The organism is Shewanella sp. NKUCC06_TVS (assembly GCF_019345515.1).
Taxonomy (GTDB): Bacteria; Pseudomonadota; Gammaproteobacteria; order Enterobacterales; family Shewanellaceae; genus Shewanella; species Shewanella oncorhynchi.
On record NZ_JAHKQX010000017.1, the window covers coordinates 1 to 57,671 of the forward strand.

General features: G+C 46.0%; 48 protein-coding genes (1 of these 48 running past the window's edge). 26 read left to right on the forward strand and 22 right to left on the reverse strand.

Translation table 11 applies throughout. The annotated features are described in order from the left end of the window. Nucleotides 1-744: 744 nt before the first annotated feature. Both KO531_RS17545 and KO531_RS17550 read right to left on the reverse strand, forming a co-directional pair. Nucleotides 745-1,650: a helix-turn-helix transcriptional regulator gene (locus KO531_RS17545; protein WP_219251833.1), complete on the reverse strand. Its 906-nt coding sequence runs from the start codon at nt 1,648-1,650 to the stop codon at nt 745-747. Between the two features lie 69 nt (nt 1,651-1,719). Further along, nucleotides 1,720-2,592 carry a formate dehydrogenase accessory sulfurtransferase FdhD gene (locus tag KO531_RS17550; RefSeq protein WP_219251896.1) on the reverse strand — a complete coding sequence of 291 codons (873 nt, stop codon included), beginning with the start codon at nt 2,590-2,592 and terminating at the stop codon, nt 1,720-1,722. A 337-nt stretch (nt 2,593-2,929) separates the two neighbouring features. Here KO531_RS17550 and KO531_RS17555 point away from each other — a divergent pair, with 337 nt between their 5' ends. The 14 genes from KO531_RS17555 (at nt 2,930) to KO531_RS17620 (ending at nt 20,616) form a co-directional block, all read left to right on the forward strand. Next, complete coding sequence (locus KO531_RS17555; protein ID WP_105250549.1) at nt 2,930-3,394, forward strand: DUF3305 domain-containing protein; 465 nt, start codon at nt 2,930-2,932, stop codon at nt 3,392-3,394. After that, nucleotides 3,394-4,071: a DUF3306 domain-containing protein gene (locus KO531_RS17560; RefSeq protein ID WP_219251834.1), complete on the forward strand. Its 678-nt coding sequence runs from the start codon at nt 3,394-3,396 to the stop codon at nt 4,069-4,071. The genes KO531_RS17555 and KO531_RS17560 overlap by 1 nt, the downstream gene beginning before the upstream one ends. A 189-nt stretch (nt 4,072-4,260) precedes the next feature. Then, entirely contained in the window at nt 4,261-5,922 is a 1,662-nt protein-coding gene (locus tag KO531_RS17565; protein WP_219251897.1) for a 4Fe-4S binding protein, read from the forward strand. 10 nt (nt 5,923-5,932) lie between these two features. Next, a complete protein-coding gene (locus tag KO531_RS17570) occupies nt 5,933-6,610 on the forward strand; it encodes a molecular chaperone TorD family protein (RefSeq protein WP_113940321.1) in 678 nt (225 codons plus the stop codon). Between the two features lie 177 nt (nt 6,611-6,787). Then, a complete protein-coding gene (locus tag KO531_RS17575; protein WP_113940320.1) occupies nt 6,788-6,979 on the forward strand; it encodes a twin-arginine translocation signal domain-containing protein in 192 nt (63 codons plus the stop codon). 24 nt (nt 6,980-7,003) lie between these two features. Next, nucleotides 7,004-9,856 (forward strand): formate dehydrogenase subunit alpha, encoded by a 2,853-nt coding sequence (locus KO531_RS17580; protein WP_219251898.1) that lies wholly within the window; start codon nt 7,004-7,006, stop codon nt 9,854-9,856. A 26-nt stretch (nt 9,857-9,882) separates the two neighbouring features. After that, nucleotides 9,883-10,479 carry a formate dehydrogenase FDH3 subunit beta gene (fdh3B, locus tag KO531_RS17585; protein ID WP_006083566.1) on the forward strand — a complete coding sequence of 199 codons (597 nt, stop codon included), beginning with the start codon at nt 9,883-9,885 and terminating at the stop codon, nt 10,477-10,479. 49 nt (nt 10,480-10,528) lie between these two features. Next, nucleotides 10,529-11,557 (forward strand): formate dehydrogenase subunit gamma, encoded by a 1,029-nt coding sequence (locus KO531_RS17590; RefSeq protein WP_113940318.1) that lies wholly within the window; start codon nt 10,529-10,531, stop codon nt 11,555-11,557. Between the two features lie 397 nt (nt 11,558-11,954). Then, nucleotides 11,955-12,155, forward strand: coding sequence for a twin-arginine translocation signal domain-containing protein (locus KO531_RS17595; RefSeq protein WP_219251835.1), 201 nt, complete (start codon nt 11,955-11,957; stop codon nt 12,153-12,155). Between the two features lie 17 nt (nt 12,156-12,172). Then, nucleotides 12,173-15,025 (forward strand): molybdopterin-dependent oxidoreductase, encoded by a 2,853-nt coding sequence (locus KO531_RS17600; RefSeq protein ID WP_131525790.1) that lies wholly within the window; start codon nt 12,173-12,175, stop codon nt 15,023-15,025. 29 nt (nt 15,026-15,054) lie between these two features. Continuing rightward, a complete protein-coding gene (gene fdh3B / locus KO531_RS17605; RefSeq protein WP_105250558.1) occupies nt 15,055-15,624 on the forward strand; it encodes a formate dehydrogenase FDH3 subunit beta in 570 nt (189 codons plus the stop codon). 79 nt (nt 15,625-15,703) lie between these two features. After that, complete coding sequence (locus tag KO531_RS17610) at nt 15,704-16,687, forward strand: formate dehydrogenase subunit gamma (protein ID WP_131525797.1); 984 nt, start codon at nt 15,704-15,706, stop codon at nt 16,685-16,687. A gap of 449 nt (nt 16,688-17,136) precedes the next feature. Further along, the gene (locus tag KO531_RS17615; RefSeq protein ID WP_219251836.1) at nt 17,137-18,720 is read left to right on the forward strand and encodes a methyl-accepting chemotaxis protein; all 1,584 of its coding nucleotides are present in this window, start codon (nt 17,137-17,139) and stop codon (nt 18,718-18,720) included. A 504-nt stretch (nt 18,721-19,224) separates the two neighbouring features. Further along, a complete protein-coding gene (locus tag KO531_RS17620; RefSeq protein WP_219251837.1) occupies nt 19,225-20,616 on the forward strand; it encodes an SEL1-like repeat protein in 1,392 nt (463 codons plus the stop codon). Between the two features lie 72 nt (nt 20,617-20,688). Here KO531_RS17620 and KO531_RS17625 read toward each other — a convergent pair whose 3' ends face one another. Further along, the gene (locus tag KO531_RS17625; RefSeq protein ID WP_219251838.1) at nt 20,689-21,600 is read right to left on the reverse strand and encodes a bile acid:sodium symporter family protein; all 912 of its coding nucleotides are present in this window, start codon (nt 21,598-21,600) and stop codon (nt 20,689-20,691) included. A 380-nt stretch (nt 21,601-21,980) separates the two neighbouring features. Between KO531_RS17625 and KO531_RS17630 the strand changes: the two genes are divergently transcribed. The 3 genes from KO531_RS17630 to KO531_RS17640 all read left to right on the forward strand — a co-directional run bounded on the left by KO531_RS17630 (nt 21,981) and on the right by KO531_RS17640 (nt 24,672). Further along, nucleotides 21,981-23,318 carry a coproporphyrinogen III oxidase family protein gene (locus tag KO531_RS17630; protein WP_105250563.1) on the forward strand — a complete coding sequence of 446 codons (1,338 nt, stop codon included), beginning with the start codon at nt 21,981-21,983 and terminating at the stop codon, nt 23,316-23,318. A gap of 132 nt (nt 23,319-23,450) precedes the next feature. Continuing rightward, nucleotides 23,451-23,684 (forward strand): hypothetical protein, encoded by a 234-nt coding sequence (locus KO531_RS17635; RefSeq protein ID WP_011787794.1) that lies wholly within the window; start codon nt 23,451-23,453, stop codon nt 23,682-23,684. A 46-nt stretch (nt 23,685-23,730) separates the two neighbouring features. Then, complete coding sequence (locus KO531_RS17640; RefSeq protein WP_219251839.1) at nt 23,731-24,672, forward strand: DUF4424 domain-containing protein; 942 nt, start codon at nt 23,731-23,733, stop codon at nt 24,670-24,672. Between the two features lie 53 nt (nt 24,673-24,725). Here the strand turns inward: KO531_RS17640 and KO531_RS17645 are convergent, their stop codons facing one another. After that, entirely contained in the window at nt 24,726-26,726 is a 2,001-nt protein-coding gene (locus KO531_RS17645) for a ligand-gated channel protein (RefSeq protein ID WP_219251840.1), read from the reverse strand. A 125-nt stretch (nt 26,727-26,851) separates the two neighbouring features. Here KO531_RS17645 and KO531_RS17650 point away from each other — a divergent pair, with 125 nt between their 5' ends. Together KO531_RS17650 and KO531_RS17655 are read left to right on the forward strand one after the other, a co-directional pair. Then, entirely contained in the window at nt 26,852-27,865 is a 1,014-nt protein-coding gene (locus KO531_RS17650; RefSeq protein WP_198572365.1) for a LysR family transcriptional regulator, read from the forward strand. 77 nt (nt 27,866-27,942) lie between these two features. Next, a complete protein-coding gene (locus KO531_RS17655; protein ID WP_219234989.1) occupies nt 27,943-28,824 on the forward strand; it encodes a patatin family protein in 882 nt (293 codons plus the stop codon). On the opposite strand, the gene KO531_RS17660 is transcribed toward KO531_RS17655, so the two are convergent. Then, on the reverse strand, nt 28,808-29,749 hold the full coding sequence (locus KO531_RS17660; RefSeq protein WP_219251841.1) for a LysR family transcriptional regulator: 942 nt from the start codon (nt 29,747-29,749) through the stop codon (nt 28,808-28,810). The two genes, KO531_RS17655 and KO531_RS17660, sit on opposite strands and share 17 nt — an antisense overlap. Nucleotides 29,750-29,777: 28 nt before the next feature. Continuing rightward, a complete protein-coding gene (locus KO531_RS17665; RefSeq protein WP_173497717.1) occupies nt 29,778-30,635 on the reverse strand; it encodes an EamA family transporter in 858 nt (285 codons plus the stop codon). 193 nt (nt 30,636-30,828) lie between these two features. Between KO531_RS17665 and trmL the strand changes: the two genes are divergently transcribed. Beyond that, nucleotides 30,829-31,293 carry a tRNA (uridine(34)/cytosine(34)/5-carboxymethylaminomethyluridine(34)-2'-O)-methyltransferase TrmL gene (gene trmL, locus KO531_RS17670; protein ID WP_219251842.1) on the forward strand — a complete coding sequence of 155 codons (465 nt, stop codon included), beginning with the start codon at nt 30,829-30,831 and terminating at the stop codon, nt 31,291-31,293. A gap of 359 nt (nt 31,294-31,652) precedes the next feature. Here the strand turns inward: trmL and rarD are convergent, their stop codons facing one another. After that, nucleotides 31,653-32,555: an EamA family transporter RarD gene (gene rarD, locus KO531_RS17675; protein ID WP_251069002.1), complete on the reverse strand. Its 903-nt coding sequence runs from the start codon at nt 32,553-32,555 to the stop codon at nt 31,653-31,655. A gap of 109 nt (nt 32,556-32,664) precedes the next feature. Between rarD and KO531_RS17680 the strand changes: the two genes are divergently transcribed. Further along, complete coding sequence (locus tag KO531_RS17680; RefSeq protein WP_219251844.1) at nt 32,665-33,117, forward strand: Lrp/AsnC family transcriptional regulator; 453 nt, start codon at nt 32,665-32,667, stop codon at nt 33,115-33,117. 305 nt (nt 33,118-33,422) lie between these two features. Here the strand turns inward: KO531_RS17680 and KO531_RS17685 are convergent, their stop codons facing one another. Continuing rightward, on the reverse strand, nt 33,423-33,974 hold the full coding sequence (locus KO531_RS17685) for a hypothetical protein (RefSeq protein WP_219251845.1): 552 nt from the start codon (nt 33,972-33,974) through the stop codon (nt 33,423-33,425). 212 nt (nt 33,975-34,186) lie between these two features. Between KO531_RS17685 and KO531_RS17690 the strand changes: the two genes are divergently transcribed. Further along, the gene (locus KO531_RS17690; RefSeq protein WP_219251846.1) at nt 34,187-36,214 is read left to right on the forward strand and encodes a S9 family peptidase; all 2,028 of its coding nucleotides are present in this window, start codon (nt 34,187-34,189) and stop codon (nt 36,212-36,214) included. An 81-nt stretch (nt 36,215-36,295) separates the two neighbouring features. On the opposite strand, the gene KO531_RS17695 is transcribed toward KO531_RS17690, so the two are convergent. From KO531_RS17695 to KO531_RS17720, 6 genes are all read right to left on the reverse strand, one after another. Beyond that, the gene (locus KO531_RS17695) at nt 36,296-37,759 is read right to left on the reverse strand and encodes a pitrilysin family protein (RefSeq protein WP_219251847.1); all 1,464 of its coding nucleotides are present in this window, start codon (nt 37,757-37,759) and stop codon (nt 36,296-36,298) included. Beyond that, a complete protein-coding gene (locus KO531_RS17700) occupies nt 37,756-39,087 on the reverse strand; it encodes a pitrilysin family protein (RefSeq protein WP_219251848.1) in 1,332 nt (443 codons plus the stop codon). Before KO531_RS17700 ends, KO531_RS17695 begins: the two co-directional genes overlap by 4 nt. 137 nt (nt 39,088-39,224) lie before the next feature. Continuing rightward, the gene (locus tag KO531_RS17705) at nt 39,225-40,622 is read right to left on the reverse strand and encodes an amidohydrolase (RefSeq protein WP_219251849.1); all 1,398 of its coding nucleotides are present in this window, start codon (nt 40,620-40,622) and stop codon (nt 39,225-39,227) included. Between the two features lie 257 nt (nt 40,623-40,879). Then, the gene (locus KO531_RS17710; protein ID WP_219251850.1) at nt 40,880-41,296 is read right to left on the reverse strand and encodes a hypothetical protein; all 417 of its coding nucleotides are present in this window, start codon (nt 41,294-41,296) and stop codon (nt 40,880-40,882) included. Nucleotides 41,297-41,607: 311 nt separating this feature from the next. After that, complete coding sequence (locus tag KO531_RS17715; protein ID WP_219251851.1) at nt 41,608-42,054, reverse strand: hypothetical protein; 447 nt, start codon at nt 42,052-42,054, stop codon at nt 41,608-41,610. Nucleotides 42,055-42,065: 11 nt separating this feature from the next. Beyond that, on the reverse strand, nt 42,066-42,617 hold the full coding sequence (locus KO531_RS17720) for an SMI1/KNR4 family protein (protein WP_219251852.1): 552 nt from the start codon (nt 42,615-42,617) through the stop codon (nt 42,066-42,068). Between the two features lie 265 nt (nt 42,618-42,882). Between KO531_RS17720 and KO531_RS22475 the strand changes: the two genes are divergently transcribed. Next, nucleotides 42,883-43,026 carry a hypothetical protein gene (locus KO531_RS22475; RefSeq protein ID WP_211085969.1) on the forward strand — a complete coding sequence of 48 codons (144 nt, stop codon included), beginning with the start codon at nt 42,883-42,885 and terminating at the stop codon, nt 43,024-43,026. 196 nt (nt 43,027-43,222) lie between these two features. Here the strand turns inward: KO531_RS22475 and KO531_RS17730 are convergent, their stop codons facing one another. After that, a complete protein-coding gene (locus KO531_RS17730) occupies nt 43,223-43,897 on the reverse strand; it encodes a class I SAM-dependent methyltransferase (RefSeq protein ID WP_219251853.1) in 675 nt (224 codons plus the stop codon). A gap of 105 nt (nt 43,898-44,002) precedes the next feature. Beyond that, nucleotides 44,003-44,374, reverse strand: coding sequence for a hypothetical protein (locus KO531_RS17735; protein ID WP_219251854.1), 372 nt, complete (start codon nt 44,372-44,374; stop codon nt 44,003-44,005). A gap of 292 nt (nt 44,375-44,666) precedes the next feature. Between KO531_RS17735 and KO531_RS17740 the strand changes: the two genes are divergently transcribed. Beyond that, complete coding sequence (locus tag KO531_RS17740) at nt 44,667-46,787, forward strand: EAL domain-containing protein (RefSeq protein WP_219251855.1); 2,121 nt, start codon at nt 44,667-44,669, stop codon at nt 46,785-46,787. Between the two features lie 798 nt (nt 46,788-47,585). Here KO531_RS17740 and KO531_RS17745 read toward each other — a convergent pair. Beyond that, on the reverse strand, nt 47,586-48,206 hold the full coding sequence (locus KO531_RS17745) for a tRNA-uridine aminocarboxypropyltransferase (protein ID WP_219251856.1): 621 nt from the start codon (nt 48,204-48,206) through the stop codon (nt 47,586-47,588). A 141-nt stretch (nt 48,207-48,347) separates the two neighbouring features. Then, nucleotides 48,348-49,556, reverse strand: coding sequence for a multidrug effflux MFS transporter (locus KO531_RS17750; protein WP_113940291.1), 1,209 nt, complete (start codon nt 49,554-49,556; stop codon nt 48,348-48,350). 113 nt (nt 49,557-49,669) lie between these two features. Between KO531_RS17750 and KO531_RS17755 the strand changes: the two genes are divergently transcribed. Continuing rightward, a complete protein-coding gene (locus KO531_RS17755; protein ID WP_113940290.1) occupies nt 49,670-50,641 on the forward strand; it encodes a LysR family transcriptional regulator in 972 nt (323 codons plus the stop codon). Between the two features lie 83 nt (nt 50,642-50,724). Here KO531_RS17755 and KO531_RS17760 read toward each other — a convergent pair whose 3' ends face one another. Both KO531_RS17760 and KO531_RS17765 read right to left on the reverse strand, forming a co-directional pair. Further along, nucleotides 50,725-52,596 (reverse strand): methyl-accepting chemotaxis protein, encoded by a 1,872-nt coding sequence (locus KO531_RS17760; RefSeq protein WP_131525541.1) that lies wholly within the window; start codon nt 52,594-52,596, stop codon nt 50,725-50,727. Nucleotides 52,597-52,998: 402 nt separating this feature from the next. After that, entirely contained in the window at nt 52,999-54,870 is a 1,872-nt protein-coding gene (locus KO531_RS17765) for a methyl-accepting chemotaxis protein (protein ID WP_113940288.1), read from the reverse strand. 376 nt (nt 54,871-55,246) lie between these two features. Here KO531_RS17765 and KO531_RS17770 point away from each other — a divergent pair, with 376 nt between their 5' ends. Further along, nucleotides 55,247-55,594, forward strand: a complete 348-nt coding sequence (locus KO531_RS17770; RefSeq protein ID WP_173248166.1) for a hypothetical protein — start codon at nt 55,247-55,249, stop codon at nt 55,592-55,594. A 22-nt stretch (nt 55,595-55,616) separates the two neighbouring features. Here KO531_RS17770 and KO531_RS17775 read toward each other — a convergent pair whose 3' ends face one another. After that, nucleotides 55,617-57,095, reverse strand: a complete 1,479-nt coding sequence (locus KO531_RS17775) for a DUF4145 domain-containing protein (protein WP_219251857.1) — start codon at nt 57,093-57,095, stop codon at nt 55,617-55,619. Nucleotides 57,096-57,128: 33 nt separating this feature from the next. Continuing rightward, a protein-coding gene (locus tag KO531_RS17780) for a hypothetical protein (protein ID WP_105250588.1) crosses the window boundary here: on the reverse strand, nt 57,129-57,671 show its 3' portion. It continues 165 nt past the right edge of the window; only the last 543 of its 708 coding nucleotides appear in the window; its start codon lies off the right edge, out of view — the gene reads right to left on this strand; its stop codon occupies nt 57,129-57,131.

Genomic DNA, 57,671 nt, shown 5'->3' on the forward strand with positions numbered 1-57,671 from the left:
AAAGAGCAACTCAATATTCGTAAGAGAACTTGAGTACCACACTGAGCGTCGAACGCTTCCAGTTGGCTAGGGCTGCGTATTCTACGCATTTCCCGTTTCGCGTCAAGGAGTTTTTAACAACTTCTTGCTGCGCTTGAATTAAGTGCTTAAAAGCGACTCAATTCAACCTAACTCGTCAGTTGGCTTTCGCTGTCTGCCGTGTCAGTGGATGCGCATTATAGGCAGCAGGAGATTTTGTGCAACCCCTATTTTAAGTAAATTTGCAGTTAATTCTAATTATCCAATCTAGCCACACCATACCCACCACTTACCCCCAAAGTTATCCACAAAATAGCGCTTTATCTGTAATTTGGCCCAATTGATTACCAGCGTACAGTATCAAGACAAAGGGATCATGAGCATGAATGCTATCAGATTTAAATGAGAATAACGGCTGCTCGAACCGGAATATCTCACCTCCACTTTTATATGGAGTCGTTTATGGGAGAATGACGGGGAACAGCAGAAGAAGATGACACTCTGAGTGTATTTGGCGATAAAGATACTTTACCTATATATAGTAGTTGCCTCCCATCAACCCACCATAGAAAGTCGAAACAACGTAATCAGCAATATAAAGAGGGTCTCTTTGATACTTATTCGTTAGTAACTGGCTCCATTAGATATCAGCATGTAGTAGCAGTAATAAGTAGTTCAGAGACCATTCAACTCTATTCACCTTAATCCATTACCAAGTTGAGTGGATTAGCTCGCACTCCATAGCAGTTGTCCGCAGTCGGTAAGATCATAGCCACCAAGTAGTGCCGCCATTTGCCTCGAGTGACCACTCGCCAACATAGTAAAAAGTTGTTGAAGCTGACGACGGAAGTAAATGCTTTGCGGCATAACGAAATCGAAAGACTCTTTAATCAGTGGCACGAAACTTAAACCACTTTCCAAAGCCACAGATTGACAACCAAAACCAATATCGGCATCCCCCCTAGCGATATAACCCGCCAACTCGCGTTCACTATAGGCAGTTAGCACGACATTCAGTTGATCTAAGCGAGCACCTTGCTTTAACAACCAATGCTCTAAGTGCTGTTGGCTACCTGCGCCCCCCTGACGACTCACCCAACGCCAAGGCAAGTTCACGACTTTATCTTCTTCTTGGCATCTGTGGTGCATATCGGCACGCATGATCAACCCTTGCTGACGGGAGTAACCATGCACCATGATCCATTGCTGATGGTTGTGATAACCTTTAAGTAAAGCTGGGTGGCGAATATTTCTATCCTCCATGCTACCCCAGTGTAAGGTGCACACATCGGCATAACCTTTAGCAAGCAACTCTAACCCTAAGCGTGAACCTGTTGCGCTGTAGCTTATCAACTCACGGCTACCAACTTGCGCCATCAAACGCGCCACCAGCATAGATAATAGTGGATCGTCACTACCAGTGATCAATAAACGGTCGGTCAGCATGCCACTGTGGCAAGAATCCATTACCCAACGGTCGATTAACACTTTCGGAAATAGCCATTTACCGGTGATTTTAGTGGCGGGGAGAATTCTGTCATTAGCCATGGCGTAGACTTTTTTCTCATTAAGATCTAAATACTCGGCCACTTGCTTCGCGCTCATGTAGACCAATTCACTGGCAGACGTCATCTTGTTTCCTTGTCTTATTCTTCGTTACTGCATGTAAGTCTTAGCATTACTGTCTTAGCTAACTTGGGGCTAAGGAGCGGTATTGGCATCAAACTGCAGATTTTCACTGCCGTGGTACACCAAAAAGTGACGACCTTTGGCGCGGGCAATAATAGTAATACCCAGCTGCTGCGCTAGTGCTAAGCCCATCTGAGTCACGCCACTGCGTGATAGCAAAATAGGGATCCCCATTTTGGCGACTTTAATCACCATTTCCGAAGTTAAGCGGCCAGTGGTATAAAATATCTTATTATCGCCGCGATCCTGTGTAAGCCACATATCCCCAGCCAAAGTATCTACGGCATTATGACGGCCAACATCCTCGACAAAAGCCATAATTTTATCGTCTTCGCACAAGCCACAACCGTGTACAGCACCCGCATTTTTATAGGTTTCATTATATTCGTTGATATTTTTCAATAAGCTATAAAGGGTGCTTTGCTTAAGACTTGGCGTTGGTAAATTGATGCCGTCTAAATCTTGCATAAAACTGCCATAAACCGTGCCTTGACCACAGCCTGATGTCACCGTTTTTTCAGAGAGTTTCTCATCAAGTTCAGCGGTTTGTTCACGGGTAACCACGGCTGCAGAACTCACATCCCAATCGACGATAACAGAGTCCAGTAAGCTCACATCCGAAATAAAGCCTTGGTTCTTAAGATAACCTAACGCCAGTGACTCAGGTTTCGCCCCTAGGGTCATAAGTGTCACTATTGGTCGCCAGTTCAAATACACGGTAAGCGGACGTTCGCAAGCGACAAATTTATCCAACACTTCCCCAGCTTCATTCACTGCTTTTACAGCAATGGTTAGCGGTACTTCCACTTGAGTTCTCACAAAAGAACACTGATGCTGAGTTTTTTGAGAAGGATTGGCTGCCGCTATTTCGCTATCTGTGCTCATGTTGTTATCAGGAATAGTGATATTTTCAGAGATCATAATGTTACCGCTTAACGAGTCATGGCCAGAGCATAGCAATATTTATACCTAGACATAAAAATTGGGGTTAAATGCGTGATCTGCCGCAATGCTGGTTTTTCATTAGCCCTTTTATGTCCCAAACAAAATCCTGTACTGGACAAAATGTCCAATTTATAGGGTGTTTTTGATGATCTAGCTCAAACTAATCCACTATGTTTACTGGCACCAATATTGCAGTGACCTTTTATCGCAATTTGTTGGTAAAACCGAACCGTTCACTCTACGGTTTGTCCATCAACACGGCTGAGACGGAGAGACAATGCAACATACAACTAGTGTTTGGCCTATGTACGTTTCACTCAAGAAAGTAGAGAAGCAAGTTGGCCGCTGGACCTCAGTACAATGGGAAATTGATCACCTACTTCCCGCCACCCATCAAGCCCCTGACGATGCAACCTTAGTGCTACTCGAACTGCACAAAGACGAACGCGCCAGCTATCGCCTCAATCTCGATTTAGATAACGCCATGCTGTATTTAGTATGTGATGAAACGGCCGATGGCACTTGGATACCGGCGGCATTATCGGCGGATCAGAATGTCGCGGCGGGTTGTCTTGAGGGCAATACCCCTGTCCTCAACTTATTGATGCCAAAAGCTATCGCTTGTTGGATTGAAGCCTTTATCACCCAATATGGTGAAGTCGAAATTGCCGCTCATCGCCGTAAACATGTCGATGGCCGTAATAATCAAGGCCCGAGTCACGATCCATTACGGAGGGACTAATGGCTGAATCCATACAAAAAACAGGCGGGCTACTGAGTCGCTGGAACCAACGGCGCGAACAAGTTGCAGCAGAGGAAGCGCGAGCTGACGGGGAAACCACACCTCTGGAGACCATCGTAGCCGAGCCCACTATGGCAGTTGAGCAGCTTCAACCCACAGAGTCAGCCTTTGAACCTAATACTGCAGAACATGACGATCCTAATCGCATCCTCACTGCAGCGGATTTACCCAATCCCGACGAAATTGAAATAGGCGGCAGTTTTGCAAGTTTTATGGGCGCCAATGTTGACCCTGCGGCTAAATCTGCAGCGCTACGTGCACTGTGGAAACAACCGCATTTCAACGAGATAGATGGGCTTTTGGAATATGCACTCGATTACAGTAATCAACCGAAACTCAGTGCAGAAGTCTCAGCTGAATTGATGCAAAAAGTCTTCCGTTACATAGCCGAAGACAGCGAGACCTCGGATGAAGAATCAGCTGTTTTAGCCAAACAAACTGAAGAAAGCAATCCATCCGTGAGTCTTGATGTAAGCGAAACAACAACTCATGAGACTAATGAAGTCGAAATCGAATGGGCAGCTGAGCCGATAACGGACAATTTGGATGGGGAGACTGATGACCTACCCCAAAATGCACCAGAGCCCTTAGCTCAGGCACATACCCGAGTTGTTTAACGTCAGTTTAGCTAATTTTAATGTCCGTAACTTTGGTATGTGAATTGCTGTACTAAGATATAAAAAAGCTTAGATAAAAGCAGAAAAGGCAATGACTTACTTATTACCAGCCGCCTAAATCTGCCCAGATACAGTAAAACAAGAAACAGCCAAAGTACTGTTCAGGAACGCAATGTGAGCACTTATTTGATGACCAATCAAACCCAAGAAGCGTTAAAACAAGCGCGACAACAGGTATTAACGCAAACTCAGATGTTGCAGAATCTGATCCCGCCAACTGTCAGCTATACCACCGAAGGCAATGTTCTTATTATTGGCCCAGAAGATCTGGCTCGCCTCGCCGCGGACAAATTGTCCACTATGGCCCATAGGGTGATTTTAGCCAACGAAGCCATTACCAGCCAAGATGAAGTGCACCTAGAACGTGTCATGGCAGCGGCAACTGATGTCGAAAGCTATTACAACAAACTCATTGGTGTAAAAGGCTTTTTAGGCCAATTTCAAGTCAGTGTTGAACATCAAGATGGTGCTGCCGAACTCAGTTTAGTGTCAATCCGTAAACCCCATTTCGATATCGTGCTCGATTTGAGCAGCGCAGCTTGTTTGAACTTAGAAATGCTGCCACCCGGCTATTTTTACGTAGGCCAAGACGCTGAAAAACTCGAAGATGCCCTTGCGCAAATTCCCGATCTCATCGGCCAATTTGATAAGCCGCGCTACGTCAAAATTAACCCAGATATCTGTGCCCACGACCGCAATGGCATCAATGGTTGTAATCGTTGCCTCAACTTCTGCCCAGCAGATGCGATCAGTAGTGTCGCAAAGAAAATTGAAATCGATCCATATCTTTGCCACGGCGCAGGCAGTTGTACCAGCGCTTGCCCAACGGGTGCTATCAGTTACGATTTACCTACGCCGCAAGCTTTGCATTCATACCTGAACAAAGTCGTTAGCCGTTTCCGCGAGCAAGCACAAACCGCACCAGTGATCTTGTTCCACGATAATGCCGTCGGCGCCAACTTTATTAGCGACGATTTAGCAGGCGACATCCTCCCCGTTGCCCTCGAAGAAATTACCGTTGCTAGCGTAGATCATTGGTTGTCAGTTCTCGCTTGGGGCGCGCGCCAAGTGCTGATCCTCAACACCGATGCAACAGCGCCAACCCTAACGCAAATGCTTAAAGGCGAACTGTCGTTAGCCAATAGCATTTTAGATGAAATGGGCCAGCCACAACGCATTAGCCTCATCGACCCGAGCATGCTTGCCGATTTAGATTCGATGCTCGATATCAGCTTAGATTGGCCCGTGATCGTGCCCGCTGCATTTGCCTCGACCACTAAACGCAACACGCTATTTGAAGCGATAGATCACCTCAATAGCCAAGCGGGTGAAATCGATACTTGCCTTAGCCTCAACAATATTCCCTTTGGCAAAGTCAGTGTGAATGTAGAAAAGTGCACTATGTGTATGTCCTGCGTGGCAATTTGTCCCACGATGGCATTACAAGATGGTGGCGACAAACCTGCACTACACTTCATCGAGCAAAACTGCGTGCAATGCGGTTTATGTGAGGCAGCGTGTCCTGAAAAAGTGATAAGCCTTACGCCACAAATTAACTTTGATAAAGCTGCCCGTCAGCAACAACACACCCTGAAAGAAGAAGCCCCCTTCGAATGTATTCGCTGCGGCTCTCCTTTTGCGACCCAATCTATGGTGCATCGGATGCTGGATATGGTCGGCGCGCACAGCGCATTTTCTGCCAATATTGAACGCTTGAAAATGTGTGGCGACTGCCGGGTAAAAGACATGTTTGAAGACATTCTTCAAGATCCTGAAAAGCAACTGCGATAAGAGATCCGCTATGACCGAATCAGTAAGACAAGTTTCAGAAAACGATCAGTTGAGAGCCGATATCTATCAACTGTTAGCCGCCCTATTGCGCCGTCAGCCAAGCCCTGAACTGCTACACTTTTTGGCCAATCTTGAAATTGATGCCAATGAAGACAACGAGATGACTAAAGCTTGGTTATCACTCCAACTCGCCGCACAGCAGTTCAACAGCGCACAACTAGAAGACGAGTATTTTGCCCTGTTCCTCGGTGTAGGTTGCGGTGAGATCCTGCCCTACGGCAGCTGGTTTATGACGGGCTCATTGATGGATAAACCACTGGCATTGCTACGCCAAGACTTAATGCAACTGGGGTTTGAACGCGAAGACAACGTCAAGGAACCCGAAGATCACGTTGCAGCCCTGTGTGAAGTGATGGGAACCCTGATTTTAGAAGCGCCAAGTTATCGCCAATTGGCTTTTTACCAACGCCATATCGGCAGCTGGATTGGCCGTTTTTGCGATAATTTAGCCAAGGCGCCAAGTGCGGCGTTTTACGCCACGGTTGCACAGCTAGCAAAAGCGTTTTTTGCAATGGAAGCCAGTGCTTTTGAGCAATTAAGCTTAGATATTCCAGTCAATTGCCCGGGCAGCGCAGACTTACAGCCAGCCACCAGCGATTTAGCAAAACCAGTAGAGTTAATGAACTAAGACTAAACTGAGTGATAGCGCGGCATGTGCGTGCTAAATGTAAATGTTAGAGATGAGTTCAAACTGCGAAGGTGAGATTAATGTTCACCTTCTCAACAATCACGGAAGCTTAGGCTTCCACAATAACCGAGGTGGTAGCCGTTTGTACCACCTTATCCAGTAACACAAGGAGACACTATGAAGAAGCCAGCTTCCGACATGGGCCGTCGTCAATTGCTTAAAGCATTGGCACTCGGCAGTGCGGCAGGCGCAGTGGTCACTGTGAGTAGTCAAGCGTTAGCTTCGACAAAAACGGCAGCGACCACAGAGCCTAAAAGTGAGAACTACCGCGAAACCGACCATATTCGTAGCTATTATGCGTCGCTTTAAAACTAAAATAGAGGAGAGTGTGTGATGCGATTAACCCGCAAAACAGACCAGGTTGTCGAAGCTAAAGCGCCAGCACTGGGTCTCAATCGTCGTCAGTTCTTAAAATCGGCAAGTCTTGCCACAGGAGGGATCGCTGCGGCATCCATGCTGGGCACAGGTATGATGCGTAAAGCACAGGCCCAAGAAGATATTGGCCATAATGTTCCCACCGAAGTCAAACGTACCATCTGTTCTCACTGTGCCGTAGGTTGTGGTGTGTATGCAGAAGTACAAAATGGTGTATGGACGGGTCAAGAACCCGCATTCGATCACCCGTTCAACGCTGGCGGTCACTGCGCGAAAGGTGCTGCACTGCGTGAACATGGTCATGGCGAAAAACGCCTGAAATACCCCATGAAGTTAGAAGGCGGAAAATGGAAAAAGATCTCTTGGGATCAAGCGATTAATGAAGTCGGTGATAAAATGGCTTCAATTCGTCAAGAGTCAGGCCCAGATTCAGTCTACTTTATGGGTAGCGCTAAGTTCTCTAACGAACAAGCTTATTTATATCGCAAATTCGCGGCACTGTGGGGCACGAACAACGTCGACCATTCTGCCCGTATTTGTCACTCTACCACGGTAGCCGGTGTTGCTAACACTTGGGGCTACGGTGCGCAAACCAACTCAATCAACGATATTCGCAACTCTAAGTGCATCATGTTTATTGGGGCAAACCCCAGTGAAGCGCATCCTGTTGCCATGCAGCATATTTTGATTGGTAAAGAACGCGGTGCCAAAATCATCGTTGTTGATCCACGTTTCACCCGTACTGCAGCGAAATCTGACGAGTACGTGCATATCCGTCCTGGCACAGACATTCCCTTCATTTATGGCCTGTTATGGCACATATTTGAAAACGGCTGGGAAGATAAAGAGTTTATCAAACACCGTGTCTATGGCATGGATCGTATCCGCGAAGAAGTGAAGAAGTATCCCCCTGAAGAAGTTGAGTTAGTTGCGGGTGTACCAAAGGCGCAGATGTACCGCGTCGCCAAAATGATGGCTGAAACCAAACCCGGCACCATTATTTGGTGTATGGGTGGTACTCAGCACCACGTGGGTAACTCTAACACTCGCTCCTACTGTCTTTTACAGTTAGCACTGGGCAACATGGGTGTACCTGGCGGCGGCACTAACATTTTCCGTGGCCATGATAACGTGCAAGGCGCAACCGACTTTGGTTTGTTATTTGATAACTTACCGGGTTACTACGGTTTAACGACTGGCGCTTGGGCCCATTGGAATAATGTGTGGGATCTCGACCCTAATTGGGTAGCGAGCCGTTTCGATCAAGGCGAATATCTAGGACAAAAACCGCAAACCTCTGCGGGTATTCCTTGTTCGCGCTGGCACGATGGCGTGTTAGAAGATAAAACCAAGATAGCGCAAAAAGACAATATTCGTCTGGCGTTCTTCTGGGGACAATCGGTCAACACTGAAACCCGTGGCCGTGAAGTGCGTGAAGCCTTAAACAAAATGGACACCGTCGTCGTTGTCGATCCATTCCCAACCATGGCGGGTGTTATGCACCAACGTCAAGATGGGGTTTATTTACTTCCTGCAGCAACCCAGTTTGAAACCTACGGTTCAATCTCTGCGACTAACCGCTCAGTACAATGGCGTTCTAAGGTCATAGAACCCCTGTTCGAATCCCTGCCTGATCATGTGATCATGTACAAACTCGCCAAAAAAGTGGGTATAGATAAAGAGCTATTCAAGCATATTAAAGTCAATGGTGAAGAGCCTTTGATTGAAGATATCACCCGCGAATTTAACACAGGTATGTGGACTATCGGTTATACCGGACAAAGCCCAGAGCGTTTAAAAATGCACCAAGAAAACTGGGGTACTTTTGATGCTGATAGCCTAGAAGCCCCCGGTGGTCCTGCCAAAGGCGAAACCTACGGCTTACCTTGGCCTTGTTGGGGCACACCAGAGATGAAACATCCTGGTACCCAAATTCTGTATAACGAAGCCAAACATGTGAAAGACGGTGGCGGTAACTTCCGTGCTCGCTATGGTGTGGAACATGAAGGCAATAATATTCTTGCCGAAGGTACTTACTCTAAAGGCAGTGAGATCCAAGATGGCTATCCTGAATTTACCGCCGATATGCTTAAGCAATTAGGTTGGTGGGATGACCTGACCGAAAACGAGAAAAAACACGCCGAAGGCAAAAACTGGAAAACTGACATTTCCGGCGGTATCCAACGTGTTGCTATCAAGCACGGCTGTATCCCTTACGGTAACGCTAAAGCTCGTTGTATTGTATGGACATTCCCAGACGATATTCCACGACACCGCGAACCACTTTACACGCCTCGTCGTGACTTAGTTGCTAAATACCCCACCTACGAAGATCGTATGGTTGCACGTTTACCGACACTGTATAAGTCAATTCAAGACAAGGATTTTGCTAAAGACTTCCCATTGGCACTCACATCAGGCCGCCTAGTGGAATATGAAGGTGGTGGTGAAGAATCCCGTTCTAACCCTTGGTTAGCTGAACTACAACAAGAAATGTTCATCGAAATGAACCCTGCAGATGCAGCGGATCGTGGTATTCGTGACGGTGACAATGTTTTTGTTCATGGTCCAGAAGGCGCCAAAATCACGGTTAAGGCTATGGTGACACCGCGCGTTATTGCTGGTGAATGTTTTATGCCATACCACTTTGCTGGGGTGTTTGAAGGCGAAAGCCTAGCGAAAAACTATCCAGAAGGCACAGTGCCTTACGTGATAGGCGAATCTGCAAACACCATTTTAACTTATGGCTACGACGTTGTGACTCAGATGCAAGAAACTAAGTCCAGCCTATGCCAAATCAGCAAAGCCTAACCTACTTGATGAGGAGATAAGCCATTATGGCAGTCATGAAATTTCTGTGTGACACCAAGCGCTGCATCGAGTGTAACGGTTGCGTCACTGCATGTAAGAACGAAAACGACTCCGCTCTCGAGTGGGGAATTCAACGTCGCCGCGTGGTGACGATCAACGATGGTCTACCTGGCGAAGCCTCAATTTCAGTGGCATGTATGCACTGTACTGACGCTCCCTGCATGGCCGTATGTCCGGCAGATTGTTTCTACCGTACCGAAGACGGCATAGTGCTGCACAACAAAGATACTTGTATCGGTTGTGGTTATTGCTTCTATGCTTGTCCATTTGGTGCACCGCAATTCCCGAAAAAGACTGCCTTTGGTAGTCGTGGCAAGATGGACAAGTGTACTTTCTGTGCCGGTGGCCCAGAAGAAACCTTCTCCGAAGCCGAGCGTAAAAAATACGGTGCCAACCGTATTGCTGAGGGCAAGTTACCTATGTGTGCTGAGCTTTGTTCTACTAAAGCGCTGCTCGCAGGTGATGCGGAAGTGGTATCAAACATTTACCGTCAACGTATGGCCTCTCGAGGCAATCCTAACGTGATTTGGGGTTACAACCCCAAGACAGGTGAGATTAACTAAGCAGAGCGAGGGTTAGGGAGAAATCCCTAACCTCTGGCAAGGAGTGAAAATGTTAAACAAACAGTTAAACAAATCACTGCGCAGTCTGTTTGCTCTGTTGGTGCTCGTCATGGGATTGGGATTAGGTTCAGTCATGAGCTCAAACCCAGTACACGCAAGTGATCAGCAATCGAGTCAACAACAGGCGAAAGCGCAAACCAGCGATGCCGATCTTTGGCGAGCGGTAAAAGCAGGCGATGCCGGCTATACCACTGCCAAAGGGATAGATACTGGGGTGTTGATTAACGTTGCCGGTAACCAAGGTAAAGAACTGAGAAATGAATACTTAACCCCCGTCATGGCGCTAGCCGTGGTAGGTGTGTTTGGTGCTTTCTTATTGTTTTATCTGGTGAATGGTCCATCAAAACTGAGTCATGGCTTTTCAGGCAAGATGGTTTCGCGCTGGTCCAAGGCGGATCTGTGGATCCATTGGATCATGGCGAGCAGCTGTCTGGCACTAATGTTTACCGGTCTAACCATAATGTTAGGTAAGCATGTCATACAGCCAATGTTAGGCCCCGACCTTTGGGCGCCATTGATCTATGGCAGCAAAACAATCCACGATTGGGCAGGTCCCATTTTTATCGCGGCTTGGGCTGTATGTGTGGTGAAATGGATGCCGCTACAAACCTTCAAGATGTATGATTTGAAATGGTTTTTAGTGGTAGGTGGTTATATCAACTTTGGCCCGTTCAAAGGTAAGCACCCTGACAGTGGTTTCGCTAACGCCGGTGAAAAAATGTGGTTCTGGACCCTGATGTTGTTTGGTTTATTCATCAGCGTATCTGGCATCATGTTGGTATTGCCAGGCTTGGATTTACCCCGCGAAGCCTCTATGGGCGCGCTGCTGATCCACTCTATCAGCGCCATTATCTTGATTGCCTTTACTATAGTGCATATTTGGATGGCGACCGTACTGAGCGAAGGCGGTATGGAGTGTATGAAGTCAGGCTATTGTGATGAAAACTGGGCAATCCAGCACCATAATCTCTGGTATGACGAAATCAAGGCCAACGGCAGCTTAAAGTATAAAGACTAAGTTAAACCGCAGCTTTTACATCCTCAAAACACCCCGCATCGCGGGGTGTTTTTTATTCGCACTGATACCCATCGCATTAATTCAACAGTACAAAAAATTAACAACTGAAACAGCGAGATACAAAAATCCGCCAACGCCCTCTTACCCAGTAATTCACTAAACTATGAGCGAGTTAACGCTTTAAGAGAACGGTCGCCGATTTCAGGGCTGCAAACTGTCCTAGATCAATTCCTACTCAACCCTTTCCTACTATATTGCCGTCACGCGCGATGATTGATGGTAAACAAGATGATTTCATTATCTTTTTCGCCGCTAATCTTCACTTTTTGATAACAAGATAAACCCCCACAAAAAGCCGTGCGATCTCAAAAACTAAACCCTAATTTCAGGAGTCAGCATGAAGCAGCAACCCAGCGATTTATCTCGCCGATCTTTGCTCAAAGCGCTCACCGTCGGCAGCGTAGCGGGTGCCGCCATTGCCGCAACCGGCATGAGCGTGGCACAGGTCAGCGAGAGCAGCAAGGTAACCACTAAAGAGTCAAAGGGTTACCACGAAACTGCGCATATCATCAGCTATTACGATAGCTTGCGCAGCTAATCTAGGAGAAGTCAGCGATGAAGTTAACTCGCAAGTCTAATGTTGCCACAGTGGCAGACAAACCGGCGTTAGGCATCAGCCGTCGTCAATTTATGAAGCACGCAGGTATCGCCACAGGTGGTATTGCCGCAGCATCTCTGATGGGCACAGGCATGATGCGTCGTGTCGAAGCCAAAGAAGTGCCGCATGATGCGCCAATCGAAATCAAACGTACTATTTGTAGTGCCTGCGCCGTCGGTTGTGGCCTGTATGCCGAAGTACAAAATGGTGTGTGGACGGGCCAAGAACCCGCATTTGACCACCCATTCAACGCTGGCGGTCACTGCGCGAAAGGTGCTGCACTGCGTGAGCATGGTCATGGTGAAAAACGCCTGAAATATCCAATGAAGTTGGTTGATGGCAAGTGGAAAAAAATCTCTTGGGAAGATGCTATTAACGAAGTGGGCGACCAAATGCTCAACATTCGTAAAGAATCTGGCCCAGACTCAGTGTACTTCATGGGTAGCGCTAAGTTTTCTAACGAAGGTTGTTACATGTACCGCAAGTTGGCGGCTATGTGGGGCACAAACAACGTCGACCATTCAGCTCGTATTTGTCACTCTACCACGGTAGCCGGTGTTGCTAACACTTGGGGCTACGGTGCGCAAACGAACTCTTTCAACGATATCCAGAATGCTCATGCCATCTTCCTGATCGGGGCAAACCCAGCAGAAGCGCATCCCGTTTCGATGCAACATATTCTGATCGCTAAAGAAAGAAACAACGCCAAAATCATCGTCGTTGACCCACGTTTCTCTCGCACTGCAGCGCATTCAGACTTGCATTGTGCAATTCGCCCAGGCACTGATATTCCGTTTATTTACGGTATGTTATGGCACATTTTTGAAAATGGTTGGGAAGATAAAACCTTTATCAAGCACCGCGTATTCGAGATGGAAAGTATCCGTGCTGAAGTGAAGAAATTCCCACCTAAAGAAGTCGAAAATATCACTGGCGTGAGCGAAGCCGAGGTTTATCAAGCGGCTAAATTAATGGCTGATAACCGTCCTGGCACTGTGATTTGGTGTATGGGTGGAACTCAACACCACGTTGGTAATGCCAACACTCGCGCTTATTGTATTCTGCAATTAGCACTGGGCAACATGGGCGTTTCAGGCGGCGGCACTAACATTTTCCGTGGCCACGATAACGTACAAGGCGCAACTGACTTAGGTTTGTTATTTGATAACTTACCCGGTTACTACGGTTTGACCTCAGCAGCATGGAGTCACTGGACCCATGTTTGGGATCTGGACATGGCATGGGTGAAAGGTCGTTTCGATCAAACAGCCTACCTTGGCAAAGATCCAATGACGACACCGGGTATCCCTTGTTCTCGTTGGCACGATGGTGTGTTAGAAGATAAGAGCAAATTAGCGCAGAAAGATAATATCCGTATGGCGTTTTTCTGGGGACAATCGGTCAACACTGAAACCCGTCAACGTGAAGTGCGTGATGCCTTAGACAAGATGGACACAGTCGTCGTTGTCGACCCATTCCCAACGATGGCAGGTGTTATGCACCGTCGTAAGAATGGCGTATATCTGCTGCCTGCGGCAACTCAGTTTGAGACTCACGGTTCAGTATCTAACTCAGGCCGTTCTATCCAGTGGCGTGAGCAAGTCATCGAGCCACTGTTCGAGTCTAAAACCGACATCGAAATCATGTACCGTTTAGCCCAAAAACTGGGTATTGCCGAGCAGTACACTAAACGCATCGCGATTGAAAATGGTTTACCTGTGATTGAAGAAATCACCCGTGAAATCAACCGCGGTATGTGGACTATCGGTATGACAGGTCAAAGCCCTGAGCGTATCAAGTTACACACCCAAAACTGGGGCACTTTCAGCAACAAGACGTTGGAAGCCGCAGGCGGCCCAGCTAAAGGCGAAACCTATGGTTTACCTTGGCCATGTTGGGGCACGCCCGAAGCTAAGCACCCTGGCACTCAAATCCTTTATAACCAAGCCAAACACGTTAAAGACGGCGGTGGTAACTTCCGCGCCCGTTACGGTGTTGAATATAAGGGTCAAAGCATTTTAGCCGATGGCACTTATTCTAAAGGCGCTGAAATTCAAGACGGTTACCCAGAATTTACTGCCGATATGCTCAAACAATTGGGTTGGTGGGATGATCTGACGGCGGAAGAAAAAGCGGAAGCCGAAGGTAAAAACTGGAAAACAGATTTGTCAGGCGGCATAGTGCGCGTGGCGATCAAGCACGGTTGCATCCCCTTTGGTAATGCTAAAGCTCGTTGTATTGTTTGGACTTTCCCTGATCAAGTCCCTGTACACCGTGAACCGTTATACACAGCACGTCGTGACTTAGTGGCGAAATACCCAACCTATGACGACATGCAAGTACACCGTCTCCCTACGCTGTATAAGTCTATCCAAGACAAAGACATGAGCGGCAAGTACCCGCTGGTACTGACATCGGGTCGTCTGGTTGAATACGAAGGTGGTGGTGAAGAATCTCGCTCCAACCCTTGGCTGGCAGAACTTCAACAGGAAATGTTCGTTGAGATAAGCCCTGCCGACGCTGCCGATCGCGGCATTCGTAACGGTGAAGATGTCTGGTTAGAAGGCGCCGAAGGTGGCCGTATTAAGGTACAAGCCATGGTTACCCCAAGGGTAAAACCCGGCGTTACCTTTATGCCATACCACTTTGCGGGTGTGATGCACGGAGAAAGTTTAGCGCCTAATTATCCAGAGGGAACAGTGCCTTACGTTATTGGTGAATCTTGTAACACTGCGCTGACCTATGGTTATGACCCTGTGACACAAATGCAGGAAACCAAGGCATCACTCTGTCAGATTGTTAAAGCGTAAGTGCAGCTTAAGCTAGGAGAATTGCCATTATGGCTACAATGAAATTTTTGTGTGATACCAAGCGCTGCATCGAATGTAACGGTTGTGTCACTGCCTGTAAAAACGAAAACGACTCCGCTCTCGAGTGGGGGATCCAACGCCGCCGCGTAGTGACGATCAACGATGGTCAACGTGGTGAAGCCTCAATCTCTGTCGCCTGTATGCATTGCTCAGATGCACCTTGTATGGCGGTTTGCCCAGCAAACTGCTTCTACAGAACCGACGACGGCATAGTGCTACACGACAAAGATGCCTGTATTGGTTGCGGTTACTGCCTGTACGCCTGTCCATTTGGCGCACCTCAGTTCCCGAAAAAAGGTGCCTTTGGTAGCCGCGGTAAGATGGATAAATGTACCTTCTGTGCCGGTGGCCCAGAAGAAAACCACTCAGATGCAGAACGCCAAAAATACGGTTCAAACCGTATTGCCGAAGGCAAACTGCCTATGTGTGCAGAACTGTGCGCGACTAAAGCCCTGTTAGCAGGTGATGCCGAAGTGGTTTCAAGCATCTTCCGTGAGCGTGTGGCTTATCGTGGTGCTAAAAACGCGGCTTGGAATTAATTCAGGTCAACAGGATCTGTCCACAGACTTAGCTTAGCGCCTACCTAGGTGGGCGCGACTAAGTGAGAGAGGATGTATGATGAACAAATGGTTCAAACACATAGGTTTAGCCATAGCACTGTTATTTAGTGCTGTGTGTATAGCCAATGGTGGTGATGAACTGGCGAATCAAGTTCAACAGTCTGATGCCCAAATTTGGGCACAACTGAAGGATGGTGCCACGGGATACACTACCTCCCAAAGTGAGTTTCATGCTCAGCCGATCAATACCTATGATTTACGGGTATTAGCGCTGCGTAGCGACTGGTTAGCGCCCGCCTTAATGGCAGCACTATTCGGTATGATCATTATCTTTGTCCTATTTATCAAGGTGAATGGCATCTCCAAGCTGCACCATGGTTTTTCAGGCAAGTTAGTGCATCGCTGGTCTAAGTTTGATGTTTCAATCCACTGGTTAGGCGCGATTCCATGCTTACTGTTGATTTTAACAGGCTTAACCTTGCTGGCGGGTCGCTTTTTCTTCCAACCTTGGTTGGGCGAAGGCATCTGGGAAGCAATCGTCTATGGCGCGAAGCAAATCCATGACGTGATGGCGATTCCCTTCATGATAGGTTGGGCATTGATGACCACCCTATGGGCGAAAAACCAACTGCCAAAAATGTACGACGTAAAGTGGTTCATGGTAGTAGGCGGTTACATTAACTTTGGTCCGTTCAAAGGTAAGCACCCAGATGCAGGTTTTGCTAACGCGGGTGAAAAAATGTGGTTTTGGGCATTTGCCCTGTTTGGATTAGTCATTTCAGCCTCGGGCATGTTATTACTCTTCCCTAACCTGTTCGAACCAAGCCGTACATTAAGCTTGATCGCCCTGGTACTGCATTCAGTGAGCGCTATCGTGATCTGTGCTTTCTCTATCGTACACATCTTCATGGCAACTGTGATGTCAGAAGGCGGTATGGAATGTATGGTGTCAGGCTACTGTGATGAAAACTGGGCCAGCCAACATCACAACCTATGGTTTGATGAAATCAAAGCCAACGGCACGCTTAAATATAAAGAATAAGACTGGAATCTAGCTGTAGGTATTCCAAAAATACTTAGCCACTAGCAAACGTAGAGCCCCCGTCAATCACTACTGGCGGGGGCTTTTATTTCAGCATTAGTCATCGGCTTTAAGTATATGTCTGAATTACATTTTGAATCATTTGTAACATTTGAGTACGAGATCACAAAGACCAATTTAAATGCTAAATCACTGTAAAAAAATTGCATGTATCATAGTTATTTAATAATAAAAACAATCATCTAGATAAAAATTGAATTTAAACAACACAACATTTCGTAACTTAGCAACCAACCAGATGCAACAACAATAAAACAATTCAATTAAAAACAGTATCTTAGTGTTAATTCCCATAAAATACTCACTTGCTGGCTAGCTCACGCGCACGCTAAAATTACCTATAGCGTAATTAAATTACGCATTGCTGCTTTTTATCCTAGAAGGTCATCATGTTTAAAAATGCCAAAACCAGTACATTGACGGCATTGCCATCAGTGTTTACAAGTATCTTACTGATCATCATAGGTATTTCGTGCTATCGCAGTTTTAATGAACTCGGTGAGACCAGTAAAAGCCTAGTCGACAACACTCAGCTCGCAGAAACTTTCACTACAGTACGAGAATCCTTTTTTGAGCTGCGCTTAGCCACCTTAGTCCACAACGGTAAAGCTATCGCCGATCAACAACATAAGGTCGCACAACTTGTCTCTCAACTGACCAAATTTAATACCGACTTCATGGGCGCTGATGCTCAAGCTATTCACACTCTTTTACCACAAACAGAACATTATGTTCGTCTCTACCAAGATGAACTGGCACTCGCTAAACAAACTGGAGCAGTACCTGAACTAACCGCTGAGCGTGCTGCGCTCGGGCCTAAGGTCAGTAATCAAATCAACCAATTAGTCACGCTGATCACTCAGAGAAATCATGAGTTAGGCAAACAAGCTGAAGATAAAGTCACCTCAACAGAAAGCATCCTACTGGGATTGATCTTGTTCGCGATTGTAGCGTCACTCTTCAGCGCCCTCATTATGAGTAAACAACTCGTCCACATAATCAATGAAATAAAACGGGTAATGGAACGTCTTGCCCATGGCGACCTAACTCATAAAACAAATATTAAAGGACAAAATGAGCTCTGCTCACTCGCAGAAGATCTCGACAGCGTGATAGGTAATCTACGTGAAATTATGTCTGAAATTGCCCAAGCCTCAGATCATATGTCCGACCAAATAGGACAATTGAATGTACAGTCAAATGCCAATAATCATGCACTGCAAATCCACGCCGTTGAAACCGACCAAGTCGTGACAGCCATGACTGAAATGAGCGCCACGGCCCATAATGTCGCGGGTGATGCTGCATCCGCAGCCCAGTTTACTCAACAAGCAAATGCGCAAGCGGATAAATCGAAGAAAGCCGTTGAACAAGCTGCCAACACTGTGATTGCCTTGGTCGCTAAAGTCGATGTCGCTGCTGATGCGATTAATGATATGAACGAAAATACTCGTCATATCGCCGCGATTTTGAATGTAATAGGCGAGATTGCCGATCAAACCAATCTGCTAGCGCTTAATGCAGCCATCGAAGCCGCTCGTGCAGGTGAACAAGGTCGAGGCTTTGCTGTTGTCGCCGATGAAGTTCGCTCACTGGCCGCGCGCACGCAAGCAAGTACCGCAGAAATCAACCAGATGCTGGAACAACTTTATCTTGGTGCCAATGCCGCCGTAACCGCAATGGAGCAAACCAAACACAGTTGCCAACAAGCCGCCGATACCACTAATCTAGTGACGGAAAACCTTGATACCCTGACCACTTATGTGTTCGATATTAATGGGCTAAGTAATCAAATCGCCACCGCAGCAGAAGAGCAAAGCGCTGTGACCGAAGAGATAAACCGTAATCTGGCCACCATTCGTGAAATGGTCGATGAACTGAATCAAAGCGGTAAAGCCACCCTCAATAGCGCAACCTCTTTGGCCGCGACGAAGGAACAACTCGTCGGCGTGGTCTCGCATTTTAAGCTTTAAGTTTAGGTTTAGGCTCCCTGAAAAAAGCTTTTAAATCTGCGGCCTAATAACAAAAATTATTGGGCTGTCAGATTTTTAGATGAAATATAAAGCGCGTCACACACCTGCAATATAAATCGCAGCCAAGAAAAATAACCTATTATTAATGCTGTATTTTTAGAAAAATTATTTACCAAAAAATGATTAAATTGATTCAGTGTCAACAGTGCTAAACCAATAATAAGGGCGTGAAGCCTAAAGTTCAGGAATGAAGATACGTATTGCCCATCTCCCACTCCCACAATATTGAATACCACTAAAAAACTTCGGACTCAGCTATCAACGATTAGCTATCGTCGGCTTCCATGTAAGGCCAACACACGGCAGTGCTACCGCTGCAATTCATCCGCCTGTCCATAACACAGTGGTAAACCACAAGGCTTGCTTGTAGCATAACAAGCCTCTACGTTAAACAACTTCACTAGCACTACCGCTTACAAGTACCCGCTTAACGACAAGGATGTTATGAAGATATTCACTATTGCTACTCTCCTATTACTGTTGACCGTAAGCTTTGCAGCAACTGCAGAAAAGTCCGCGCTGGAACAGGTATTTGAGCAACAACAATACGACGCTTTCTTGCAACAAGCACAGCAGCAAGCAGCAGAGAACAATGCTGAGGCGTTATTCTTACTGGGTAAAGCCTACCATCTCGGCCGTGGCGTCACGCAAGACAATGCCACCGCCAGCCAATACTATGAACAAGCCAGAGCCTTAGGTTCGGCCCGTGCCAGCCATAATCTAGGCAGCATGGCGCTGGATAATGATCGAAAAACGCAGGCAATCCCCTTGTTAGAAGAAGCGCTGGCGCGGGGTCTTAAACTACCGACCTTATATAACCTAGGACGGGCACACAGTCCGGCAGATCCCAGCTCAAGGTTCTATCTAGCGAAAGCAATCACTGCGGCGCAGCAAGCGGGGAGTTACTTTGGACAAGCCTTTGAACTTCAACCCGATAACCTCTATCTGGATAATGCCTCACGCGAGTATCTGCGCGCTTACTTAATAGCGATGCAAAGTGTCGGCAGCGAAAGAGAAAGTCTCGACCTCCCGCAGTTACGCCAGCAAGCCATAAAGTGGCTGGAATTGGGTATGGCAGCAGATGACGGTACGACGTGGACAAACTACGGCGCCCTGCTGTTGAATGAAAATGACTACAGCGGTGCGAAAGCCGCATTTTTACAAGGTGCTAAACGTCAAGTTGCCATCGCTAATTATCATTTAGGCAGCATGGAAGAGCGCGGTTTGGGCGCAGAAGCCGATAAAGTGCAAGCACTGGCATACTACGAGAAAGCGGCGTTAGCCGGCATGGAACAAGCGAAGGCTCCCGCTTATGAACTGCTTAAGGCACAACTGGAATATGAGGACGATCTCACTAAATTGGAACAAGGCATTGCCCGCTTTAATGCACTAAAACAGCAAGATGAGTATGTTCCCATCTCACTTGACTCAGTTATTCATCGCCTGACGTGGGGTAAGTTTCTGGCACAGCAGCGACAACAGATTATTTCGTTGCCAACAGCGGCCAAAACCAAATTAAGCTTGCAGGCCTGTGGTTTAGGCTACAACCAACTGCATGGCAGCACATACAATATTGGAGAAAACTCTCACTGGCGTATGGCGGCGTATCTAACCTTAGCTGACAAAATCGCCTTACCACTAGAAGGCAGAGTCGATGAACATGGCTGCGCCAGTTTAACGATTACCATGACAGATCAGCTGTATCACTTGTTACAACAAGGTGCCGTATTCGGATTACGCTTTCCCAACTACACTCTGCCACTGGCATTAAGCCGGCAAGAAAATATCTTGCAGCTAACACTCATGCCTGTCGAGACCCCATTACCGGTTAATTAGTCACAGCAATTTAAGCCTGTGGCCTCGCTTGCTAGGCCACAGGAATTATCTATTTTCGACAGCAACATCTTATTAATCTTGCGATTCCCTCGCCCAATATCCCGCCAACATGGCGCCAGACAAATTATGCCATATCGAGAATATCGCGCTGGGAATGGCAGAAATGGGGCTAAAGAATTTAATACATAAAGCAGTGGCGAGACCTGAGTTTTGTAGGCCAACTTCGATGGAGATAGTTTTACAGACTGTGTGGTTAAAGCCTAATAAACGGCAACAGAAATAGCCTAAGGCGAGACCAAGACCATTATGTAAGAACACGGCCAGCAGAATAATGGGGCCAACTTTATCAAACTGATTGGCATTTAACGCCACGATAATCGTAATCGCCATCACAATTGCCAAGATAGAAATCAGTGGCAATGCAGGAGCGACTTTAGCCACCAGCGATTTAAAAAAATGATTGATAATCACGCCAACGCTGACAGGGATCAGCACAATTTTCACTAAACTCAGCAGCATATCGGCGAAGGGTATATCGATCATCTCCCCAATCAACAGCTTAATAATCAGTGGTGTTAACACCACGCCCGCTAAGGTTGACAGTGCCGTCATGGTTATCGATAAAGCCACGTCGCCTTTTGCTAAATAACAGACCACGTTTGAGGCGGTGCCGCCTGCAACACTGCCCACTAACACCATGCCTATGGTGAGTTCCCTATCTAATCCTAATAACAGGCTAATTAGTAATGCACTGAGCGGCATGACAGAAAATTGCAGCACGAGTCCTGTGAGTACAGCACGTTTCTGTTTGAATGCATTAGCAAAATCCTGCAGTTCTAAGGTGAGCCCCATAGAGAGCATGATGATCACCAACAGCGGCACTATGGCGGATTTAAGCTCAGTAAACCAACTAGGTATCAGATAAGCTGTCATTGCGCCTATCAGTGCCAACAGCGGGAAGAAGCGGTTTACGTTTGCCAACATAGCGGGCCCTTTACATCAAGAGGTTATTTTTATCGTTCGGATGATGACAGCCGTCCCTTGGATAGACAAGCGCTAATCCGCCAGCAACAAAATGCCTAGAATGGTGATTTTCAATCTCAGTATTTAGACTGACACGGCAAGCTAACCCCGCAAATCTACAATAAATTCCGCTAAAAAATGTATGATAAAAATGCATTCCCAATCGCTAAAACATGATCTGCTTAACAAAAAGCCCGTGATTTCCTTGTTAGGAAACCGTAACTTATAACCAGTTCACGTTTTAACAATTACATACGAGGTAGTCTTATTGCGCTAGGTGGTCGTGAATTACCTAAAGCAATTTCGGTGTTTACGGTTAGCACTCTCAGATAGGAATCGTTATGTCATCAGTTATTCAAACGCTCAGCGGCGCTATCGCAACGCCTTATCAAGCGAATATTACCGTCCCTAACTGGATGCTCGGCTCGATGGAACGGGTCATGCAGTACTATGTCGATAAGAATCTTCGCCTCGATACGCTTTCCGCAGAAATGATGCCAGCACCGGTTGAAGGCAAAAAATATATGCTATACGCACATATTCCCTTCTGCCATACCCTGTGCTCTTACTGTACCTTCCACCGTTTTATGTTTAAGGAAGACAAGGCGCGTGCCTACTTCATCTCATTACGTAAAGAGATGGAAATGGTCAAGGCCCTCGGCTATGACTTTGAATCTATGTACATTGGTGGTGGTACCACCACGGTATTAGAAGACGAATTAGCCCGTACCATAGAACACGCTAAAACCCTATTTCCTAGCATTAAAGAAGTCTCCTGCGAGTCCGATCCACAGCATTTAGACAGCCCAGGCTTTAAACAGCTCAAAGGCTTAGTGGATCGCATGTCTATCGGCGTACAAAGCTTTAATGACGATATTTTAAAAATGACCGACCGACTCGATAAATTCGGCACGGGTCAGCAAACCTTCGACAAGATCATGGGTGCCAAAGAGTTGTTCCCTATTATCAACGTCGACCTGATTTTTGGTTTCCGCGGCCAAACCGATGAAGTGATCCAACACGATCTCGACATGGCATCGCGCTTAGACCCAAGACAAATTACCACCTATCCGCTGATGATCACTCATCAAACCCGTAAGAGCGTTAAAGGCAAATTAGCGGCGCCGCAAGCGGATATGGCAAACCAATATCGCCAAATATTAAACAGCCTTAATGGTCAATATAATCAATTGTCTGCATGGGCATTTGGTAAAACCGATGACGAAGGATTTGATGAATACGTTATCGATTACGACGAATACTTAGGGGTAGGTTCTGGCTCATTTAGTTTCTTAAATGACACGCTTTATGTGAACACTTTCTCGCTACGTAAGTACCAAGAACGCATCGCAGCGGGTCAAATGGGTGTCGAGCAACAAAAGAACTACAGCAAAAAAGACGTGATGCAATATCGCTTTTTGCTGGGCATGTTCTCCGGCCGTTTATCGCGTAAATATTTCCGCGAAACCTTTGGCGTCAATTTAGATACCGCCTTATTTAAAGAAATGACCTCGATGAAACTGATTGGCGCCATCAAAAACGACCCAACAGATCCCGACAATCTGATCGTCACCGACAACGGCAAGATGATGGGTCTATTGATGATGAAAGAGTTTTACTCAGGCATGGATAACGTACGCGCCCAGTTGCGTAAACCGCTCAAACCCTGTGATATGTAACACTTATTGATGATTGTTGATTCATAAAGACTAAACAGGCCCTTCGAGGGCCTTTTTGTTAACTCGGTTTAAAGGTAATCTTGCCCAGTACTATTAATTGAGCACAATCCCAACAATAAAGGAGTATTCGTTATGGGTTTTAATGAACAAGAAAAACAAGCCTTATTAGCACTCAAAGGCGTTGGCCCGACGGTAATTAAACGCTTCGAAGAAATTGGCATCAGCTCGCTGCAACAACTCGCCCAACACGAAGTGGATGATATTGCTAACTTAGTCGCCAGCATGCTGCGCACCACTTGCTGGAAAAATAGCCCACAAGCGCGAAATGCGATAAGTGCGGCCATCGACCTCGCCCGCGCGCAATAATCGTTCCCCATTGATACTAAAACATCCAACTAGAGTTAAGAAGTACATGTCAGCACACTTAGCCATACCCCTTTTTGCTATAGTTTTACTCGTCTACGGAGAAACTGCCTCTGCCAATGATAGCAGTTTTGGCGATGCTAATGGCTCTATTACCTTGAAATATCAGCCTAATATCAGTATGGATAAAGAGTCCCTCTTCATCAGCGAGACCGAAGTCAGGGTCGATTATGTGTTTACCAACACCAGTTCGCAGGATCTTATCGTCCCCATTGCTTTCCCCATGCCGCCGATGTTTTTTGGCTCAGCCGATCACAGCAGCATTGATAACTTCACCCTTAAAGTGAATGGCAAAACCCAGCCAACTCAGCACAGGCTTGTTGCCCAACTTGCCGATAAAACCGATATTTCAACCGAGCTGAAACAGCTTGGCTGGGGTGTAGATGAAGTCGCTTACTTTGCCGAATATGCCGAAGTCCCCAAGGGTAAACCCGCACTCCCCAAGCAATGGTTGGATGAGAACCAACAAATCGCCTTTACCCTAAGTGATTACTTTGTGTGGGAACAAACCTTTCCTGCGGGCCAATCTGTCGCTATCAGCCATAGCTACACGCCAAGCCTCTCAACGGGCATCCCCGATACTGCCAGTAGTATTATTGATACTTACACTGAACTGGCCTGTTTAGATGAAAGCGCCAAGCAAGGGATTAAGAAACGCAATCTCGTCGTCAAACAAGACGGTGAAGATCAGGAGATTGGCGTCGAATGGAGCCATCTTAGTTATATTTTGGTCACAGCTAATAACTGGCAAGGGTCAATTAAGGACTTCAAACTCACCCTAAAAAAATCCCAGCCCACAGATCTCATTAGCTTGTGTTTTGATGGCGAGCTTAAAAAAACTGACCCACTCACCTTTGAGTTCCAGCAAAAACAGTTCACGCCAAAGCAAGATCTCAGCGTCCTGTTTATTCGTAAACCGAATTTTGAATAATCAAAAAAGAAGCCAGCTAAGTGCTGGCTTCTTTATAACTCGCTATTTTTAATTTAAAAACTATAGGTCATACCTAACCAGTAACGGCGGCCATCTTCGATATAACCGTATTCTTCTTGGGTAATTTCCTTATCGAAGGCGTTATAAATGCCCGCACTAAATTTCAAGCTATCGTTCAACTGATAGTTAGCCCCCAAATCCAGCAGAGTATAAGAAGGGGCGATTAAACTGCTCGATGAAGGTCCAGTCGTCGGTTGGCTCTCTTCGCCACGGTAGTTCACCCTCAACCAAGTGCTTAAATTATCAATAGGCTCGTAGTTGAAAGACGCTTGGATCAAATGCTTAGGCAATTGATTCAATGGGCTACCTTTATAAACACCTGTCTTTTGCTCCGAATCCGTATAGGTATAGTTACCCGTCAAACTCAAATTTGAGCGAATGCGATAGTCGATACTCAGTTCAATCCCTTGGGTCACAGCTTCGTCGACGTTCACATAAGTCGTCGGATTAGAACCAAATTGATTTGGACCATCGGTACATTGAGTCGCAGGACAGGCAACGCGGGTGATCTTGTCATTAAACTCGTTATAGAACACACCCGCGCTAGCGGTAATGCTCTCGGTCAGATCAGAATACAAACCTAACTCGTAGTTAACTGAAGTTTCAGGTTGTAAATCTGGATTACCGTACATGTTGCCACCGCGGCTAACTTGTCCCCAGTCGGGCACTGTCTGGCGTAAACTCGGCGCCCTAAACCCTGTTGATACACCGCCCTTTAAGGTGGTGCTGTCGGTTAATCCCCACACGCCATAAACGCGCGGACTGACATGATTACCAAAGTTCTCATCATCATCCAAACGCAGCCCCATGGTCAGAGCAAAGTTATCGACAATGCGCCATTCATCCTCAGAAAACACCGACCATTGTTTGCGACTAATATCAGTTAAGTCACTCACTTGGTTACCTGTTTCGTCGGTGAGATCTTGATGGTTGAATGCTGCGCCAAAGGTCGCTGTATGACTTTGGCCTAACGTAGTGATAAGGCTAGATTGCGCATCCGTGTTAGTGATTTTCATCTTACGGGATTTATTATCAAACACTTCATGCTTGATATAACTATCCGAAGTACCAAAGTCCCAACGACCTGTATGTGAAAGGGAGAAAGTGCTGTTTTCATATTCTGTCGTTGAAGATTCAGGGCAACCGCGACGACCACAGGCTTCGCCCGGTGCTAACGGTGTGACGGTTTTACCTAAACTGCTGTCGAGTTCTTGGTTAGAAGTACCAACTTCAAACATGATATCGTGATTTTCATTGGGTGTGAGCGCAAATCTCGCGGTCAAGTTAGTCGCATCGCGACCTCGGTAACCACCATAGATTTGATCTTCTTCACGCTGGGTATATTGACCATAAAGTTGCATCCCTAGCAGATCTTTGATCAAACCACCGTTGACGAAAAAGTTGCCTTGATACACATTTCCCGAGTCAGACTTTTCCTGCAAAGTGCTGTCGAGTCGCACCTCACCCTGCCACTCGTTTAGCACTTTGCGAGTGATAATGTTAATTACCCCACCAATGGCATCCGAACCATAAAGTGACGACATAGGCCCACGAACGATCTCAATTCTATCGATAGCAGCCAATGGTGGCGTCCAAGCGCCTTCAACGCCTGGGCCGTCACTGTTGGTCCGTGTCTCGCGCGAGGATTGGCGTTTACCATCCACTAAAATTAACGTGTATTGGCTACCCATGCCCCGCAGACTGATATCCTGACGGTCTGCACCGCCCGTAATCACCACGCCGGGCACTTCTAACATGGCATCGGTTAAGTCGCGGTAGAAGCGGTTATCCAGATCCTCACGGGTGATCACGCTGATAGAAGCTGGCGCATCGCGAATTTGCTGTTCAAATCCCGATGCAGTCACCACGATTCTTTCCATCATCTTTTCTTTATCTGACGCGGTATCCGCAAGGGCATTTGTTACTGGTACTGTGGGCAACAAACATAAAGCGGTGATCACTTGAGCGAGGTACTTCTTACGACTTAACAACATAACCGACAAGTCTCCATTAGAGCAAAGATTGTAAATGAGAACAATTTTCAATACGGAAATGTATCTCTATGTTACAATCAGCTCAAGTTAGACTTTAGGTATTCACTTGTAAGAGTTACTTAAAAATGAATAAAAACATGATCAAAGGGATGATCGTTTTTGCGACAATCGCAGAAAAGGGCTCAATGAGTGCCGCAGCGCAGCAATTAAATCTCAGCTCGTCGGCGGTAAGTCAGCAAGTGACCAAGCTCGAAATGGACATGGGGATCAGCCTGTTCCACCGCAATACCCGCAACCTCACACTCACCGAAGCGGGCAGTTTGTTCTATGAGAATTGCCGCAAGGTCATAGCGATAGTCGAAAGCACAGAGCAGAAACTTAATAACTTGAAAGGTATTCCATCAGGGGAATTAAAGATTGCCGCGCCTATAGGATTTGGCGGCGGCCTGTTAAGCGAACCTTTTAATTACCTGTTGGCAGCACATCCACAGATAAGTTTGAATTTACTGCTGCAAGATGGCCCGATAGATATAGTCAACGACGGTATCGATCTGGCGATTTGCATCGGCCCCTTATCGGATTCCAACTTAATTGCCCGCCATTTAGCCGATTGGCGTATGTTACTGTGCGCCTCCCCCAATTATCTGCCAATGCATAAAAACCTTAGCCACCCAACGGAGTTAGCTGAAATAAATCGGATCTATCACACTTATGCTAAAGGCGATATCTTAACCCACGCCTTCAGCCAAGAGTGTTTTGAACTGACAAGCCAGCGAATTAGCGTCAACAATATGCAGGCGTTAATTCAACTCACACTCGATGGTCTAGGATTTGCCGCTCTGCCCGAACCTGAAGTGCATAAATACCTCGAAAGCGGCCAACTGGTCACCCTATTACCCGAATGGTCACTCAATACCTACAGTGTTTATAGCGTAACGTCGGCGCGAGATAAGCAGCCCGCAAAAGTGAAAGAAGCACTCAATGCACTTAGCCAATACTTTAGTCAGGCAGATTTTCACCAAGCCTATCATGTTAACCTGGGCCATCAAAAAGATGGTGTAAACGATAACGTAACCAATATCTTACCAATTAAAACTAAGAAAAAGTCACATCATCTTGATGTTGGTCACGCATCTTGAGGATACCTTACACGCATTCATTTCTGCGCTAAGCTGGGGTATTCTGCGGTGATAAACCGATAAAAAGATGTAACTCGATGAAAGATGTGGCCTTAGTGTTGGAAGGTGGTGGCCTCAGGGCCATTTATACCGCAGGTGTATTAGACGCGTTTTTACAGCAGTCACTTCACTTCAACTATGTAATTGGGGTATCTGCAGGTGCCATTTATCCCGCGTCCTATGTATCCCGCCAATTTGGTCGCAATCTCCACATTCAGCAGCAATATCTCAATGACAAACGCTATATGGGCATCCGCCATTGGCTGGCAACGGGTAATTATGTCAACACAGACTTTACCTACCGTCGCATGGCTTATGAGTTGCTGCCATTTGATTTTGATACATTTTTAAATAGTAATACCGAATTCAAGGTCGGCGCCTTTAACTGCAACACAGGAAAAACCGATTACTTTGGGATGGCCGATTTTAATGAACACGATAAATTGCTCGACGTGCTCATTGCCTCCTCTAGCCTGCCTTTTATGTCTAAACCCAGCGTGATCAACCAAAATCCTTACCTCGATGGCGGCATCGGCGAACCGATACCAGTAGCGCAATCACGAAAGGACAGTTACGCACGCCAAGTCGTGATCCTGACTCAAGATGAGCATTATCAAAAATCCGCGATGAAAATGAATTGGTTAGCCCGCAAAACCTATAAACACTATCCCGCCGTTGCCCATGCGCTAAATGAACGCCATCGTGTTTATAATCAAGCATTAGTCGAGTTAAACCAAGCCGTTGCGAATAATAAAGCCTTTGTGATCCGCCCAGCGCAACCACTTAATCTATCGCGGCTCGATCGCAATATCGGTAAAGTAACCGCTGTCTATCAGCAAGGCTTAACAGATGGGCAAAATATCTTGCCCGCATTAATCACTTGGTTAGCCGCACCAAAACGGCCTAAATCTGAAGTGTAATCGAACGCAGCACTTGGCTAATAATCAACTCTCGCAGCCATTTATGGCTCAAGTCGTGTTCGAAGTGTTTGTGCCACATCAATAAATACGCACCGGGGATCAGCTTGATGGGTGATGGTAAAGACTGAAGCTCAAAAGACTTCATCACAGCCAAGGCATAGCGCGAAGGTGCGCAGAGGATTAAATCGCTCTGTTCACACAGGTTGAGAGCACTCTGAAAGTCGGTCATATTCACGGCAATATCCCGTTTACGGCCCTCGAGTTGCAACACATCATCCAGCAACCAATGCTCTAAACCGCCAAAGGCCACTTGCAGATGGCGATAACTCAAGAAGGTATCTAAATTCCATTCTTGTGTTAACGCCGGATGATCACGACGCATCAAACACACGGGATAATCCTGCACTAACTCAACATGGCATAAGTCATCGGGAATATTATTCACATGCATGGGCGAGCGCTCATCCCACTCGCGGCAACCTATGGCTAAGTCGATGTCGCAGCGCAGTAATCTGTCCATGGTATCGAGTCGCCACGTTTGGCAATTGAGACTCACACCGGGCGCTTGAGTGAGCAACATGGGCATAAAATGAGGAAAGGTCAGTGAATAGGTGGTTTCGACCAAATGCATTCTAAACTGTCGTTGGCTCAAGGCGGGTTCGAAGGTGTCCGGCCGAGTAAATTGCGCCAATTGCTGTAAGCATTGGCGCAACTCAGGCGCGAGTGACAAAGCCTTGGGCGTCGGTTTTAGGCCGTAGGCGGTACGCTCAAATAAAGGATCATCAAATACTTCCCTCAGACGTGTGAGCTGTTTACTCACCGCCGACTGGCTCAAATGCAACCGCGCAGCAGCGGCGGTCACACTTTGCTCCTCAAGTAGAATTTCGAGTACGGGCAGTAAATTCAGATCCAAACGTTTTAGCATCTATGCCTCATTCACCCCAAAATAATGACTAGGGTTGCACTTTTTTAAATGGATTTAACCTTAAATTCTGCGGCAACTTCATCAATAACAGTGACAATAAAATCACAGCTATTCCCATCCATTGGCGCATATCTAAAGTTTCCCCCACAATCATGACCCCTAATGATACGGCAACCACAGGGTTGACTAAAGCGACCATACCCATGATTTCTGGCCCTAAGTTTCGCATAGACCATAACCAAGCCCAATAGGCAACGGCGGTGTTGGCAATCACTAACCATATCAGTGAAGGTACAAGCGTCATACTCGGTAGCTGCGGTGGCCCTGCCATAAACCAAGCCAGTGGGATCAACATCAAACCGCCTAATAATAGCTGCCACGCGGTCAGCACTAAAAAGTCACCCACATCCCACTTTTGCATCCAGCGAGAAGAAAAGGCAATTAACGTAGTGGCGCTCAACATGCACAACACGCCGATAGGATCGAGATCCGCCGAAGGGTTAAGCAGTAAAATCACCCCACCAAGACCCATTAAGCCTAATAATAACCACTTCATTGCTGGGCGTTTTTTATCAATGAGCCAAGCCAGTATTAAGAAGATGAGCGGCAGAGTGGCCCCTAAGGTTCCCGCCACCGCGCCCGGCAAACGATACGCGCCGATAAATAGCAAAGTGAAGAAGGCACCGATATTACAAAAAGCCAGCAAACCAAGCTTTGACCAAACCAAAGTTGGCAAACGAGGACGCAGCATCAACATCAGAATCCCCGCAGGCAGCGCGCGCCACACAGCCACCCAATAGGGCGACATATCATGTAAGTAGAGACTCACTAACGCATAGGTCGTCCCCCAAAATACAGGGGCGAGTAACGCAATAATAAAGGGCATAATGACTTCTTAAAAAGTATCTTGATGTTGAGATATATTACTTTGAGATAATAAAACAGGCAAGCCTTGAGATAACAATTCCACCGATTACAACCTCTATTGCATGAACTTAGCCAAATCCACCCACAACAGACACTGCGCTTGGGCGCCGTTTGCCGTATAATCGGCCGTCATTTTCTACAGGCGGGCCAGTATGTTCCATATCGCACTCTATGAGCCAGAAATCGCACCTAACACAGGTAATATCATTCGCCTTTGCGCAAACAATGGCTGCCAGCTGCATTTGATTGAGCCATTAGGTTTTGATCTAGAAGAGAAAAAGCTACGCCGCGCGGGTTTGGACTATGCCGACTTAACCAATGTGACTCGCCATAAAGACTTCGATGCTTTCCTCGAAGCCATGGCTGGCAAGCGCATTATGGCCTGCACCACTAAGGGGAGTCGCCCGCATACTGAGCTGAGTTTTGCCAAAGACGATGTGCTGCTATTCGGCCCAGAAACCCGAGGTTTACCGATGACGATTATCGAATCCATCCCCACTGAGCAGAGACTACGCATCCCCATGGCGGCCACCAGCCGTAGCTTGAATCTGTCTAATGCGGTGGCAATTATCAGCTATGAAGCATGGCGTCAGCTTGGGTTTGAAGGCGCGGTTTAATGCGTAGTGATGCTTAAGTGGATTAGTCTGGACTTAACCTGTCAATATTCAAATCACGATGCAATCAGATCCGACAGGTTAATTTAACTCCATTCGCCCCTAAAGCAAGACAGTTGAGCTACGCGCATTACGCATTAATTGTCATTGCTTCCCCAGTGACACGCCATAAATATATCCCTATAGACTCGACGGCGGCATATATCCATCCATGCCGCCAGCGATCACTGGTGCAACAATGCCAATCCTCACTAACCCTTCTGCTGTTCGTTTAGCTAAAAAGCTACTGCCCCAATTTAGCGGTATCAGCCAAGTACTGATTCGTAGTCAGCTATAGGCCAAATGTTGCTAATGCTTCATACCTAGCTGTTTTTCGATTTAAATATTCTAAGCCCCCCTTCCAGTATCAGCACAATAACGGCAAGCCAAATTCCTATATAGGTAGGCCATTCACCTGGGTTGATGGTTTCACCAAGCATTATTGCAACAACCAATAATAGTAAAGGTTCGACATAGATAAGCAGCCCAAAAAGACTTAGATTTAGGTATGGTGCAGATAAGGATTGTAACCCGAGCGCTAATGCACTAATTGCACCTAAGCCAATGACTAACCATAGTGGTGAGCTGCTATGACTTAATAAGCTTTCAATCACATAGCCACCACTCAAGATAAAGTAGATACTCACTGGTACACTGAGTATCATATCAAACCATACTCCACCAATGTTATTCGTACCGGTTTTATGTCTTAACCAGAAATAGATTGGGTATCCTAGGCAAATGGCAAGTGTTGGCCAAGCTAATGTTTGGGAAATGGCGAGTTGATTTAACACACCTAGCAATGCAAACAGGCAAGCTATCAATTGCATTCGTGACATTTTGTCTTTAAATGCAAATCGGCCAACGACCACCATAGTGATGGGCATAATAAAATAGCCAAGTGACACCGCTAAGCCATATCCATTGCTGGGAGCCCACATGAATAACCAAAGCTGAATGCCGATTAAAAAGCTTGATGCTATTCGAGTTAACCAAAAGTGCTTTTCACGGATTATTCGCTGATAAATAACGATGACTTGCGACCAGTACCCCTGCACGCCGATAAAAACCGTTAAAAGTGGAAGCGTAAATAGTATGCGCCAACCATAAATTTCCTCACCACTGAGAGCGTCCAATAGGGCGGTATAAGCAAACATCAACGCAAAAAGTGCTGATGCGGCCACATTCAAACTTACGCCGAGCAAGGTATTGGAGATTGGTTTCATGACATCCATAACGCAAAAAGTAATTTAGCTGTATTTTATTGTGTTACCTTTGAAATAAGCTCTCTAAGTTGATGCTATTTCCGGTAAAATTTCTCACTTGGATGTCAATATGTCACTCGATAAATACGACCATGCTCTTCTCGCGTTACTCCAACTGAACTGCCAAACCCCTCTACGGGAGTTGGCGGAAGCCGTTCATTTATCTACGGCATCGGTTCAGCGTCGTATTCAAAAGCTGAAAGACAGCGGTTACATTCAATCTATGACCGCCATTTTAGATCCCGATAAGCTAAATAAAGTCATCACCATTTTTGTTGAAGTTCAGGTTGAAAAAAACGATATGAATACGCTTCGGCAGTTAAAAAAAGACTTTTCTGGTCCAGAAGTTCAGCAATGTTACTACGTAACAGGGGATGCCGACTTTATGTTGGTGCTGTTAGTTCCTCATATGCAACGATTCCAAGAGATATGTGATCAAATGTTCCACAATAATGCTAACGTAAAATGGTTCAAAACAATTGTGGTGCTGGATAGAGTTAAAGTGACTTTGGATGTGCTGTAATATCGTAGATATATAGCATTTTCTGTTAGTTACCAGTCGCGAAGTTAATTTTAGCCCACTTGTGACAGCATTAATAGCTCCTGTAAGTTAGCCTAGGATCTGGGTTGCCCCTCTGCCACAATCCCTGCTCTAAGCAATTGATCACGAGTTTTTCACCCGACTTTAGTCATTCGAAATCTACAGATGAAAGCAAGGGATCTATCACGTACATGTCCCGAAGTGAGTTGTGTGGTGTCGAGTGGAGATTGTACGATTAAGTCGTACTACATAATCAAAACTGCCAGTTCGTGTATGAGTTAGTACACTTATTGAGATGGCGCGACTGGCGTCATCTCTATCCCACGAAATAACTGGTAGCGATCAACATCATCGTCTAAATATTGAATATTCTGCGTCCATTGCCATGCGTTAGCTTGAGCACCCGCCCCCTTTGCCTCGAACAGTAATTGAATTAACGCAGACCGAGCAGTCACCACGCCCTCACCCAGCAAAGAATAATCGCCATTTTGACGATATAAGCTAAAGACTTGCTGCTTCTCTTGGGACACGCCATCGTAATAGGTCAACAACACTTGCTCGCCCTGCTCCCTAAACCACCAGGTTTCACTATAGGGCGCACGCGTGCCAACACTCACAGACAATAACAGCTGCCGCTTATCATGGGAGCAAAATCCGGTGACTGTGACTTTTCGTGGCACTTCCCCCACTTTAGCGGCATCGCCCCCCCATTGACCGGTAAACTGAGGGCAAAACTCACTAAAACTTACCCTAGCCGCGTGCACAGCCAGAGGAATAACAGCACTCAGTGCAATTGTCACTCCCCATAATAGTCTTAATCGGTTGATTTTATTTTGCATCTACCTAGTCCTCAGCCGAAATATCACCCTAGATTAGCCTGTAATTCTGCCATCAACAAATCACAATTAGCCGACAACCATTCACAGATGCTTACACAAAGCGTCCCGCTATGGGTTATCACTCAGTTTGCTTTCATGCTCGGTTTCTATACTCTCGAATCTGCACTACAAATAAAATCATTATAACTACATGTATGATAAGGAGACTCACAGTGAAGAAGACAGGAATCTTATTGCTCTGTCTGTTGATGCCATTCGGCTCAGCATTTGCGGAGCAGGGTAAACCGCTCTCGGTGGAATTGCTCTGGCAACTTAAGCGTATTGGTAGCCCAGTCGTATCGCCCTCTGGTGAGCATATTATTGCGCCAGTCACAGAATATGATCTAAAGGAAGATAAAGGTTCGACCCAGTTATGGCGTTTTGATGGCGAAGGTAAAAATAATCGCGCGATTACAGTCAAAGGGTTAAAGGTAAGTGAACCCGTGTTTTCGCCCGACGGTAAAACCTTGGCCTTTGTGAGTGAGCGAAATGAAGACGACGCAGGCCAAATCTACCTATTGCCTATGGACGGTCCGGGTGAAGCGCAACGCTTAACCGACATACCTACTGGCGTAAATGGTATTAAATGGGTTGGCAAGCATTTGTATTTCATCAGCAATGTATTCCCAAATCAAACATGGGACGAGATGAAAACCCAACTAAAAGCCGACGAGGACAATAAGGTCTCCGCTCGCCAGTGGAACGCTTTGCCCTACGCTCAGTTTGATCACTGGTTAGATGAACGTCGCCAAGCCCATGTATTTAGGCTCCCCGCTTCGGGCGGCGAAATCGAATCCGTGACGCAAGCGCTCAGCCATGAGTTACCACGCTCGAGCCAAAGCAGTTCAAGTTACGATATTTCGCCTAATGAACGCTTAATTGCTTTCAGTACTTATGGCTCAGACAACCGTATCGACCCTAAACTGGATATTTTCCTTGCGACGATTGGCAGTGGTAAAGCAGAGAATATCACCCCAGAAAATCAAGCCGCAGATGCTGATCCCAGCTTTAGCCCCAATGGCAAAACGTTGGCTTTTACCCGTCAGAAAATCCCCGGTTTCTATGCCGATACTTCAAGGCTGATGTTACTGGATATCGATAGCCGTAAACTTAATACGCTAACACCTGAGTGGGATCGTTCGGTCAGCCAATTTAATTGGACCCCCGACAGTAAAGGCTTTTATGCCACCATTGAAGATGCCGCCACTAACCGCATTTATCATATCGATGCCAAAAACGGTAAAGTCAAAGCCATTACAGAGGCAACTGACTTTGGCCAACCCGCCATAGGCAAAGACGGTGAACTGATTGCCACCAACGAGAGCTTTTTGCACCCAGCGCGCTTGGTCAGCATTAATCCCCGCAATGGTAAGACGGTACGCCTAGAGAATTTTAATGACGATATTCTCAAAGATGTTGATTTAGGCACTTACGAATCAGTGACCTACAAGGGATATCAAAATCAAGATATTCAAATGTGGGTTCACTATCCTCCCGGATTCGATCGCGGTAAAAAATATCCCCTCTTTATGCTGGTTCACGGCGGGCCACATAACGCCATTACCGACGGTTTCCATTACCGTTGGAACGCGCAAACCTTCGCCTCTTGGGGATATGTCACTGCTTGGCCAAACTTCCATGGTTCTAGCGGCTTCGGACAAGCGTTTGCCGATGCGATTAACCCAGATTGGAAGAATAAATCCCTCGAAGATGTGCTCAAGGCGGCCGACTGGTTTAAACAGCAAAGCTGGATTGATAGCGATCGTATGGTGGCGGGTGGCGCAAGTTACGGTGGTTATCTGACCTCAATTATTTTAGGTCAACCACATCCCTTTAAAGCCTTGTTGATCCATGCTGCGGTTTACGACATGTATTCACAAATGGCGTCGGATTTTGCCGTGCACAGCACCCGATTTGGCAACTACTGGGATAATCCTGAGCTGTATAAAGCCATTTCTCCGCATTACTTTGCGGCTAACTTTAACACTCCGACCTTAGTCAGCCACGGTCAGCTCGATTACCGGGTACCTGTGGGACAAGGATTTGAACTGTTCCGCACACTGCAAACTCGCAATGTGGAATCACGGATGATTTACTTCCCTGATGAAAATCATTGGGTTATGAAACCCAATAACTCTATCTATTGGTATAACCAAGTGAAGGATTGGATGACCCATTATGCTAAGCCGGGCGGACAATAAACGCTGAACCTAGAACAGAAAAGCAAAAGGTCTGCACTATGCAGACCTTTTCTTTATCGAATCAAGCCTCGCAATAATAGCTTATTGGCCAAATCCCGTGGCTTTAATATCGACGGTTTGCACTTTGCCGTACTTAGCGGCAATAGGTGCAATCTTAGCCGCATTGCCAATCAGCACAAATTGCAGATCTTTTTGCGGGAAGTAAGTTTTCACTAACCTTTGGGTTTCTTCTAGGGTTAAACCATCCACCTTAGCTTGGAACTCATTGATAAACTTATCATCGAAACCATACAGATACATGCCTGATAAGAGCCCCGCCAGCTGCCCAGAGGTTTCAAACTGAGGCGGGAACTGACCCTTAACATAGGCTTTAGCCGAATCTAAGGTCGCTTGATCTACACCTTTCTCCCATAAACGAGCATAGGTTTTCAAGGCTAAATCCATCGCTTCTTGAGTGGTTTCCGTCTTAGTGAAAGTACTGATTGTGAATACGCCCGAATCGGTATAAGGGCTAAAACCTGAGCGTGCGCCATAGGTTAAGCCTGCGTTCACCCGCAGCTCGTCGTTAAGCCAAGAGGTAAAACGACCACCTAAAATAGTGTTCACTACCGTTAAACCTACATAGTCTGGATTGTCACGACTAATGCCTAAACCCCCAATCACAAAAGTAGTTTCGATTGCATCGGGTTTATCCACCAACAAGACTTTGGCCTCGGTTAACTGAGGCAAACCTTGGTTTAAATCAGGTTGTACCAGTTTTTCGCTGCCTTGCCACTGACCAAAGGCTTGCGTCAGCTTGGCTTTCATCGTCGCCACATCAAAGTCACCCACGACAGTTATCGCGGTATTGGAAGGTTGATAGTAACTCTTATGGAAGGCGCGCAGTTGCGGCACGGTTACTTGTTCAAGCGAATCGCTGTTACCCGAAGCCGCATTACCATAAGGATGTGCACCAAATACGAGCTTATCAAAATAGCGACCAATCACCGCCCGCGGGCTTTCTTTATCCTGCTGCAGCCCAGCAATCGCGCGCTGTTTGAGCTTATCAAACTCGGCGGCATCAAAATCAGGCGTTAACATCGCCGCGCTAAATAAGCCCAGCATCAAGTCAATGTCCTTCGCCATAAAGTCAGCACTCAGATAACTGCCTTCCTTATCCGCTTCGGCCACTAAGCTTGCACCGAGAAAATCCACTTGCTGCTCGATATCCGCCTTAGATTTCCCCGCCGCACCTAACAACAAACCTTCTGCTGTCATTTGTGCCACGCCTGCGGTGGTGTCATTCACTGCACCGGCGCGTACCACGGCATTTAAGGTAATTAACGGCACTTCGCGCTGCGGCATTAAGTACACAGTTAAGCCGTTATCTAACACAAACTTATCGTAACTTGGCATCGCAAAGCTGCCAGTATCGACCCGCTTTGGTGCCGATGTCGCCGTGCAGCCCGCTAAGACTAAGCTTGTGCCTAAAGCCAATGCTGCCATTAACTTAGACGGTTTCCCAAGTGATGCCATCTTAAGTGATTTCACTGCTGTCGATTTCATAGGGAAGACTCCTCAGTTGCCGCCAGCACAGCCACAGTGCGATTCGATTTACGTAAGTAGGTTTGGGCAACTCGTTGAATATCCGCAGGCGTCACCTTGTTATAGGCTTCAGGTGCATTAAATAACTTGTCGTAACTGCCAAAATACATCTCATAGGTGCCTATAGTATTGGCCTTACCATTAATGGTTTCCATAGAACGATAAAAATCCATCAACTTGATATTTTTAACTTTATCCAGTTCTTGCTGGGTAACGCCCGTTGTCGCAATCGCATCGATTTGTTCAATCAGCGCATGTTCTAGCGTCGAGGCTTTCACCTCAGGTGTAGCAACACCCATCACATAGAAGAGGTTAGGATCGACCGACATTGGCATATAAGTTTGCGCTTCTAAGGCCACTTGTTTATCAACCAATGATTGATATAAACGCGAGCTATTACCTTGGCTTAGAATCGAGCTTAATAAATCCAGCGCATAAAAATCCGCATGAGTTGCCGCCGGAATATGGTACGCCAACATCACATTAGGTGTGCTGACCGACGCCTTTTGCACAAAGGTACGGCGCTCGCCCTTTTGCTCAGGCTCGACGGTGCGAATCGCTTTAGGCGGAGTTTGTGCCGGAATAGGCGCAAAGTACTTGTCTGCCAAGGCTTTTACCTGGGCAAGCTTTACATCGCCGGCAATCACGACCACGGCATTGTTCGGCGCATAATAGGTTTTATGGTACTGGACTAAATCTTCCAGCGACCAAGCGGCGATATCCGACTCGTGACCGATCACCGACCACGAATAAGGGTGGGCTAAAAACGCCACGCCTTTGATTTCGCCTTCGAGGGCATTCCAGTTAGAGTTTTCTAAGCCAGTGGAACGCTCCGACTGCACTACGCCACGTTCGCTATCGACCATGGCTTGGTTGATATCTAAGTTAGCGATGCGGTCAGCCTCGAGATCGAACATAGTTTCGAGCGCATTGGCGGGGAACCAATCGGTATAAACCGTCATGTCTTCAGTGGTATACGCATTGTTCGCGCCACCGGCGGCTTCCATAGTACGGTCGAACATTTTTGGGCCGTACTTTTTCGAACCGTTGAACATCATGTGTTCGAAAAAGTGCGAAATACCGGTAATGCCGGGCACTTCGTTACGTGAACCGACCTTCCAAAATAAATACATGTTGGCATTGGGAATTGAGGCATCTTCTAGCACCATGATTTTCATGCCGTTATCTAGCGTGAAACTCTTAATGTCTTCTGCCGTGGTGGCCTGTGCTTGGCTTAGGGGGGTCAAAAGTCCCATGGCCAACACCAGAGCCGATAGCGTGCGCTTCATCTTGTTCGCTCCTTGCTGTAAATATCCACATATAGAGGTAAATTGTTTAACAAATCAAGCGCAGGAAGCGTATCCCGCGCCGATTTTTTGTAAGCTCAAGTTATACCGCTGCGCTTACGGAATAATGCATTAGCCACTTATTGGGCTTTGAGCGCCGTTAACGCCACTTTGGTCATGGCCTCAACGCCCACTTTTAGCGCGCTTTCATCCACATAAAATGCCGGCGAATGATTGCTGGCCGCCGTTTCAGGGTCCGTTCCCTTTGGCGTCACCCCGAGGAAGAAAAACATCCCCGGCGTTTCTAAGGCATAGTAAGCAAAGTCTTCGGCACCTGTGATTAACCCGGGTTCAATCAGCATCTTATCGCCCACCACACTCGCAAGCACAGGCCGCATACTGGCGACTAATTCGGGATTATTAACCACCACAGGATAGCCTTGGTGGATCTCAGTAGTTGCAGTCGCCCCTAAGGTTTTCGCCGACAGCTCGGCCATTTGCGCTAAACGCAGTTTAATATCGGCGCGCATGGGTTGGTCGAAAGTACGAATCGTGCCAATCAGCTCGACTTCATCGGGAATAATGTTAGAGCGAATGCCACCATTGACCGCACCAAAACTCACCACAGCCGGCGCTTTAGTGATATCCACCTGACGGCTGACGATCGTTTGCACGTTAGTGATAATTTGTGCCGCAGCGACAATAGGATCGACCCCATTCCAAGGACGCGAACCATGGGTTTGGCTGCCTTTCACTTTGATAGTAAAAGAGTCTTCACTCGCCATTGCTGGACCACTGCGCAGGCCAATCATGCCGCTCGGCATACTCGAGGTAACATGCATACCAAATACTTGCTCGGGTTTGCGCTGAGCAAACAGCCCTTCTTTGAGCATCAATTCCGCGCCACCCTCTTCACCCTCTGGCGCACCTTCTTCAGCGGGTTGGAAGATAAACATCACATCCCCCGCTAGGCTGTCTTTCACTTTAACCAAGTTTTCGGCCACGCCCATTAACATAGCCACATGAGTATCGTGACCACAGGCATGCATCACACCCACTTTTTGATCGCGATAAGTGTCAGTCGCCTTAGAGGCAAAAGGCACATCGACCACTTCAGTCACAGGCAGTGCATCCATATCTGCTCGAATCGCAATCAACGGACCAGGCTTGCCGCCCTTCAGCTTCCCGCCTTTCAAAATGGCCACCACGCCCGTATGTGCAATACCCGTTTGCACTTCTAATCCTAAGGATTTCAGATGTTTTTCAATAATCTTGCTGGTACGAAACTCACGGTTAGACAACTCAGGGTGTTGATGCAAATCACGACGCCAGTCGATCACCTTTTGCTCCACACCCGCCGCCAACTTAGCCGCATCAGGCATAGCACTGGTCGCCGCTTGCACTGAGGTTAAACCTGTGCCCATAAAGCTTAAGGCTAAGGCCGACGCGAGTAAGGTCTTGGAAAAATGGGATTTATTTACTAGGGGCTTAAATTCAAATGATGTTGATGCAGCAAGTGATACTGAGGGTAAAGTCATAGCGATAGCCTATTGTTGTTTTTATAAGCTACCTAAACTACACGGACAAGGAGAAATTGTTAATAGATTTAATGATAAAGGTAAAAAAGACTGTGCTTCATTAGAGGCTGTCTTTAACCGTCATTCCCGCAATGCTGTGGGCGGGAATCTAGCTTTTAGATAAATCAACCTGAAAAAAGATAGGGATGGCGGATCTCAGTTAAAGAAACTCAAGGCAACGGAAAAGCTGTCCCAATGCTTGGCATCGTTAGCTTTAGTCACAAAACAACAAATTCACGATTTTCTTTAAAACCACATGGCCATCGGCCTTGGCTATACAACTCAGCCACCTCACTCCATACGCCCTTTTGTCTGAGAGCGGCCTCTCTCGCTGCCATTTTGAAGGCAAAGAGTGCGCCGCCTCTAAAGCTCTCAGTAAAATCATGAGGACCATACACAAGCAAAGGATGTGACCGGCCAATTTTTCTCAGAGATCTGAGCGCCGATTTATACACAAGCATCTCTGCGTCTTTTGTTTCCTCACATTTTTTCGGACCATTCAAAGGATCCTCTTGATCTCTGCTTGTAGGCAGCCATTCCCATCCATATGTAGAACCCAATATGCCTTCAATGGGACTTACGGCCGAGAGCCAGTCAATAAATTCAACTTGTTTGGCTAGATATTCAGGTGTCATAGGAAGTTAACTCCGTGTTAAAGGAGTTTCAAACTGAATCAGCAGTTTGAACTTCCAGTGAGTAAAGCGAAGGATTTTAAACGCTTTGTTACGTTTTGGCTCCTTAGCTTGGTTTACCCGCCAAAGTCTAGCCACCCATTTTAAATCAACAACATAATGCACTTTCGGTTTCTCTACCACCTATACTGGCTAAAATTACTTGAACAAGAGCCATCATATATGGATGTCTGGCTAAAATGCTTAGCTAAAATTGCCTTTCTGAGTAACACAGTATTGCGCGGGAATAATAGTAGTAAAATTTAGTCAGCAACTCATAGAAAATTAAGCTCTTCATCTTGAAGGGATAAAGCACTATCAATGGAGGCTAATAACACACCATAGGTGTAACCGCAGTTGCCCACAAAAATCACTTGATTACCATTGAGTACCATCACTTCTACCCCATGATCGGTTTCCCAGTTGCAGGCGTAATGATAACGAATTGCCCGAGTCTCCATTGTGCTGGTGTCATCCAATATAATGTACAACGGCTGGGTATTTTCTGCTATTTCATTGATTGTATTTAAAGAAACCTCCAAATCACCGCAATAATTTTCAAAATATTTATGCATTTTGAGCATAGCATTTAGAATTTGATGCTTCGTTTCTGGTGTCATCAGAGAAACGTCTTCGAGCATTTTTATGCGTAACTTATCGTTGCCCTGAAGCTCACCTTCAATAATCAGTTCACTAGGTTTGTTGAATAATGGATCGTTCATTTTCGTTATCCTTAATCCTCAATTAATTCACCTGGATATAGTGCGATTTGCGCCAAGGATTGTGCAAAAAATTGGCTTAGGTTTGGGCTGATAAAGTCCATCATATCGGGGTCATGGGTGTATGCGATGACTTGTCCCATTTTACCTAATGCTGAGGGTGAATGATCCGCAATCAAGAGTAATGTGCCGCCCCCAAATTGAGCGAAGGGCAACCAACCTTCTTGATACCATCCTGATTGGATTTTGGGATCCCGCACTTCTGGCTCGTGGTAATCAACGTAGTACTGGGCCTGTTTTCTCATTCGGTCACGATATGTAAGAGATGAGGCTAATGACAAAAAATCATACCGGCAAAAGTAATCTTTTCGGGCAAAGACTGTGCTCCACTCATTGCCGCCATTGGCATATCCCCAAAGCTCCCTTAACGGAGAAACAAATTTAAAACCTAATTGTTTTTCGGCTTCATCTAAGACTGAGTTTGATAAGCCACGATCCAGTTCTAATGTTTGATTCATGTTGGCGTAAATAGCACTCAATGCTTGTAGATACGTCTTAACATCCATTGTATTTATTCCTTCATCTTGACACTTGGCCGCAGTATTAATCCATTTGCTTTATACCGCGAACATATACACTTGGCGAACTTAGTTAATCGAATTAACCACATAAATTCTATTTTCATATTGCTACGACAGATTCTGTCTCAGCCTTCTATTACTTACTAAGCCGCTATTCCAGTCATACCTTATTAACTAGATATACAGCCTAATTTTCAGCGTCAAGTGACCCTTACTCAGTTTGAACCCTCGCTCGCCCCGCAAAATATAGGTGAATGAATTAATCGAGCGTCTTGAAAACCACACGCAGAATACGAGTAAACGTTCGGTGCAACATCCACTACTCGATGATATAGACCAAGCACTGGCGGCAATTGTGAGTGTCGTCGCGAGGAACACCATAGAACTCAGTTAATATAATCAGATAGGCGTGCTAAACAAAAAATGCCCCCCACGATGCCATAGTAATTATCGGGCTAACGGCTAACCCTAATCTTGAGTCAGAGCTTGAGGTATTAGTAATAGCCACTGGCATTGCAACAAAAACCATAGAAAATCAGGTATCTATAGCGTCACAAATTGATGATAAGTACATTTAAGCGACAACAGCATTAACTCGACTGATAAATTCCTTTATGCATCTCTTTATGCCTCTCTTTATGCAAGAAGACTACGTCCTTATCAATAATTTCGAGTCGCCAGCCATAGTGATGCGCGAGCCACTCAAAAGTCGCTTCAGCGTAAAAATTGATGTGGGTGGGATCGTTTTTATAGTGCCAGCGGGCAAATGCGGTTTTATCCTGCACACGCTTGGTCATAACCGCCAAAATGCCGTTGGGTTTTAATAACTTATCGAGCAGAGTAAGCAAACCTGCGGCACCACTCACGTGTTCTATGACTTCGGTTAAGGTAATAAAGTCGTATTGGCGGGCTAACGTTTCGGGATTATTGGCGTAATAAAGGTCGTAATTATCTATCTGATAACCGCGCGCCTTTGCCATTAGACTCAATGCCTTACCTTCTCCGCAGCCAAAATCGAGCCCTTGGGCCAAAGTGCTAACACGGCTAAGTAGTGGCTCGAGTGTGCGATTTAAAAATGTTTGATAGCCGAGATCATCGGCATGGTTCTCGTGCTTATCGTATTCGGCTTTTTCTGCCTCGGCCGAAAGATAAAACTCAGAAGGCACGCTCACCAGTTGGCAGGTTTGGCATTGCTGGTAGCTACGCTTCCTATCTTGATGATAAGCGAGTAATTCAACGCCATGACATAAGGGGCAGATATTCAACAACAATTCCTAGGGATATTAAGGTGCATAGTAATGAGAATAGTCGTAATGCCCACAAATAATGCTAGCACTGACCAGCTGAAATCGACTATATCGATGGCCTGATTAAGGTTTAGGGATTTTACGCTCTTTTGCGGCGGCTTCTTTTGCTTCCCGTAAATATTTTTGCTCGCGACTTTCTCTTTCGTCGAACTGTTTTTGTGCCTTAAGTTTTTGCTGCGCTTCCCAATCGTTGGTTTGGGATTGTTGCTTAATGTTATCTTCCCGCTCTGTCGTCTCTTTAGTGGCTTGACGGGCCTTTTCTAATTGAGCCTGTTCTAATCGCTGTGAGTCGATGCGTGCCTTATCGGCTTTTTGCTCTAGGGTCAATCTAGGCTTTGGCGCCTCGGCGGCATTTGTTAACGCGAGATGAAAACTAAAGATGAGGACTAGCGATATTAATATTTTAGAGATTAACACTTTAAATAAATACGCCATTTCCTGTCTCCTTTATTCGATAATTGAATGAATCAATGATAAAAGCCAATTCACGCAAGATGTGCAAAACATAGCATAAAATCTACCTAAGCTTGAAATATGCAGCAGGTGTTCTTAAAAAATATGCTTGAATACAAGTCTTAAACTACACTTTTTAAGTTTCTATTTGAGTGAAACAACAATTAGGTTTATTTTTAACCCCATTGGAATGATGTACTATTGGGCAACTTCGTGTTCAACGAAGACCTAAAAATGGGATGTGACTATTTTGCGTCACAAGGGAGTATCCTGAATGATCAGATGGCAACACTTACTTAAGAAACTCAGTACAGATGATCCTGTACTGCAAGAAAAGCTGTCTCTCTGGCAAGCACATCCCCATAAAACCCCCTTAGCCTTAATTCAAGGCTTTAGCTTTATTAGTGCCAACCAAGCCACCCTCAGTTATTTTGAGACTGAATACGATGCTTTTGTGAATGCGACTCCCTATGATTTTTCTCCGAGGATCCAATCTTCAGGCCGCAATAGTGTTGAATTTGCGCGGGAAATGATCCTTGAAGCCATTGCAGGCAATAATGTTGAATTCAACTGGCTGCACATGAGCCAACAAGGCAATGAACTGCCGACTCGAATTAATCTCTATCGCTGTTATCTGCAACAACAGCCCGTGGTACTCGTTGAATTACAAGCTCTTAATCGCCGCAATCAAATGCGCGAAACGATTTCTGATGGTTTTGCTCATATTCCCAAAGAAATTTTATCGACCACGCTCGAAGAAAGTGCCGAAGCTGTGTATATCACTGACACTGATAATCAAATTTTGGCTGTCAATAAAGCCATGTGCCGTATTTGCGGCTATAGCGCTGAGCAGCTCATCAGTAAAACCCCTGAATTTTTAGAGGTAAGAACCCATAATATGGGGGAAGAAACCGAATGCCAAATCGCCTTGAAGCAAAGGGGATTTTGGCAGGGCGAAACGTGGAAAAGACGTTCAGATGGCAGTAACTTCCCTGCTTGGCAGAGCAGTCGTAAAATCGTCACTGAAGATGATGCTCATTATAATGTGAATATTTTCAGTGATATTAGTACTAAAAAACTATTAGAAACCCAGCTAACAACTCGGGCTATGTACGATACCTTGACTGGATTACCTAATCGGTTCCATCTCAAACAGATCCTCAATAGTGCCCTCGAAAAACTTAAAACTGATCCCCTCGCACTGGGGGCGTTGATGTTTTTAGATCTCAATGGTTTCAAGAATATCAACGACAGCTTCGGTCACTCCATGGGCGATAGAGTATTACAACTCGTCGCCGCCAGACTCGAAGCAGGTTGTATCGAAAAGGCCGACATAGCCCGTATGGGCGGAGATGAGTTTACCTTAGTGCTGCAAGACTGTAGCTGCAAAGATGAAATCCAACTGTTTGCAGAACAGATTCTCAGCTTATTTGAGAGCCCCTTTGAAATTGAAGGCCAAAAGTTCTTCCTCGGCACTAGCATAGGCATTGCGCTATTTCCTACCCACAGTAACCAAGCGGGACAGCTGATTAGTCTTGCCGATACTGCCATGTATTGCGCTAAAAAGAGCTTACCGCATCTCGTGTTTTACGATAAGGAAATGAGCCTAGCAGCCGAGTTAAAATTACAGTTAATCAATAACCTAAGGCATGCGCATAACCTAAAACAATTCACTCTCGCTTATCAAGCCATAGTCGATTTACACACAAATCAAACTATTGCTGCCGAAGCCCTGCTCCGCTGGCAGAAGTCACCGACAGAATATTATGAAGCTGCCGACTTTGTGCCATTGCTTGAGGAAACAGGATTAATTGTCAGCATTGGCCAATGGGTATTAGAACAGGCCTGTGTACAAGCGGCCCTCTGGCGAGCACATTATCAACCCGACTTTAGAATTTCAGTCAATGTGTCACCACTGCAATTGGAACACTTAGATTTTATCGACCAAGTGATAAATGCCTTAGAAATGGCGAAGTTACCCGCTGAAGCACTGATTTTAGAAATTACCGAATCGGCATTGTTACGACAACCGGAGCAAGCACGACTCACACTCAATCGTATCAAAGCGTTAGGTGTCAGCATAGCCATCGATGATTTTGGGACTGGGTTATCGTCACTCAGTCGCTTAGGGACTTTGCCAATAGACAGCGTCAAAATTGATGCCGAGTTTGCCTTGCGCTTAAACGAAGTCTCAGGACAAAAGCTCTGCAATGCTATAGTGCAACTCGCACAAGCACTCGACATTCACTTCGTCGCAGAAGGTATTGAAACTCAACAACAAAAAGACATAATGACTGACATGGGCCAAGGTTTCGCCCAAGGATTTCTATTTGGCTACCCGAGTTCAGTTGAAAACTTCACCCAAGCCTTTCTTGCGGAAAAACGCTTAGCCTAGAACAGATTTAGGACTGCCGATGTTCGCATCGGCTCGATAATCCGACTTGCGTACCGAATTAACGCTCTCAACGTTTACAACGGAAAACGAAAGATTCCGCTAAGGTTTTATCGAAATATTTTGATGGGTCGCGAACTAAGGGGAAAGATTTTCTTGCAGAAAACATATGATTTAAGCTCGATAGCCCTGCCAGCACGCCATTTACTAATAGTAATGAATGGAATCACTCCCCTGCAAAGCCAATGATGGCCTGGCAAAGCACTCTCATCATTATCAACAAAAACACCATATTTAAAGCTCAATAGCCCTGCCAGCACGCCATTTACTAATAGTAATGAATGGAATCACTCCCCTGCAAAGCCAGTGATGGCCTGGCAAAGCACTCTCATCATTATCAACAAAAACACCATATTTAAAGCTCGATAGCCCTGCCAGCACGCCATTTACTAATAGTAATGAATAGAATCACTCTCCTGCAAAGCCAGTGATGGCCTGGCAAAGCGCGCTCATCATTATCAATAAAAACACTATATTTAAGCTCGATAGCCCTGCCAGCACGCCATTTACTAATAGTAATGAATGGAATCACTCCCCTGCAAAGCAATTGGCTGGCAAAGCTATCTCATCATTTGCTGCGCAAATGAATCCTAGTTATTAAACCGTATTTCACATTAAGTTAGCGTGATCTGAATAAGATTTTGACTATTTTAATTCGTACGGAGTCTCAAAAACTCAATAACTTAAAAGCACTAATTCATACCTAAAACATCTAAGACTCAATAGCCTTAACCCCATCAACTATACCTTACCACTGGATTCATTTGAGTTCTGATAACGGGCCTGCACTGTACTCGGCATCGCCTTAATCCGCAGTTCCACCATAGCATCAAATGCCATCATTAACGGCTGAACATCAAGGGTAGGATCAAGGGCGCTTAACATATAAGCGCATGCTTCTAAGGTCGATAAACTATCGCTACGACTCGATTTACGGATCCGATAGCGCGATTCATAACCTTCAGCCAAATGCACCGCAGGATACAGGGCTAACCAAGGATTCAGCTGCTGCATTTTGAATGCCTTACGCCAAGTGCCATCGAGCAACAGCAATATACAATCAGGATTAATACTTTGCTGTTCAACACTTACACTTAACGCAGAGGGATAGACGAGATAAATAGGCTTATTACACGCCGCTAAATATTCCCGTAAACCGTTGAAATCAGACTCGCTTTCACCCACATAAACTTGCGTTTTAGGTACAGCAAGACTCAATACCCGCACACTATTCTTCTTATGTTCGACTTCACTCGGGTGCTGTAAAACCACCAACTGAGTCATTGGAGAGATAGGCTGAACACTCGCACATAAGCAAGCATTCTGCGGATAACGACAGATAACACAATAGTGACGGGACAAGCTTTACCCTCGGTTTAGTGAGTTATTTTACGAGTATACCAAAGGATAAAAGGGTATTAGACACAATAAAAAATACCCACAGTTCGCGGTCAAACAAACTGTGGGTAAAGGGTGTACTCTGTAATTAATCAGTGCCGCGAACTAATGCTCGCCAACTAACTGCTCTTGGTGCCAGTGGTCGAATCGACTCAGCGCCATCATCAACAATAAACCGATAGAAAATACGCCCATGACGAGTGCCACTGCGTAAGGTGCAGTTAAATTCGTTTGCTGTATAAGTCCAGCTAAAACGGATGCACCACTCATCTGAATAAAACCTAGCATCGCCGCGGCAGTCCCCGCTCGCTCACCGAAAGCTGACAGCGCCATACTAGTCGCAGGACCAAGTAAGAAGGCAAATCCCACACATAACAACATCATAGGTAACATGAAGTTAAAAGCTGCTGCCATCCCTGTATTTGGACCAAACTGTTGGCCCGCCACTGTCGCCACTGAAGACAGAACGAGTAAAGACAGAGCCAAAATAACCGTTGGACGATTACCCAATTTGCGAATGACGATCGGTGCCGCAAAACAGGCCACGATATTGAACACAGCATTGAGTCCGAATAAGCCACTAAACGCCAGCTCTGAAACCCCTAAATGCCCAATCAACCACACAGGCGCATAAGACACATAACTCAAAATAGCCGCCATAGCAGACATACAAGCAAAGGCATAAAACAAAAAGTGGGTGTTACCGAGTACAGGTTTGAATCTGCCCCAACGGTAAAGCGGGCCAGTAGTAACAGTGTTGGCTGGACGAGTCTCAGGTAAGCGATAACCAACAACGAGCATCATCAACATGGCATATAACGTCATGAAAACGAAGGTTGAACGCCAGCCGAATTGCATCGCTAACAAGCCACCTAAGGTTGGTGCTAAAGCTGGGATCACGCAAATCGCGCCATTTAAGTAACTGTAAATTTTAGCGCCTTCTTTTTGTGAGTAGCAGTCGCGCACTGCACTAAACACCACGATAGAAGTTGAACAGGCGGCTAAACCTTGCAGCACACGAGCAATCTGTAACCAATGAAATTCGATGGCCGCGGCAGCGAGAAGACTACTTGCGCCGTAGAGTAAGACCCCGAAAATGGCCACAGGACGGCGGCCATAACGGTCGGCTAATGGCCCAATCAACACTTGGCCTAAGCCCATGGCGAATAAAAACAATACGAGTGTGGATTGCACATCACTGGCAGATACGGCGAATTCTGTCGCCATAGTTGGCATTGAAGGTAAATAAATATCGATGGCTAATGGGCTGAGCAGCACCATAGACATCAGGATAGGTAACAGATTGCGCCGCATAAATAATCTCAGTTGATCAGGGAAAGGTATTTCAGTGGGCGCTATTTTAATTAACTCAAGGTATGAACAGAAATGGTATAATTTCCAAAGTAAATTTCCTCTGAGGAATATCTGTGAATATCGACAACTTAGCCAGAATCGATTTGAACTTGCTGGTCATACTCAAAGTACTGCTAGAGGAGCAGAGTGTCACTCGCGCCGCCAGCCGATTACATATAAGTCAGTCAGCCCTCAGTAAGAGCTTAAATCGACTCAGAGAAACCTTAGATGATCCCCTATTTCAGCGCACGGCGCATGGCTTAAAACCCACAGCGCACGCCCTCATTCTTGGGCAAAAACTACCGAATATATTGCAAGACTTGTATCAACTCACTCAGCCTCCGACCTTTAATCCTGCCAGTAGCAATCGACAATTTTCTTTTGCCATGGTGGAAAGCGCCTATGAAACCTTAATCCCATATTTTATCGGCCCTATGCTGACCACGGCACCCAACGTCAAACTCGACTCCTATGTCTGGACCGAAAAATCGATGCAGGATTTGCAGCAAGGGCAAATCGACTTTGGCATTTCAGGGCGAGATTTGCATCCACTGTCGGATTTTCAAGTGGATCGCCTGCCCGAAGGGATTGCCTATCAAACATTATTTACCGATCAACAAGTCTGCTTAGTGCGAGAGGATCACCCGCTGATGGCGGCGCTCACCTCAGAACAATGGAATTTACCCCTTTACCTCGATATGGCCCATGTGCAGGTTCGTTGTGAAGGTAGTGATTGGTGGGCACTGGATTACTTTCTTGCCGATCTTGGGCATAGACGCCGGATCAGCACGACTGTACCCGACTTTTATGGTGCCGCCAGCGTTTGTGCCCACAGCAATTTAATCTTCACTCTGCCGTCGAGCTTTGCCCGTCACGCCTGCCAACTTTATCCGCTCAAACAACTGCCACTGCCTTTCGAATTTATGCCAATGGCCTATGTGCTGTTATGGCATCAAAGAAATGATGAAGATCAAGGGCATAAATGGATTAGAGAAACCATTTGTCAAAGTGTGGCTAAGTTATTCAATCCCACAGAAATGCTTTAACACGACAAAAACGGCCAGTAAAAAGCCCGACAAAGTAAAGGCTTTATCGGGCTAATATCGAGACAAACAATTAAGAATAGCGATTACAGAATAAATGTCGCGACTTGCGCATTCAGGTCATTAGCGCGAGCTTTTAAGCCCCTCGCCTGTGCCAAATCTGCCATGGCCGATGCGGTAATCTCATCGGTCACATCTTTAATCGCAACCGTATTCTGGGTTATTTCACCCGTCACTTGAGTCTGTTCTTCCGCTGCGGTAGCAATTTGGCCTGCCATATCTGAAATCACGTTGACCGCTTGCGTAATCTCTTCAAGGGCTTTCGCCGCCGCATTGGCATCTTCTACGCTATGACCCGCTAATGCTTGGCTGCTTTCCATCAAGCTGACTGCTCTGGCAGTAGTCCGTTGTAGCGTTTCAATCGTGGTATGTACTTCCTGAGTCGAATCCTGTGTACGACGTGACAGTACTCGAACTTCATCGGCAACGACCGCAAATCCACGACCCTGCTCACCGGCACGCGCCGCTTCAATGGCTGCGTTAAGCGCCAACAGGTTAGTTTGCTCGGCAATCCCTTGAATTGTCGCCAGAATACTCGAGATAGACTTAGCGTGACGACTTAAATCGCCAATGACATCCGTTGCTTGAGTCACTTCATCTGCGAGAGAATTAATCGAGTTACGAGTTTTATTCACTAACTCTTTGCCCTGTAAACTGCTCGCTGCAGACTGTTGAGCCGCCGTTGCCGTGTTCTCAGCATTGGCTGCGATCTCATTAGTCGCACTCGCCATTTCAGTTACCGCAGTCGCGACCATAGCGACTTCTTGCTGCTGACGTTGTAACTCCGCAACAGAAGTTTGCGTGGTGGCAAGACTACGTTCAGCATCGGCATCTAACTCATTCGCTAATTGGCGAATATGGCTGATCAGCTGATGTTGACTGCCCACAAAGCGGTTAAAACTGTCGGCAAGCACGCCCACTTCATCTTGAGTATCAACAGAAATACGTTGAGTTAAATCACCATTGCCATCGGCAATACGCGCAAGTGCTTGCGATACTCGACTCAGAGGACCCAGCAAGACACTTACTAGCCAAGAAATGGCTAATACACTTAAGATCAACACGAGTGCAGAAAGCCCAAACTGAGTGAGTAACAAGCTCGACAGTGGCGACTCTAGCGTTTCCTTATCAAGCACTAACACTAATTCCCAATCTGTATTAGGGATATCAACGCTCCAGACTAACTTGTCACGTCCTTCATTTTCAAAATACATAGGCAACAGAGTGCCCGCTGCACGGCTTTGTTCTGGTAAGTTGCGATTAAGCTCGTTATCGATTTCAGCTATAGGTTTCATCGTCTTAGCTTGATCTTTATAAGCGATCACTGTGCCGTCTTTGTGCATCATGATGGCATAACCGTTTGCCGGTAACTTCATGCGGTTGACCTCTTCGATAAGATTACTAATCGATAGATCTCCAGCAATAACTCCGCCTGCAACAGGCTCGGCCAAAGTCACCACTAAAATATTAAAAGCAGTATCAAGATAAGGTCGAGTAAATACACTTCCACCAGTTCGCATAGCCTCTTGGTACCAAGGTCGTGTACGAGGATCATAATTTGTATAGTCAGTTGCAGGCTCTGAATCTCTCATATTGCCGTTAGACTCACCAAAATATGTCGATTCAAACCCTCCCGATTGCTTAGCCTGTTTCATTGCTTGCACAATGTCATTATTGCGCTGCCCAGCAAGACCTTTAACAATTTTCTGACGACTTGCAAGCCACTCACTAATCAGTAACGCTTGCTGGTCTCCAAGACGTTGAGCCTGTTCTAAATTCACGTCTAATAGTACTTTCTTCTGACTTGTATAACTTTGCCAAGATAACAGTAAAATTACCGATGAGAGAGCGAGAATTACGGAAAAAAGGATTTTTTGTCTTAATGAATATGATTTCATAATATATTTCACGAATAAAAACTGGATAATTATGCTGACCAAAAATAATAACTATTCCTAGTAGCGCTTAGTTTACTTAGATACGTAAAAATAACGGCGAATACACTTATTTTGACCGCAAGAATAAACAAACTCACAACAAATCCAAGATAGATCAACGTATGTATCTGAGCACCGACCTCTTATTTAATAGGACGCCTAATTTATGCATATTTAAATATGCACTATAAATCTCATGTAATTTAAAATGACTCTTATCTTAATGCTAATAGTTACGAATTAAATTCAACTTAAATAGAAATGAGTTATAAAAGCATTTAGATGAAAAAGTAATAAAAGTGCCATTTTTATTTCATGGCACTTTTATATCAAGATCAAATCATTCGCTATTTTAAACTTAGGCTACAGAATAAATGTCGCGACTTGCGCATTCAGGTCATTAGCGCGAGCTTTTAAGCCCCTCGCCTGTGCCAAATCTGCCATAGCCGATGCGGTAATCTCATCGGTCACATCTTTAATCGCAACCGTATTCTGGGTTATTTCACCCGTCACTTGAGTCTGTTCTTCCGCTGCGGTAGCAATTTGGCCTGCCATATCTGAAATCACGTTGACCGCTTGTGTAATCTCTTCAAGGGCTTTCGCCGCTGCATTGGCATCTTCTACGCTATGACCCGCTAAGGCTTGGCTGCTTTCCATCAAGCTGACTGCTCTGGCGGTAGTGCGTTGTAGTGTTTCAATCGTGGTATGTACTTCCTGAGTCGAATCCTGTGTACGACGTGACAGTACTCGAACTTCATCGGCAACGACCGCAAAACCACGGCCTTGCTCGCCAGCACGAGCCGCTTCAATGGCTGCGTTAAGCGCCAACAGGTTAGTTTGCTCTGCAATCCCTTGAATTGTCGCCAGAATACTCGAGATAGACTTAGCGTGACGACTTAAATCGCCAATAACATCCGTTGCTTGAGTCACTTCATCGGCGAGTGAATTAATCGAGTTACGAGTTTTATTCACTAACTCTTTGCCCTGTAAACTGCTCGCTGCAGACTGTTGAGCTGCCGTTGCCGTGTTCTCAGCATTGGCTGCGATCTCATTAGTCGCACTCGCCATTTCAGTTACCGCAGTCGCGACCATAGCGACTTCTTGCTGCTGACGTTGTAACTCGGCAACTGAAGTTTGCGTGGTGGCAAGACTACGTTCAGCATCGGCATCTAACTCATTCGCTAATTGGCGAATATGGCTGATCAGCTGATGTTGACTGCCCACAAAGCGGTTAAAGCTGTCGGCAAGCACGCCCACTTCATCTTGAGTGTCGACAGAAATACGCTGAGTTAAATCACCGTTACCATCGGCAATACGCGCAAGAGCTTGCGATACTCGACTCAGAGGACCCAGTAACATGCCAACTAACCAAGAAATGGCTAATACACTCAGCAACAGTACGAGTGCAGAGAGACCCAATTGAGTGAGTAATAGGTTAGACAATGGTGCTTCTAGCGTTTCCTTATCAAGCACTAACACTAATTCCCAATCTGTATTAGGGATATCAACGCTCCAGACTAATTTGTCACGTCCTTCATTTTCAAAATACATAGGCAACAGAGTACCCGCTGCACGGCTCTGTTCTGGTAAGTTGCGATTAAGCTCATTGTCGATTTCACCTATAGGTTTCATCGTCTTAGCTTGATCTTTATAAGCGATCACAGTGCCGTCTTTGTGCATCATGATGGCATAACCGTTTGCCGGTAACTTCATCCGATTAACACCGTCAACTAGGCTTGCGATAGATAAGTCACCACCCACAACACCTTGTGCGGTAGGCTGCGCCATAGTCACAACCAGAATGTTATAGGCAACATCCACGTAAGGTTTTGTCAAAATAAGACCGCGCTCACTGATGGCTTGTTGATACCAAGGGCGGCTGCGAGGATCATAGCCCGTACGATCAATACTCGGATCAGAATCCAACATTTGCCCAGCTTGAGAGCCAAAATAGGTCAGCTGAAAACGGCCCGATGCCTGTGCTTGTTGAAGTGTATTGAGGCTGTCACCTTCAACTTTATTCGCCAGGGCTCCCATAATATCTTGGCGGCCAGCCAACCATTCTTGTATCCGCTCAGCCTGCTGTTCACCTAAGCGCTGCACTTGTTCTAGGCTGTTTTGTAACAGTTGGGATTTTTGGCTGGAATAACTTTGCCATGACAACAAACCAATCACGAGTGAAAGGGCTGCCACGACAGAGAACAGAATTTTTTGCTTGAGCGAATATGAGTTCATGTTGGCGTCTAATTAATTAACAAAGCAGTGAAACAAGAGGGTGTTTGAGCGGGTCGAACGAATATTTACAACCAATATAATAAGGCGGCTAACTGAGTTAAAACTGCAGTTAAATTTGAGCTGAATTTTCTCATATTATGTACAGTTAGCAAAGAAATTGCTCAGATTTACATCAAAAAGATTTTAGCAAACACATATAATTAACCAACTGTTATTCGAGCAACAACATATAGATAGACATGCGATCACATATCAAAGTAATGCGCAACACCAAAATGGCCTCCCGAGTAAAATAAAGTAAATTAATCAAGATTAACGTGACCTATACGCACTCGCTATTGCACACTAAATGTCCACTGCCTATCGAGGAGTTCTTATGATTTTTCAACAGTTCCAACAGAGCCCACTGCAGACCCGAATTTCTGGCCCACGGGCTTGGTTAGCGATGGCAATTAGCATTAGCCTAATTTGTTTATCACTATTTTTATTGCCCTTCGTGCTCTTATTTGGCGCCATTGCGCTCGGTTGTTTAGTCCTATTTAGCCGTTTTTATATGGCACGTCAGTTGGCTAAGTTTAATCAGGCTCAGGCAAACGCAATGCAGCATGCCCACGCGACAGAGGAGCCGCAGAGTCAGGTTTATGGATCTGACACTATTGTTAGGGAATCTAATGCGACACGCCATCAAGGGCGCACTTTTGAGCATAAAGAGGATGAACACTAGTTCAATCGAAGCAAAACTGCGCTCAAGCGAGTAAGGTCTGGGCGCGTTTAAGGCTATGAATTTCGGCGGGATCTTGGGTTACCTCAAGCACATTTTCAATCTGTAATACCAGTGAACGCCACAGAGGCTCGATAATATCCGCCTCTTTTTTATTGGCATTTTGCCGTGCCAGCTTAAGTAAAGCCGCAGATCCAACGACATCAATTCGCCCTAAGATACCGTCGGCCAGTGCCATACTCAGCTCAATCATCGCAGGCACACTGTGGCTATATTTGATCACTTGGCGCAAATAATCCTCTGCTTGAGTCAAATCACTGCCAAAGGCATTGTCATCATTGAGCATATGCTGCGCCCGCGTAAGCATAGCATCGAGTTGTCCTTGCTCGGCAGCTTCGGCCATCCAATGCTCACTGGCAATCATATCTCGAGTACAACCATCTCCATTGGCAAGCATTAATGCTAAATGATACTGGGCATGGGGATAACCTGCTTGCGCGGCTTTGCTTATAAAATGATAGGCTTGAGTTAAGTTCTTTTGCTGGTAATGCAATACACCTAGATTCGCCATCGCTTCGGTTTGCTCGCCATCTGCCGCACCTTGTAAATATTGCTGTGCTAACTTGCTGTCGGGTTGAAACGACTCACTGCCTACAAGATAAAAATATCCCAATAACGCCATCGCATTGACCACACCTGCTGCTGCTGCAGTGGCAATGATCTGTTCACCTTTAGCCACTTCTGGCGCGCCTTGATAACCGTGGATCAGTGCTACGCCATGCTCATGTAAGGCTTCCATGTGCTTAGGTGCCGCAAGGGAAAACCAATAGGCCGCCCGGGCAAAACTGTCAGCTGCGCTAATGTGAGAAATGGCATTTAGAGGTGAAACTGTGGATAAATCTTGGCTTGATATAGCTTCGACTTCAGCCACAAGCTCTTGATCTTTTATCAGTTCTTGTTCTTTCAGTATCAAAGCCTTGGTCTTAAACGATATCCCCACCAAATACTGCGCTTGCGGGTCATCTTCCATCACAGCGCGGTAACATAAGTCCCTCACCGTCATTGCGTCAGTCGCTTCATAACAGTAGTCAGGGGCAACTCGACCTTTAGCCTTAGGATACAAGTGCTCGACTAAAGTCAGGACATCTTTAATGGATTTTTGCGCTAGCGCGAGTAATTGTTCTTGGGTGAGATGGTATTTCTCAGGATGAGCACCGCGGTTACCGTCGGCACGCAATCGATGCAGGGCACGAGTGGTCTTCACATCAATCACGCGCCGCTGATTTAGCTGTTCGATCCTATCGTATAAATTCGGACTGGAAAACGCGATTTGCTTATCTTGCCCCAGTAACTCTGTAAGTTTATGGGTAAAACTGCGAATGTGCAGTAGCGACTGTGTCGGCACATCCTGCACATAGCTTTTCGCCTTGAGGTAATCATCACTCAAGGAGACCGAAAAATCGTGGATAAACTCACTATCCTTAATGACTGTTTTCGTCCCCATGAGTGATTCCCTGCAGGCTGAATTGATGTTGCACTATTCGACGCTTGGTTTTTTCGACACCATATATAAGCGGAACAAAGCGACGTTAACGAATAATCCAATAAAAGACATAAAAGTATCCGCTAACATTTGCACAGGTAATCCGCCCATGGACGCTAACCCAGAAAGCTGGCTACCTATGACTGAGAGTGGTAAATATAACATCAATAATGCAATGGTTTTCAGTACGATAGGGCCACTAAAACTAAAACTACCCTTAATCGCTTCTAGCGGTGTTAAGCGCTCAACCACAACCATAAAGTTCACATAGGCTAAACGCGCAAAGAGATAGAAGCTAATTACCAATCCTACCAGCCACACAGGACCGAAGGCGGCAAACAGCATCACTGGTGCTAAAATCGCTAGACCAGAAAACACCCCAGCCAATAATAATGGTGGAACAAAAGGTAAACTCGCCTTCAACACCACTCCCGCTGAAGGACTATGCCCTTGTGAGCGCAGTTCTAAAAACAGAGTCAAAGCGGCAATTAATACCGAAAATGTAAGTAGTAACAGCATCATGGCGATCATATGCGG

Coding starts and splice junctions, on each gene's coding strand:
- KO531_RS17545 (WP_219251833.1), bottom strand. CDS start 1,650: ATGACGTCTGCCAGTGAATTGGTCTACATGAGCGCGAAGCAAGTGGCC.
- KO531_RS17550 (WP_219251896.1), bottom strand. CDS start 2,592: ATGAGCACAGATAGCGAAATAGCGGCAGCCAATCCTTCTCAAAAAACT.
- KO531_RS17555 (WP_105250549.1), top strand. CDS start 2,930: ATGCAACATACAACTAGTGTTTGGCCTATGTACGTTTCACTCAAGAAA.
- KO531_RS17560 (WP_219251834.1), top strand. CDS start 3,394: ATGGCTGAATCCATACAAAAAACAGGCGGGCTACTGAGTCGCTGGAAC.
- KO531_RS17565 (WP_219251897.1), top strand. CDS start 4,261: ATGACCAATCAAACCCAAGAAGCGTTAAAACAAGCGCGACAACAGGTA.
- KO531_RS17570 (WP_113940321.1), top strand. CDS start 5,933: ATGACCGAATCAGTAAGACAAGTTTCAGAAAACGATCAGTTGAGAGCC.
- KO531_RS17575 (WP_113940320.1), top strand. CDS start 6,788: ATGAAGAAGCCAGCTTCCGACATGGGCCGTCGTCAATTGCTTAAAGCA.
- KO531_RS17580 (WP_219251898.1), top strand. CDS start 7,004: ATGCGATTAACCCGCAAAACAGACCAGGTTGTCGAAGCTAAAGCGCCA.
- fdh3B (WP_006083566.1), top strand. CDS start 9,883: ATGGCAGTCATGAAATTTCTGTGTGACACCAAGCGCTGCATCGAGTGT.
- KO531_RS17590 (WP_113940318.1), top strand. CDS start 10,529: ATGTTAAACAAACAGTTAAACAAATCACTGCGCAGTCTGTTTGCTCTG.
- KO531_RS17595 (WP_219251835.1), top strand. CDS start 11,955: ATGAAGCAGCAACCCAGCGATTTATCTCGCCGATCTTTGCTCAAAGCG.
- KO531_RS17600 (WP_131525790.1), top strand. CDS start 12,173: ATGAAGTTAACTCGCAAGTCTAATGTTGCCACAGTGGCAGACAAACCG.
- fdh3B (WP_105250558.1), top strand. CDS start 15,055: ATGGCTACAATGAAATTTTTGTGTGATACCAAGCGCTGCATCGAATGT.
- KO531_RS17610 (WP_131525797.1), top strand. CDS start 15,704: ATGAACAAATGGTTCAAACACATAGGTTTAGCCATAGCACTGTTATTT.
- KO531_RS17615 (WP_219251836.1), top strand. CDS start 17,137: ATGTTTAAAAATGCCAAAACCAGTACATTGACGGCATTGCCATCAGTG.
- KO531_RS17620 (WP_219251837.1), top strand. CDS start 19,225: ATGAAGATATTCACTATTGCTACTCTCCTATTACTGTTGACCGTAAGC.
- KO531_RS17625 (WP_219251838.1), bottom strand. CDS start 21,600: ATGTTGGCAAACGTAAACCGCTTCTTCCCGCTGTTGGCACTGATAGGC.
- KO531_RS17630 (WP_105250563.1), top strand. CDS start 21,981: ATGTCATCAGTTATTCAAACGCTCAGCGGCGCTATCGCAACGCCTTAT.
- KO531_RS17635 (WP_011787794.1), top strand. CDS start 23,451: ATGGGTTTTAATGAACAAGAAAAACAAGCCTTATTAGCACTCAAAGGC.
- KO531_RS17640 (WP_219251839.1), top strand. CDS start 23,731: ATGTCAGCACACTTAGCCATACCCCTTTTTGCTATAGTTTTACTCGTC.
- KO531_RS17645 (WP_219251840.1), bottom strand. CDS start 26,726: ATGTTGTTAAGTCGTAAGAAGTACCTCGCTCAAGTGATCACCGCTTTA.
- KO531_RS17650 (WP_198572365.1), top strand. CDS start 26,852: ATGAATAAAAACATGATCAAAGGGATGATCGTTTTTGCGACAATCGCA.
- KO531_RS17655 (WP_219234989.1), top strand. CDS start 27,943: ATGAAAGATGTGGCCTTAGTGTTGGAAGGTGGTGGCCTCAGGGCCATT.
- KO531_RS17660 (WP_219251841.1), bottom strand. CDS start 29,749: ATGCTAAAACGTTTGGATCTGAATTTACTGCCCGTACTCGAAATTCTA.
- KO531_RS17665 (WP_173497717.1), bottom strand. CDS start 30,635: ATGCCCTTTATTATTGCGTTACTCGCCCCTGTATTTTGGGGGACGACC.
- trmL (WP_219251842.1), top strand. CDS start 30,829: ATGTTCCATATCGCACTCTATGAGCCAGAAATCGCACCTAACACAGGT.
- rarD (WP_251069002.1), bottom strand. CDS start 32,555: ATGAAACCAATCTCCAATACCTTGCTCGGCGTAAGTTTGAATGTGGCC.
- KO531_RS17680 (WP_219251844.1), top strand. CDS start 32,665: ATGTCACTCGATAAATACGACCATGCTCTTCTCGCGTTACTCCAACTG.
- KO531_RS17685 (WP_219251845.1), bottom strand. CDS start 33,974: ATGCAAAATAAAATCAACCGATTAAGACTATTATGGGGAGTGACAATT.
- KO531_RS17695 (WP_219251847.1), bottom strand. CDS start 37,759: ATGAAATCGACAGCAGTGAAATCACTTAAGATGGCATCACTTGGGAAA.
- KO531_RS17700 (WP_219251848.1), bottom strand. CDS start 39,087: ATGAAGCGCACGCTATCGGCTCTGGTGTTGGCCATGGGACTTTTGACC.
- KO531_RS17705 (WP_219251849.1), bottom strand. CDS start 40,622: ATGACTTTACCCTCAGTATCACTTGCTGCATCAACATCATTTGAATTT.
- KO531_RS17710 (WP_219251850.1), bottom strand. CDS start 41,296: ATGACACCTGAATATCTAGCCAAACAAGTTGAATTTATTGACTGGCTC.
- KO531_RS17715 (WP_219251851.1), bottom strand. CDS start 42,054: ATGAACGATCCATTATTCAACAAACCTAGTGAACTGATTATTGAAGGT.
- KO531_RS17720 (WP_219251852.1), bottom strand. CDS start 42,617: ATGGATGTTAAGACGTATCTACAAGCATTGAGTGCTATTTACGCCAAC.
- KO531_RS17735 (WP_219251854.1), bottom strand. CDS start 44,374: ATGGCGTATTTATTTAAAGTGTTAATCTCTAAAATATTAATATCGCTA.
- KO531_RS17740 (WP_219251855.1), top strand. CDS start 44,667: ATGATCAGATGGCAACACTTACTTAAGAAACTCAGTACAGATGATCCT.
- KO531_RS17750 (WP_113940291.1), bottom strand. CDS start 49,556: ATGCGGCGCAATCTGTTACCTATCCTGATGTCTATGGTGCTGCTCAGC.
- KO531_RS17760 (WP_131525541.1), bottom strand. CDS start 52,596: ATGAAATCATATTCATTAAGACAAAAAATCCTTTTTTCCGTAATTCTC.
- KO531_RS17765 (WP_113940288.1), bottom strand. CDS start 54,870: ATGAACTCATATTCGCTCAAGCAAAAAATTCTGTTCTCTGTCGTGGCA.
- KO531_RS17770 (WP_173248166.1), top strand. CDS start 55,247: ATGATTTTTCAACAGTTCCAACAGAGCCCACTGCAGACCCGAATTTCT.
- KO531_RS17775 (WP_219251857.1), bottom strand. CDS start 57,095: ATGGGGACGAAAACAGTCATTAAGGATAGTGAGTTTATCCACGATTTT.